We start from the raw sequence: 53,459 nt of genomic DNA, 5'->3' as shown, positions 1-53,459 counted from the left end.
CAGGTTAAATCTTTCAATCTAATAATCTAATGATCTAATCAAATATTTGTGATTTACGAGAATTTTGTTGAATTTTATTCGACATATCAAACCTTAAAAGGAGATGATTATGAAAAACAAAATGAAAAAAGTATTGAATCTGACCGTCGCTGCTGCCCTTACTCTGGCAGTAGTTTCATGTGCAGGTGATCAGCAGAAAAAAGAAGTTTTTATTCCTTATCCTAACTGGTCGGAAGGAATTGCAATGACCCACCTGGCTAAAGCATTCCTCGATAAGCAGGGATACGATGTGGAAATTAAGCCCATTGAGCCGGGTCCAATCTATGCTTCTCTTTCTAAAGGTGATGCCGATGTCTTTTTGGATGCATGGTTGCCTTACACTCATGCTGAGTATTGGGAACGTTTCGGAGAGCAGATTGATCATATTGGTACTGCTTTCCCGGGAGGTACTACCGGACTGGTTGTGCCAAGTTATGTCACCATCGACTCCATTACTCAAATGAATGATCATGTCGACAAGTTTAACGGAGAGATCATCGGCATTGGGAGTGGCGCCGGTATTCATAAAAATACCCTCAAGGCCATTGAAGAATACGACCTCGACTTTAAGCAGGTAACTTCTTCTGGTACAGCTATGGTTGCCGCTCTTGAAAAGGCCGTAGATGCTAACGAGTGGGTAGTTATTACCGGGTGGAAACCCCACTTTAAGTGGGCACGCTACGATATCAAATATCTGGAGGATCCTAAAGGTATCTATCCCACCGATGAGATGAGAATTTTGGCCCGCCAAGGATTTACCGAAGATTTTCCAAAACTCGCCAAATTCTTTAAGAACTTTCAGTTTGAAGAAAATAAGCTTTACGAGTTAATGGATGCTGTTGAAAATGCAGATGATCCGCTTCAAGGAGCCGAACAGTTCTACCAGAACAACAAAGCTTTGGTTGACGGCTGGTGGCCGGCCGAGGAGTAAAAAATATTTTATTTTTAAGGATCAGAAAAGGACTGGCGAATGCCGGTCCTTTTTTTTGGCTAACCTGGTATCTGCACAGAGATTATCTGGGAAGCATTACCTGTATTTCCAATCAAAGTGGTAACTTAGAAGCAGAGTACAGTTATACGGCCTGGGGGCAGCTTCGCAATCCTGCCAATTGGCAAACGTATGCCATAGGAAGTGAACCCGAACTTATGTTTGGTCGCGGCTATACCGGGCATGAACATTTATTGGCCTTCGGCCTGATAAATATGAATGCTCGACTATATGATCCGGCCCTTGGTCGTTTTCTTAGTCCCGACCCTTATGTTCAGGCACCGGATTTTACGCAGAATTTTAACCGGTATAGTTATGCGTTGAATAACCCGCTGGTTTATACGGATCCGGATGGGGAGTTCTTTTTTACTGCCTTGTGTGCAATAATTCCTGGAGCTCAGTTTTTACTCCCTATTGCAATTGGTGCAGATATTGGAGCAATTACTGGAGGAATTAGGGGGGCAAATTCAGAAGTCGGTTTTTGGGGAGGAGCATTGAAAGGTGCTGCTGTTGGTGCTGTTGGGGGTGCTTTATCAATGATCGGTGGTGCAGGTATGACATTCGGAGCAAATTTTGCCTTAGGAACAGCAGAGGGTGCTGTAACAGGTGGATTAGATGCAGTAATTTGGGGGAATGACATAGGAGAAGGTCTGTTGTGGGGGGCAGCGACTGGAGCTTTATTTACAACACTTACTTCCGAAAATTTTAGTAACTTGACAAAAGGTGAAGGTTTTCGTACAAATGAGAATGTTTTCAATAGAATGATGGATAAAGGAATGAATAAGCAGGCAATTCTTAATTATTTTGGATTTGAAGGTACGTACACGGGAACTACCAGTGGTCCCAATTATGTAAATGGTGGTGGCAAAGGAAAAAGCTTTTTAGGTAGTACTAATCCCCAAACAGGAGCCATTGAATATGGAGACCTTGCATTTGACACGTATGATAAATTAAAAATGACTTATAACAAAGAAATGTATCATAGTTTACGAGTAAAAAGGGGAATTCCTTTAGAAACTCAAAATACTACACTGGGTAAGCATACAAAATATTTTCCAGAAGAAAGATTAGGGTTTATAGATGCATATAAAAACCAAGGATTATATCCTTCCCATGGGACTAATTTGATGAGTAATATTAACTATTATCAATTACAATCATTAAAACTAAGCTCATCACAATATTTTAGCTCTAAGTGGTGGCATTTTATTTATAAAATCCCAAGAAGATGGTAAGAGTTGTTATACTGACATTAATGCTGTTTGTTAATGCCCTTGTTAATGCACAGACAGACTCTTTAGATTGTGATAAGTCTTTCGAGTATTATGATGATTTATTTGGAGAGAGTTTAATTGTTGTCTGGGATACTCCTCCTTCCATAAGAGAATGTTCCCTGAAAAATATTAGTGCTTTAAAAGAGTTAGTAAAAAAGCATACTCATTATTCGTATATTTTTGTTGATTTGATAATTAACCCTAAAGGAGCTCCTATTTGTTTTAGATTTAAACAAAAACTAAGGCCGGAGATAAAGGCAATTTTTATTGAAGAACTGAAGAAGCTTCATTTTAAGCCAGCAAAACAGAAAGAAAAAGAGGTTGAATCAATTTATATGTTAAGGATATAATAGCTTAAGTTTCCCATGACTGTAAGCCTTGTAGAAAAGGTGAAAAAGCAGTGGTTTTTATTGGGTAATTTGCTGTTTTGGAGTAGTTACAAAACAAAAAAAATGGTAAAAGAATCTCAGGCTATACCGGGCATGAACATTTATTGGCCTTCGGCCTGATAAATATGTTCAGTGAGGCCTTTGGTTTTGCTCCAAAGCAAAACTATTAGCCGAACTAATCCCGATAGCGACAACGGAGTGTATCGGGAAATGCTCGACTATATGATCCGGCCCTTGGTCGTTTTCTTAGTCCCGACCCTTATGTTCAGGCACCGGATTTTACGCAGAATTTTAACAGGTATAGTTATGCGTTGAATAACCCGCTGATTTATACGGATCCGGATGGGGAGTTCTTTTTTACTGCCTTCTTAGGTCCTGTTGGAGCGATAATTGATGCAGCTTGTTGGGGAGCTGTAATTGGAGGTGCAGGCTATACTGCAAGTGTCGCTTTTAGTGATGGAGGCTTTAATAACTGGAATTGGGGTCAATTTTGGAACTCAGTTGGTGTTGGCGCAATTTCAGGGGCTGTCACAGGGGGTGTTGGCCAAATGTTTGGCCCAGTTGGAAGTATGGGTTTTGGAGGAGAAATAGCCAGAGCATATACACATGGTTTTGCACAAGGTATGATATCAGAAGCATTTGGTGGTGATTTCATGACCGGTTTTGCTGCTGGTGGATTAGGTTCTTTAGGAGGTTCTGCTTTTATGATGTATGGAGGAAAGTTCGCAAGTAGTTCGGCAGGTACATATTCTTTCTCGGGTTTGGCAGGAGGATTAGGGTCTGAATTGACGGGGGGCAGCTTTTGGGAAGGTGCAGCTATTGGCGTAATGAATGCTGGGTTAAATCACCTGCAAGCGATGGTGGGAGAAGCTGGCGCAAGATACTATGCGAATAAAAAAGCCGGGTATAGCGATATGTGGAATAATTCATTTGAAAATGGAATTCCCACCAGAGAAGTTTCTGCCTGGGAGCTTGAAAATGGTGATTTGATTATGTTGCCATATGATAAGAATGGGTTGGATTATAGTGATAATAGAGCATTGAAAGTATTCAGTACTAAGTCCGGAAAGAAGTATGTGAGTTTTAATGGTAAAACTTATGCGATTAAAACACATGCACATACACATCCCCGAGCAGCGAATGGTATTGGACTACTCAATAATCCTAAATCAGCAGATGTTAGAATGTTTAATTTTATGGGTAAAAAACCAATTCATATTTTATATAACCATAAAGTTTACTCAGCGATGTATTGGGGCGGTGAGTGGAACTGGAAAACAATTGGAAGATGGTAAAAAAGGTAATAGGAATACTAATATTTATACTGGTAAGTGGTTCTTTTTATTGTCAGGATTTGAAAATGAAAAGTGAATTTGGGTTAGAATTAACTAATCAAGAGCTTATTGCTCAAATCAGGTTGTATCAAAAAACTGTTAAAGTACCATCAGTAAAGAATAAATTTGTTGTTGTATATTGTAAGAAAATTGACAATACTATTAATGAATATTCATTAATCTATTGTATTGACGTTAACAGGTTGCTTTTAGATCCCCCACAAGTATTTTTTACAATAGATGATCAATTAGTAGGTTTTATTTTTGAAGGTGTTGATTGTTTTGCATTAACTAAAAGCTCTTTAATATCAATAATGCAAAGTTACTTACCTGAAGATTATGAATATTATTTAAAATTCAACGATTTTCCACCTCCAATAACTGCAAGGGATGAAATATGGAAGTTAAGATTTAAGGATGGTAAATTAATAGAAAAACAAGTAATTGGAAACTAAATTTAAAGAATTGATTTGAACGGATTTGATATTCCCCTTTCCGAATAGATTTATTCAAGGAATTCACAAAACCATTAGCTTGGGAGGAACTCGGATATTTTGGTGCTGCTGCTGGTGCTTTAGGGGCTGGTGTTGGAGTTGGAATACAAACAGCCAGTGCAGGTGCTTCTTTTTGGGCTGGTTTTGTAGGTTCTTCACAGGGAATATCTACGATATTATCCGTGGGCTATACAAGTAGTTTTATGACAGGAGCCGCAGTTGGTGCCGGTGCAGGTTTTGCAGGAGGTTTTACCACTGGTTTTGGAAACGGTTTAATGGAAGGAAAATCTTTTGGTGATGCACTCGGAAGTGGATTAAAAACCGGTGGATGGGGTGCTTTGACTGGAGGGTTAATTGGTGGCGTTGCAGGAGGAATTGAGGCTGTAAGAGATGGAAGAAATTTTTTGGATGGTTCTCATGTCTATAAATCACCCGTTAATAATAATATTAATAATATTGGAACCCAGAATGGAGAATGCGCATTAATATGTTTTGAGGAATTTAGCGATTCTTATGGTATGGATCAATATGATTATAATTATTGGTTTAATGAAAATGGAAATAAACTTGGGGTAAAACCAAAAATTGATATTAAGAATTAAACAAAAAAGCCCGGCAAGTCCGGGCTTTTTTATTCCAACAAACTTTGCAATTCGTTTCCTGTTTTTTCGTTTTTTAGAAGAAAAGTATCTCCCTCTACCTGTATTCATTCCAGCTCTTAATAGGGATATCACTAATATCCATTTTGCAGAAAGCATAGATAAAGGCACTTGCCAACCGGGCATTGGTGATGAGCGGGATGTTAAAATCGACGGCATTTCTTCGAATCCGGTAGCCGTTTCGAAGTTCGCCTTTGCTCAGGTTTTTGGGGATGTTGACAACCAGGTCGATTTTCTTTTCCCTGATATAGTCCAGGGTATTAGGTTTCATGTCGGGTTCGTCGGGCCAGTGTAGCATGGTCGATTTGATACCGTTTTCTTTGAAGAATTTGTGAGTCCCGGCTGTTGCAAAAATATTGTATCCTTTTTCAACCAGCATTTTCGCGCTTTGAAGCATTTCCACTTTGCTCCTTAGCGGACCGGATGAAATAAGAATGTTCTTTTTCGGGATATTATATCCTACTGCCAGCATGGATTGTAATACCGCGTCGTAGTAGTTGTCGCCGATACAGCCAACTTCCCCTGTCGAGGCCATGTCAACACCAAGCACCGGGTCGGCATTGAGCAAGCGGGCAAATGAAAACTGAGGGGCTTTAATACCTACATAATCGAGTTCGAAGATGCTTTTAGCAGGCCGTTCGACAGGCATACCAAGCATTACTCTCGTAGCGATATCGATAAGGTTTATCTTCAGAACTTTTGAGACAAAAGGAAAACTGCGGGAGGCTCTTAAATTACATTCTATAACTTTTATGTCATTGTCTTTGGCCAGCAACTGCATATTGAAGGGCCCCGAAATATTCAGAGCTGCAGCGATCTGTCGCGCTATCCTTTTTACACGACGGATGGTTTCGATATAGAGCTTTTGCGGGGGGAATACAATGGTTGCATCTCCCGAGTGAACACCGGCGAATTCGATGTGCTCGGAAATGGCATAGGCAATCATCTCACCGTTTTTGGCCACAGCATCGATCTCAATCTCTTTGGCCTGTTCTATAAATTCCGATACAACTACAGGATGTTGTTTGGACACATTGGCAGCCAGTTCCAGAAAATGCTCCAGTTCTTCTTCGTTGGAAACAACATTCATGGCTGCTCCCGACAATACATAGGATGGGCGAACCAGAACCGGATACCCTACTTCGCGGATGAAAGCATAAATATCTTCAATAGAAGTAAGCTCATTCCACCGGGGCTGGTCGATTTTCAAATCATCCAGCAACGATGAGAATTTCTGACGGTTTTCGGCACGGTCGATGTCTTCGGGCGATGTTCCCAGGATAGGAACATTGGTTTTATGCAACCGCATGGCCAGATTATTGGGGATTTGTCCGCCTACCGATACAATAACGCCTCTGGGGCTTTCAAGATCGGTAATATCAAGAACCCGTTCCAGCGTTAATTCATCAAAAAAGAGCCGGTCGCATACGTCGTAATCCGTACTTACGGTTTCGGGATTGTAATTGATCATCACCGAACGGTATTTTTGTTTGTTGATGGTGTCAATGGCATTTACACTACACCAGTCAAATTCGACGCTGGAACCTATCCGGTATGCCCCCGAGCCCAAAACAACAACCGAACGGCCGTCCTTTTCAAATTCCACATCGTGGTATTCGCCATTATAGGTGAGGTATAGATAATTGATTTGGGCAGGAAATTCACCGGCCATGGTGTCAATTTGTTTGACGACAGGCAGGATGTTACGTTTCTTTCTGTACTCACGTACTTTCAGGAGACTTTCTTCCATCTTGTCGTCATCAGGATTGAGGACGACACGGGCAATCTGGAAATCGGAATAGCCCATCTGTTTAGCTTTAAGCAGCGTTTCATCCGGGATGCTTTCGATAGAATCATATTTGGAAAGCTCGTTTTTCAGATCGGTGATGTTTTTTAGTTTGTCCAGAAACCATTTGTCAATTTTTGTGAGGTCATGGATTTCTTCAACCGTAGATCCGTTCTGAAGCGACTCTGAAATGGCAAATATGCGTTGGTCGGTAGGTTCGGCAAGTTCTGTTTCCAACACGATATCTTTAAGCGGATGATTGGCAACAAAACCGTGCATCCCTTGTCCCACCATTCGTAATCCTTTTTGAATCGACTCTTCAAAGGTTCGACCGATGGCCATGATTTCGCCCACACTTTTCATACTCGACCCTATTTGTTTGGAGACGCCCGTGAATTTGTTCAGGTCCCATCGCGGTATTTTGCAGACAATATAATCGAGTGCAGGTTCAAAAAATGCAGGTGTTGTTTTGGTTATAGAGTTTTTCAGTTCGAACAGGCCATAACCCAGTCCAAGCTTGGCAGCCACAAAAGCCAGAGGATAGCCGGTAGCCTTGGATGCAAGTGCACTGGAACGCGACAGGCGGGCATTTACCTCAATGACTCTGTAGTCCTCTGAGTAAGGGTCAAGAGCGTATTGAACGTTGCATTCGCCAACCACTCCAATATGCCTGATGATCTTTATGGCAAGTTCCCTTAATTTATGGTATTCCGAGTTGCTTAGTGTTTGAGAAGGTGCAACAACGATGCTTTCACCTGTGTGAATTCCGAGCGGATCGAAGTTCTCCATGTTACATACGGTGATGCAATTGTTGTAGCTGTCACGCACCACTTCGTATTCCACTTCTTTCCAACCTTTGAGAGATTCCTCGACCAATATTTGTTTGGAGTATGACAGCGCATTGTCGGCCCGTTTGATGAGTTCTTCCTCGTTGGCACAGAAGCCGCTTCCCATACCACCAAGAGTATAGGCAGCCCTGATGATGATGGGATACCCCATTTTGTCGGCGGCTTTAACGGCATCCTGAACCGAAGTTACAGCCACACTTTTGGGCGTTTTAACGTTGATTTCGGCCAGTTTGCCGGCAAAAATTTCCCGGTCTTCAGTATCGATGATAGCCTGTATTGGTGTGCCAAGAACTTCAAGGTTGTATTTCTTCAGTATTCCCTGCTCGAAAAGCTGAATCCCGCAGTTCAGTGCTGTCTGACCGCCAAAAGCGAGCAGAATACCTTCGGGCTTTTCCTTTTTAATGACTTGTTCAACGAAATATGGTGTGACCGGTAGAAAGTATATCTTGTCTGCAATTTTTTCCGAGGTCTGAACCGTGGCGATGTTGGGATTGATAAGAACGGTCTCTATACCTTCTTCTTTTAGTGCTTTCAGTGCTTGCGAACCGGAATAATCAAACTCACCTGCTTCTCCGATTTTCAGGGCTCCCGAACCCAGGATAACCGCTTTCTTAATGTGCTTCTTCATTGATTGATTGTTTTTTAATGCAAAAAATGGCTTGCTTGTTCTCCGGGTTGCAAAGGTACATTATTCTTTGATAATGGCCATAATCTTCCTTGGTATTTTTGTATATTTTTTGAATATATTTTTCTGAAATGATTTTTAGAGAAAATTTTTGTTTTTCTTGACTGACAAATGTCCTGCCACTGTTTCAGGTGCTTTTAAAAGAAAATAAATAATGCAAAAAAAGTGGATAAATTTTGGGGATTTATGAAATTTGAATAATTTTGCAATCAATATTGAATAATTATTCCCTGATAGGAATTGGTTAATAACAAGAACTGAACATTCCTTTTATGTATTTAAGGCATGAGGGGGTGTCTTTTCATTTTTCGATATGAAGGTAAAGACGCAAAGATTGAATGTCATCAGGCAGCTGATTTCAAACCACAGGGTGGGGAGTCAGGAAGAGCTGCTCAACTTACTCGAAACCGAAGGTTTTTCGACAACTCAGGCTACGCTTTCACGCGATCTTAAGGCATTGAAAGTAGCCAAACGGCCCGATATAGAGGGAGGATATGCTTATGTTCTGCCGGAAGACGATGATCAGCGTGGAGAAGACGAGAACGGAGATGTATTTCCCGTTAGCGGACTGGAATCAATTGAGTTTTCCGGGAATATGGCGGTTCTGAAAACACGGCCCGGATTTGCCAACAGTATCGCTTCGGTCATCGATAATCATGCTCCTTTTGAGGTGCTGGGAACAATCGCGGGAGATGACACCATACTTCTTATCAGTAAGGAAGGGGTATCGCGGCCCGATGTTATCAATGCCCTTTCTTTGTTTATGCCGGGACTGAAAAAGAAATTATTGTAAGTATTGTTTGACAATACTTTAAACAATAGTCAGTTAAATAGTGTCTGTCCATAAAGTACCATTTGCTGTGTTACGCTTGCCGCCAAAATACTCATTTACGAAAAGTAAACTGCGTTTTTGGCGGCTTCGCAAGCCTTGTAAATGACACTTTCTGAACAGACACATGATAAGTAAAAAAACTTTCCCGACTTTATAGACGGGCACTAAATAAAAGCCTAAACGCAGAGACGCAATGACGCAAAGTTTTTATTATGAGAGGTAGAGACGCCCAAATTGGGCATCTTTACCTTACCAGATATCTGTAAAAGTTTAATGGAGTATTGATATAAAATATCTAACAATATAGTTTTAATGGCACAGGCACAGGGAAATAATATAAAAATACAGATTGCTTCTGAGGAGCATTTGCCTTATGTGGATACCATTCTGGAGACCATTGCGGAAGCTGCCAAGATTAGGGGAACAGGAATAGCCCGCAGAAGTCCTGATTATATCCGCAACAAAATTATTGAGGGGAAGGCCATTATTGCGCTAAATGGTGATGAGTTTGCCGGATTCTGCTACATAGAATCGTGGGGACACGAGAAGTTTGTAGCAAATTCGGGATTAATTGTCGTGGATAAATTTCGCGGCCAGGGGCTTGCAAAGAAAATCAAGCGGCAGGCTTTCGAACTCTCCCGCAAAAGATACCCAAATGCTAAGATATTTGGGCTTACAACAGGTCTTGCCGTGATGAAAATCAACTCGGAGCTTGGATACAAACCGGTTACTTTTTCGGAATTGACCGACGATGATGAGTTTTGGAAAGGCTGCCAAAGTTGTGTAAATTATGATATCCTGATGCGCACCAATCGCAAACATTGCCTTTGCACCGGAATGCTTTTTGACCCGGCAAAAGATGCAAAGCCGGAACCCATTCCTCAAAAGCGGCTGAGTGTGTACGGCAGATGGTTGAAATTTAAGCAGTTTGTGTTCTTAAAGTCGAACAAAAACAAGCCATCCGATGGGAAAAAAAATTTGCTGAAAAGCCTGTTTACTGTTCTCTTCGCCTGATTCATCAGGTTTTGGAGGGCCGGCTTTGCGGGTAGTTTTTAGATGGCAATAGTCCGTTAAAATAACTTAAGTAAATTATATACTAATGAAACGAGCATGACAAGGTTTGCCTTAACAGATCATTAGATTTTTAGATATAAGATGAAATGAACATAAATAGTACGTGTCAATAAACTCGCAAAAATTTTCTCAATATGGGTGTCTGTTCAGAAAGTGTCGGTTGCAAGGCTTGCGAAGCCGCCAAAACCGGAGTTTACTAATCGTAAATGAGGATTTGGGCGGCGAGCGTAACACAGCAAATGGTACATTATGGACAGACACTAATGAAACGAGTTCCGGTTTACCGGGATGAGTTCCATTCGACCTTGAAAAATAAATTTTAAACTAATGAACAACAAAGTAGTACTGGCCTTTAGTGGCGGACTGGATACATCGTTTTGCGTTAAATACCTCAAAGAGGAGAAGGGACTGGAAGTTTATTCGGCAATTGCCAACACAGGCGGCTTTTCGGATGACGAACTCGAAGAGATAGAAAAAGGTGCACGGCATCTGGGCGTGGCCGATCACGTTACCCTGGATGTGACCGGACTTTATTACCGGAACTGCATCCGTTATATGGTTTTCGGAAATGTACTCAAGAATAATACCTATCCGCTTTCGGTTTCGTCGGAGCGTATTTTCCAGGCTATGGCCATTGTAGATTATGCGCGAAAAATTGGTGCCCGGTATATCGCACACGGAAGTACCGGGGCCGGAAATGATCAGATTCGTTTTGATCTGACTTTTCAGATAATGGCACCGGAAATTGAAATACTGACTCCTATTCGTGATCTGACTTTGTCGCGTGATGAGGAGATTGAATACCTGAAAAAGAGAGGGGTTAATAAGGACTGGACCAAAATGGCCTATTCCATCAATAAAGGGATATGGGGCACCAGCGTGGGAGGTAAAGAAACGCTTACTACCGACCAGGCTCTTCCAGATGATGCCTACCCAAGCCGGCTAAGGAAAGAAGGAAGCGAAGAAATGATACTTTCCTTTGAAAAAGGAGAGCTGAAGTCGGTTAATGGTGAGACGTTTGACAATCCTGTCGATGCCATTCGCAAGGTTGAGTCTTTAGGGGGCTCTTATGCTATTGGACGCGACATACATGTGGGCGATACTATTATAGGGATAAAAGGACGCGTTGGGTTTGAAGCAGCAGCACCGCTGATGATTATTAAGGCGCATCATTTGCTTGAGAAACATACGCTTACCAAATGGCAGTTATATTGGAAAGAGCAGCTGGGTAACTGGTACGGTATGTTGCTTCATGAGGCTCAATACCTTGAACCGGTGATGCGGGATATTGAAGCATTCCTGGAACATTCGCAAGCCAATGTTTCGGGCGACGTTATTCTGAAACTTCATCCTTACCGCTTTGAATTGATTGGCATTCGTTCGCCACACGATCTGATGAGCAGTGGATTCGGCGATTACGGTGAAGTGAACAGAGAGTGGGATGGTAATGATGTAAAAGGATTTACTAAGCTGATGAGCAATTATCTGAAAATATTTAATAAAGTCAACGGATTTGATGTGGAGACTGGTGTTAAAGATTAAATCTGACCGGTTGTGAAAGTTTTTATGAATTTATAGACGAGCACAAAACAAAAGATTATTAGATTATTAGATATAAGATGTTTCGTTCAACTTTGATATACTTTAATTAGTGCCTGTCTATAAACTCGCAAAAATTTTTACAATATGTGTGTCTGTTCAGAAAGTACCAGTTGCAAGGCTTGCGAAGCCGCCAAAACCGGAGTTTACTAATCGTAAATGAGGATTTTGGCGGCAAGCGTAACACAGCAAATGGTACTTTATGGACAGACACTAATAAATAAATTTTTTGATACAAATCATTCAATAGCAGTGTATTGCAATAGTTTAACGAAGTATTGACAAAATATCCTGATTAAAAAAATGATAAAAACAGGCATAGTAGGTGGAGCCGGGTATACAGCCGGAGAACTTGTCCGTATTTTACTGGGGCATCCTTCGGCAGAGATTGTATGGATTAATAGCAGCAGTAATGCAGGGAATAAAGTGTTCGATGTTCATACCGACCTGCTTGGCGACACCAATCTGGAATTTTGCGAGAGGATGGATTTCGAAGCTGTAGATGTAATTTTTCTATGTATGGGGCATGGTCGATCAGCAACCTTTATGAAAGAGCATACCCTGCCGGATCATTTGAAAGTGATTGACCTGAGCAATGATTTCAGGCTGGACAGGCAAAACAATGAGTTTGTCTACGGCCTGCCCGAGGTTAACCGGCCAAAAATAAAAGATTGCCGGTATCTGGCTAATCCGGGTTGTTTTGCAACCTCCATTCAGTTGGCATTGCTTCCCCTTGCAGCCAGTCATCTGCTTGATGAGATACATGTACATGCCATTACCGGTTCTACAGGTGCAGGACAGGCACCGTCGGGTACCACCCATTTTAGCTGGCGAAATGGCAATGTTTCGGTATACAGGGCCTTTGGTCATCAGCATCTTAATGAAATGAACGAGACCATGAAAGAACTGATGCCTGGCTTTAATGAAGCCTTCAATTTTATTCCTGTCAGGGGAAATTTTTCCCGGGGAATTCTGGCTTCGGTTTATTTGAATTGCCCGATAGGTGAGACTGAAGCAATTGATTTGTTCGGGAAATTTTACAGTACTCATCCATTTGTTACAATATCGACAAAACCTGTTGATGTAAAGCAGGTGGTTAATACCAATAAATGTTTGTTACATGTGAAAAAGTATGGCAGTAAACTCCATGTGGTAAGTGTTATTGACAATCTTACCAAAGGTGCATCGGGGCAGGCTGTTCAAAATATGAATCTGATGTTTGGTCTGGACGAACAGGAGGGGCTACGACTGAAGCCAGTGGCTTTTTGAGATAGATAAAGGGTTGTTTTTTTACGGTTTAAATTTAGGTGTTCATTTTTTTCAATCCCACTCCCTCCTGTTTGTTTGTCGCTGTGCTCAGATGAGTACAGCGACATTTCCGGGCCATTTATAACCGAAAAAAAAAGCAGGCAAAGTTTACCAGTGCTGAAAGTAAATATTATTAAACGATAAGAGTAATGGAGTTGTTCGATGTTTATCCGCTGATGGACGTGATCCCCGTTTCGGCTAATGGTTGTTACATTACCGACGATCGGGGTTTTGAATATCTGGATTTGTACGGAGGTCATGCTGTGATCTCCATAGGCCATTCACATCCGCATTATGTCCGGCGCATTAAAGAACAGCTCGACCGTATAGGGTTTTATTCCAATTCTGTCATTAACCCGTTACAGAAGGAACTGGCCAAAAAACTTGGTGAAATATCCGGGCTCGAAGATTATCGTCTGTTCCTTTGCAACAGTGGGGCCGAAGCCAACGAAAATGCTTTGAAGCTGGCTTCTTTTGCCACAGGAAAACGTCGTGTCATTGCTTTTTCGAGAGCCTTTCACGGAAGAACCTCGGCAGCAGTGGGAGTAACCGATAACGATAATATTCGCGCAGCATTAAATCGTGGACAGGATGTTACTTTTATTCCTCTTAATGATATTGGGGCTGTTGAGAAAGAGTTGCAAAAAGGTGACGTTTGTGCTGTTATAGTAGAGGGCATTCAGGGAATCGGGGGAATACGCATCCCCGAGATTTCATTCTTGCAAAACCTACAGGTGTTGTGTGATAAAGCAGGATGTAAGCTCATTCTGGATGAGATTCAGTCGGGATACGGACGGAGTGGAAAGTTTTTTGCATTTCAGGAAGCAAATATTGAACCAGATATAGTAACTGTAGCCAAAGGAATGGCCAATGGTTTTCCGATGGGCGGTGTTCTGATCAAACCAGATATTGAAGCCCGGCACGGGATGCTCGGCGCCACATTTGGTGGTAATTACCTTGCCTGTGCCGCCGGGTTGGCTGTGCTCGAGGTCATTGAATCCGAAGATTTGATCATTAACGCCGATGTCACCGGAAAATTTCTTTTGTCAGAGCTCCGGAAAATCAGTGGTATAAAAGAGGTTCGCGGCCGCGGACTGATGATCGGGATGGAATTTGACTCACCGGTAAATGAGCTCAGGAAAACACTCTTAAAGGATGAGTACATATTTACCGGCGTTTCTTCCACCAATATCATCCGGCTTCTTCCGCCGCTAAGCCTTACGCAAAAGGAGGCTAATGTTTTTATTAAGGCTCTGAGGCGTCTTTTGGCTCCCTAAACCCTTGAATTATGGTTGAATCATACTGGAATGAAGAATGGAAAGAAATCCCTTTCGAAAAAGGGGCCCTGCGGAAACGTTATGCTGTTTCGAATTACGGCCGTGTCGTCAGCTATTGTACCGACGATATGAGTGATGCTGCTTTTGTTAAAGGGGGCACACTTAAAGGATATAAGACCTTACCCCTTCGACCTTTTGGACGTTCGCGAACCTACTATGTGCATAAGCTGGTGGCTGAGCAATTTATCGGCAAAGATTCTGATGACCAGAAGTATGTGATTCACCTGGATTACAACAAATGCAATAACTTTGTTGAAAATTTGTGCTGGGCCAATAAAAAGGATATGTTTGAGCATCAGCAAAAAAATCCTACCGTTGTGGAAGGGCGCAAACGCCTGAAGGAAAACCGGCGGAGTGAAGGGGGCAAACTTACCGACACGCAGGTGATGTTGCTTAAAAAAAGAATATCGGACCCGCGCCGTAAAACCCGTCTGAAAATTATTGCCCGTCAGTTCGGGATAAGCGAAATTCAGTTGCACAGGATCAAACGTGGTGAAAACTGGGCGCATATTCAAGTTAATGAACCGGAAGTCGCCGGAGACAAAAAATAAAGACATTCATGATCAATAAAATTGCTATAATCGGAGGAGGCAACCTTGGGTCGTCCATAGCCAAAGGTTTGGTGAGTTCTAACCAACCTTTTAAAGGGGAATTGGTGGTGACCCGAAGACGGGTACATCTCATAAAATCACTTGAAGCATACGGCATTATAGTTCAGCAGGATAATGTGGTTGCGGTTAATAACGCTGATATAGTTATTCTTGCCGTAAAGCCGTTTCAAATGACAGATATCATAAAAGAAATTACGCCTGCTCTTAAGAAGGAGGCGATTCTGATTTCTTTGGCAGCCGGAGTAGATTCACAGCAAATATCTGAGATGGCAGGCGGAAGAAAAGGCATTTTCAGGGCGATGCCTAACACGGCTATTTCCATTGGCGAATCGATGACCTGTGTTTCTTCTTTTCAGTCTACCGAAGATCAGGATAAAGTTATTCGTGACTTATTTGAACCGGTAGGGGTCGTTCAATTTATCCCCGAAGAATTAATGTCTTCGGCTACGGTTTTGGCAGCCTGCGGAATTGCCTTTGCATTAAGGTTTATCCGGGCAGCCACTCAGGGAGGTGTTGAAATCGGATTTGGCTCAGAACTTGCCCTGAAAATTGCCTCCCAGACGGTGAAGGGGGCATCGGAACTGATCATCAGGGGCGAGACACACCCGGAGGCCGAAATTGATAAAGTGACAACGCCCAGGGGAATCACCATTTCAGGTCTGAACGAAATGGAGCACCAGGGCTTCAGCTCAGCCTTGATCAAGGGATTACTTACTTCATACGAAAAAATTGAAAACGCCACGAAAAGGAAGTGAGAAATAACAATCTTATTTATAAGTCTGTAACTATAAAGGTAGGTTCCAATGTCCTGACAAAGGACGACGGGAGTTTAAATGTTAAACGGATCGAACATTTGGCCGGTCAGATTGGCTGGTTGCATAAACAGGGCATTAATGTTATATTGGTTTCTTCCGGTGCTGTTGCTGCCGGTCGGGATACCATAAGGAAAGCATCCGCTAAAGACCCGGTTTCACAGCGGCAATTATTGTCTTCAATAGGACAGGTGAAGCTGGTTAATATTTATTCTGATTTATTTGAAAAACTAGGCCTTATTAGTGCTCAGGTGTTGGTTACAAAACAGGATTTTAGCACACGGGAACATTATCTGAACATGAAAAACTGCTTTTCTGTTTTACTTGAAAACAGAGTCGTTCCCGTGGTAAATGAAAATGACGCGGTTTCCGTTACAGCCCTCATGTTTACCGATAATGATGAGCTGGCAGGACTTGTTGCCTCCATGATGGATACCGATGCCCTGTTTATCCTCAGCAATGTTGACGGAATATTTACAGGCGTCCCGGGGGAATCGGGCTCAGAAATTATTTCCGAAATAAGAGAGGGGGTGGACGACCTTGATGCCTATATATCTGCCACAAAGAGTAATTTTGGCAGGGGCGGGATGCTGACCAAATGCAGGGTAGCCCAGAAGACTGCTGCTGCCGGTGTTACGGTTCATATTGCTAACGGGACCCGCGATAATATAATTATCGATTTGGTCTCTGAAGATGTAAATGTACCACATACAAGGTTTGTTCCCAATAGTCCGCGACCAGCCATAAAAAAGTGGATGGCATATGCCGACGGGTTTGCCAAAGCAGAAGTGGTCATCAATAAAGGAGCCAGGGCAGCTCTGACCGGGCCCAAAGCAAGGAGCCTGCTATTGGCTGGCGTGATTTCTCTTAACGATGATTTTAAGAAGGGCGACCTGTTGCGCATAAAAGATGAAAACGGGCAATTGTTAGGCATCGGGAGGGCTCAATACGACCGGGCGGTGGCTCAAAGACATCTAAATGACGAACGTTACCGGCCTTTGATTCATTACGATTATCTGTTTATTTACCCCAATGTATCCTAATCTGCTATAGAAACCTGTGGGGCGAGTGATTTAATTGGTGTAACAGATTGTTAGTGATATATCTGAGAAATTTAATTATCTATCAATATGACCAACCTCGAACAATTCAGGAAAGCGGCTGAAGCAACCAAAACAATGGTGCGGTTGAATGATGATGACATAAGGAGTGTTTTGCTTGATCTGGCCGATGAAATGGTTGCGCGAAGTGCCCTGCTGCTGAGTGCCAATAAAAAGGACCTCGAACGGATGGATGAGTCCGATCCCCGGTACGACCGGCTTATGTTGACACAGGAGCGAATAGAAGGGATTGCTGCCGATATGCGTTCTGTCGCTAATATGCAGTCGCCTCTGGGAGAAATATTGGATGAGCGTTCCATGCCGTCCGGATTGCACCTTAAAAAAGTGAGTGTTCCGATTGGTGTTGTTGGGGTTATCTATGAAGCACGCCCCAATGTAACCTTCGACGTTTTTTCACTTTGTTTTAAGTCGGGAAATGTGTCGGTGCTTAAGGGAGGACAGGATGCCTGGCATTCTAACCTGGCTGCTGCCGGAATAATTCGTGAATGTCTGGCTGCCCATTCCGTTTCTTATGATGTCATTCAATTGCTTCCGCCCGACCGTGAGGCCGCCCGCGCCTTAATGAATGCCGATGGTTATGTGGATATGCTCATACCAAGAGGCTCGCAGGGACTGATAAATTCGGTGCGTGAAGGTTCTAAAATACCGGTAATAGAGACGGGAGCAGGTATTGTGCATACTTACTTTGATGCCTCCGGCGATTTGGAAAAAGGAAAACGTATTGTATTCAATGCAAAAACCCGAAGACCCAGTGTTTGCAATGCACTTGACTGTCTGGTGCTTCACGCGGATCGTCTTGACGACTTACCGGAACTGGTTGCTGCACTGGCAATGAAGAATGTTGTAATCGAAGCTGATGAGAAAGCCTGGCAGCGACTCCAGGGTCACTATCCTTCAGAACTTCTGCAGAAAACTACACCCGAATCTTTCGGCACCGAGTTTCTTTCGTTGCGTATGGCCATAAAAGTGGTAAAAGATTTTGATGAAGCGGTATCTCATATATCTCAAAATAGCTCAAGACATAGTGAAGCAATTATTGCCGAAGACAGAGCAGCTATTGACCGGTTCTTCAATGAGGTGGATGCCGCAGCCGTCTATTCCAATACATCCACCGCTTTCACCGATGGTGCCCAGTTCGGGCTGGGGGCCGAGATTGGTATCAGTACACAGAAACTTCATGCCCGGGGGCCTATGGGACTGAAAGAGTTGACCAGCTATAAGTGGATCGTTGAAAGTGACGGCGTTACACGGCCGTAAAAAATTTGCACGAAAATGCAGATAAAATCAATCATGCGAATTCTTCCGATAAATATGGGCAGGCTATAAGGCCAATAAATCAGACTAAATTTATATTAATGAAGAGATTTCTAACACCTTCCGATATCGGAGACCTCCGGCAAGCATTGAATGAAGCTGCCGAAGTAAAGAACAATCCTTTTGGTTATCAACACCTTGGCAGGAACAAAACCGTTGTATTGATTTTTTTTAATTCCAGTTTGCGGACGCGGTTAAGTACACAAAAGGCGGCGACAAATTTGGGAATGAACGTAATTGTGTTGGATATAAATAAAGACGGCTGGAAACTGGAAACGGAATTTGGTGTGGTAATGGATGGAGATAAACCTGAGCATATTCGTGAAGCTGTGCCGGTAATCGGTCAATATTGCGATATTATTGCCGTAAGGTCCTTCGCTAAATTTGAAGACAAGGAAGAGGATTACAGCGAACGTTTGCTGAACCAGTTTATCGAACTTTCCGGACGACCTGTTATCAGCATGGAATCTGCAACACGCCACCCGTTGCAGGCGTTTGCCGATTTAATTACTATTGAAGAATACAGGAAAAAAAGCCGCCCCAAGGTTGTCCTTACATGGGCACCGCATCCAAAAGCACTCCCACAGGCTGTTCCGAATTCTTTTGTGGAATGGATGAAGGCGGCAGATGTTGAGCTTACTGTTACCCATCCCAGGGGATATGAACTTGCGCCTGAATTTATTGAAGAAGTACATGTAGAGTACAACCAGGACAAGGCTTTCAAAGATGCCGATTTTATTTATGCTAAAAGCTGGGCAAGCTTTTCGGAATACGGGAAAGTGTTGTCAACTGACAGAAGCTGGACTGTTGATGAGAGAAAAATGGCGCTGACCAATCATGCAAAGTTTATGCATTGTCTGCCGGTGCGCCGTAATATGGTGGTAAGCGATGGTGTTATTGACAGTCCTGATTCTATTGTTATCCAGGAAGCTGCCAACAGGGTTGTATCGGCACAAACCGTTTTGAAACGGATGCTGGAAGCATTGGAATAGTTTTCGATTTTGATAATCGGTATTATCCTTCAATTGATCAAAACATAAGTTAATAGTTTTTATGGATCAACAATTAACCATTGTCAAAGTAGGAGGGAAAGTTCTGGAAGAGGAACAGACACTCAACATATTTATGGACGACTTTGCAGCGCTTCCCGGCGCCAAGCTTCTTGTTCACGGAGGCGGGCGTTCGGCTACGGCCCTTGCAGGGCGACTGGGAATAGAGACAAAAATGGTGGAAGGACGCCGGGTTACAGATGAAAAGATGCTTGAGGTGGTGACAATGGTCTATGGCGGCCTGGTCAATAAAAATGTGGTAGCTGCACTTCAGGCAAGAGGGGTCAACGCTTTTGGCGTTACCGGAGCAGATATGAATATTGTGAAAGCCCATAAGCGAACAGGAACCGAAGTTGATTATGGTTTTGTGGGGGATGTGGATGATGTCAACATTGGTAGTTTGACAACCTTAATCAAACAGGGTATTGTTCCCGTGGTTGCTCCTTTGACACACGATGGAGAAGGACATATACTCAATACAAATGCCGATACCATTGCTTCCTCCCTGGCTGTAGGATTTGCAGAAGCTTTTGATACCCGTTTGGTATTTTGTTTCGAAAAGCCTGGCGTTTTGGTTAATCCGGATGATGACAGTTCTGTTATTCCTTTTCTGAACCGTGAATTGTTCCAAATGTATCGTGATGAGGGCATCATTGCAGAAGGAATGGTACCTAAGCTCGAAAACGGGTTTAATGCTTTAAACCGGGGGGTGCTGGAAGTGGTTATTACCAATATTGAAGGATTAACCATTCCCGGAAGGGGCACTACGCTTAGCGAATAAGTTTTATCGAAAATTTAAATATGTCCGTTCATCCATACATAACCGATGCAATTGAACTTCTGAAAAGAATGATAGCTGTCCCTTCTGTTAGTCGCGAAGAAGAAGGAGTGGCCGCATTGCTTGAAGATTTTTTTAAAAGAACCGGATTGGATTATTATCAGCGAAAAGGAAATAACCTCTGGATCAGGTCGAAATACTACTCCGAAAAAACACCTACCATATTGCTGAATTCTCACATCGATACGGTTAAACCCTCTTCGGGCTGGACAAGTGATCCGTTCACCCCCAAAGAAGAAAATGATAAGATAACCGGGCTCGGAAGTAACGATGCAGGTGCATCGGTTGTTTCATTACTTGCCACTTTCAGGATGTTGGAGGAAAGGAAACAACCGTGTAACTTTATTTTTTCTGCAACTGCGGAGGAGGAAATATCCGGAGATGAGGGTGTAGCCTCAATTCTTGACCAACTCGGACCTGTTGACCTCGGGGTTGTGGGTGAACCCACCCGCATGCAGATGGCTGTGGCCGAAAAAGGACTGATAGTGCTCGACGGAACGGTAAAAGGTAAAAGTGGTCATGCAGCCCGTGACGAAGGCATCAATGCTATTTATGAAGCGATTCCTGCAATTGAATGGTTCAGGAATTATCAATTTCCCCTGCAATCAGAGTTTCTTGGACCGGTGAAGATGACTGTTACCGGTATCGGGGCAGGCTCCCAACATAATGTAGTTCCGGATGTTTGCCGGTTTATGGTCGATATAAGAGTAAATGAGCACTATAAAAACGAGGAATTATTTCAACTTATCAGGCAACATGTTAACTGTGAATTGAAGGCTCGGTCTTTCAGACTAAACAGTTCTTCTATCTCTGTAAATCACCCCTTCGTGAAGCGGGGCGAAGAGCTGGGGCTTGAAAAATTTGGCTCTCCTACTACCTCCGATCAGGCACGGATGCCGTTTACTACCGTAAAGATTGGTCCGGGCGATTCTTCCCGTTCTCATACTTCTGATGAATTCATCAGACCCTCAGAAATTGTTGAAGGCGTGAAGATTTACCATCAATTACTGGACGGTTTGCATATTCATTCAATTTAAAATGATTTTAAATTCATCTTTTTGAAGGCTAATTTGAACGATTTTATAGTGTTTTTAAAATAAATCGTTTATTTTTGTGATGATTTCAACAAAATGGTTACAGATTGGGAATAAACTGTAATAAGTTGATTTCTGAATTTTTTGTGAATATTATTCACTTATATCCGTTGCATTTCCTGTTGGGAAAATGAGTATTTCCCCACCTGTGGAGAGAGTTTTACCACCTGTTTTTTCCCCGATAAACAAAATTTAGCTTTGTTGTAAAAGGTCTTTCAGAAAATGGTGGTTTTGCTGAGAGGGGATGTTGTTTCTGACCTGGAACAGAAATTTAATGCCATGATACAGAAACCAATACTCCGCTATATTCATGTAACAGAATGGAAGTCAATAATTTGTGTTCAAGAGGTTTTGCCGGGTAAAATGCAGTATTACAAGGTTATGAGTGCGGTATAAAAAGCATATTTTTGTCAAAATCAAGGCGTTTTAAATTTTTGTACCGGAGTTAACTCATTGTTAATGAGGATGCAAAAATTTAAAACAACACAGAGTTTGGCAACAAAGATGCTTTTTAGACCGGGCTCAGGTTATATAAGTCATCTTAATCTAACATTTAAGATTCAAACCCTCTGTTAAGATGTACTTGTTTAATAAAATTTGCAGCTATGAAGCTTTGGGATAAAGGTACCGGAACCGATAAGAAGATAGAATCTTTTACAATTGGAAAGGACAGGGAACTGGATGTTTTCCTTGCTCCGTTTGATATTATGGGAACAATAGCTCATAGCATGATGCTAAAGAAAGTCGGATTGTTGTCTGAAGATGATTTGAACGCTTTATTGCCTGCACTAAAGGATTTATATAAAGAAGCGAAAAAAGGAAATTTCCGGATCGAAGAAGGAATCGAGGATGTTCATTCGCAGGTAGAACTTGAATTGACGCGCAAACTTGGAGATATAGGCAAAAAGGTTCACAGTGGTCGGTCTCGAAATGACCAGGTGTTGCTCGATCTGAAACTTTTTACAAGGCATAAAATTATGGAAGTAGCCGGGTCGGCTGGGGAATTGTTTAAGACTCTTCAAAACAAAAGTGAAGAGCATAAAAATGATCTTCTCCCCGGTTACACGCATTTGCAGGTAGCAATGCCTTCATCATTCGGACTGTGGTTCGGTGCTTATGCCGAAAGTCTGGCAGACGATATGCAATTGATGCTGGCAGCATGGAAGATTGTGAACCAAAATCCGCTGGGTGCAGCCGCCGGATATGGAAATTCCTTTCCACTCGATCGAACAATGACAACCGGTTTACTGGGGTTTGACGATCTTAGCTATAATGTTGTATATGCTCAGATGGGGCGTGGAAAAATGGAACGTACCGCGGCGATGGCACTGTCATCGATTGCCGGTACTTTATCCCGCCTGGCGATGGATGCCTGCCTGTATATGAGTCAGAATTTCGGATTTATAAGGCTCCCTGATGATTTTACAACCGGTTCGAGTATCATGCCACATAAAAAGAATCCTGATGTTTTTGAATTGTTACGGGCACGGTGCAACAAACTGACGGATATGCCTCAACAAATCGCATATATAACCGGTAATCTGCCTTCTGGTTATTTCAGGGATATGCAGATTATTAAGGAAATTTTTATTCCGGCTTTTGATGAATTAATCAGTTGCCTCGATATAATGACTCTAGCCCTTCAGCGCATGGAAGTAGTCCATAATATTATGGATAACGAGATGTATAAATATGCTTTCAGTGTAGAGGAAGTAAACCGGCGTGTTCTGAAAGGGGTTCCGTTTCGTGATGCATATAAACAGGTAGGGCTTGAAATTGAAGCCGGTAAGTTCAGTCCCGATACCTCCCGGGTGAAGCATACCCACGAGGGCAGCATTGGTAATCTTTGCAATGATAAAATCAGAGAGAAGATGAATGCAGTGATGCTTGGTTTTAGCTTCGGGAAGGTTGAGGCTGCTATTGAAAAATTAATTACTTAATCAAGTGTCTGTTCAGAAAGTGACAGCTACAAGCGTAACACAGTAATTGGCACTTTATGGACGGACACAAATTAACCAAAAAATATTGTGTATGGCCTTTTTGAAAGAATTAGCGAAATCAGCAGTTCAGTCGTGTGAGATTGACAAAGATTTGTATGTCCAGTACAATGTAAAACGGGGACTGCGGAATGCCGATTTTTCCGGCGTTTTGGTCGGGCTGACCAACATTGGCGATGTGGTTGGATACAACAAAGATGAACAGGGAAATATCATCCCGGCCAACGGTGAACTGTACTACCGGGGCATTGAATTGAAGGACCTTTGCCGTGGTTTTCAGCAAGACGGGCGGCATGGTTTTGAAGAGGCCGCTTATCTGTTACTCTCGGGGAAATTGCCCAATACTTCGCAACTAAAGGAATTTTCTGAAATGCTGGCGGAAGAGCGTGAACTTCCGGAATTTTTCTCAAAAAATATGATTTTGTCGTTGCGGGGTCGCTGCGTAATGAATATGCTGGCGAGGTCGGTGTTGGGGCTTTATACCGCCGACGATGAAGCCGAAAATTATTCACCCGAAAATCTTCTCAAACAATCGATCAGTCTCATTGCCAAATTTCCTGTCATTGTGGCTTATGCCTACTATGGGATGCGTCACTCCTATCAGAGGAAATCACTGATTATCCGTCATCCTCAACCCGGGCTTAGTGCCGCCGAAAATTTTCTTTATATGCTCAAAGGGAAAAAGTATACCAGTCTTGAAGCGGATTTGCTTGACCTTTCACTGGTGTTACATGCCGAACACGGCGGCGGAAACAACTCCTCGTTCACAACAAGGGTAGTTAGTTCAGCCCAAACAGACACCTATTCGGCTATTGCTGCTGCTCTTGGTTCGCTAAAAGGAGGATTGCACGGCGGAGCCAACCTGAAAGTGATTAACATGATGGATAACATCAAGCAAAACGTCAAAAACTGGGAGGATGAGAATGAAGTGGCCGAATACCTCGAAAAGATTCTGAACAAGAAGGCCAATGACGGAACAGGTAAGATTTACGGAATAGGACACGCCATTTATACGCTTTCCGATCCCCGGGCCGTGTTGCTTAAAGAGAAGGCAGAGGAACTGGCCAAAGAAAAAGGGCGACTGGCTGAATTCAAACTCTATACCCTGATTGAACGGCTTGCCCCTGAAGTATTCTATAAGTTTAAAGGGTCTAATTCAAAAGTGGTTTGCGCCAATGTTGATTTTTACTCAGGGTTTGTTTATCAGTGTCTTGAGATACCCGAAGAAATTTACACTCCTATTTTTGCTGTTGCCAGGATTGCCGGATGGTGTGCACACCGCATAGAAGAAGTTACCTGTTCGAGCCGTCGGATTATTCGTCCCGCCTATAAAGCCGTTTATCCGCGACTGGAATATGTCCCGATTGAGAAAAGAGAATAAAATGTTCTCCAGTAATTAGTGCCCGTCTATAAAGTCTGGAAAATTTCTTACTTAGCATGTGTCTGTTCAGAAAGTTTCATTTACAAGGCTTGCGAAGTCCGAAAATACCGAGTTTACTCATCGTAAATGAGTAATTTTCGGACAAGCGTAACGCAGCAAATGGTACTTTATGGACAGACACTAATAAGTGCGTGTCTATAAACTCGCAAAAATTTTCACAATATGAGTGTCTGTTCAGAAAGTGCCAGTTGCAAGGCTTGCGAAGCCGCCAAAAACGGAGTTTACTTTTCGTAAATGAGTATTTTGGCGGCGAGCGTAACACAGCAAATGGTACTTTATGGACAGACACTAATTAAGGGAAATATCTGTTGTGAACTCTTTACTGGAAGTGTTTCTGCTGTTTTTGGGATACCCTGAGATATAATGAATGTATATTTATTCGATTTGTAAGAGTCAAATTTAATAAATATTCGAAATTATTCTTTTCCGGCTGGTTTTTATGCCAACATTTTCCTATTTTTGCATCATGATAGTGTCCCACAATTACATGCATTTACCGGTTTTTCGGTGAATGCATTTTTTGCGGAAGGCGAGTGATAATTTTAAAGAAGATTTTAGTATGCCTGATTTTAAGCCTATTAAACTCGTGTTGGAGGACGGAACGGTCTTTAAAGGAAAATCCTTCGGGTATCACAAATCTGTAGCCGGAGAAGTTGTTTTTAATACCGCTATGACCGGCTACCCGGAAAGTTTAACAGACCCTTCATACGAAGGGCAGATTTTGGTTTCCACCTACCCTCTTGTGGGAAATTACGGGGTGCCGAAAGATGATAAAGAAAACGGAATTCCTAAATTTTATGAATCCGACAGCATTCATGTTTCAGGATTTGTCATTTCCGATTATTCTTTCGATTACAGTCACTGGAATGCAAGAGGCTCCCTGGGAGACTGGCTGAAGCAGAATGAAGTTCCGGGAATTTTTGGAATCGATACCAGGGCCTTGACGAAAATATTGCGTGAAAAGGGAACAATGCTCGGGAAAATTGAAGTGGACGGGGAAGAAATTGACTTTTATGATCCCAATAAGGAAAATTTAGTATCTCGTGTCAGTACCAGGGAAAAAGTGACCTACGGAAATGGAAAACACAAGATTGTATTGGTCGATACCGGGGGTAAATACAATATCATTCGTTGTCTTCTGAAGCGGGATACTACCGTTACCCTTGTTCCCTGGGATTATGACTTCAACAACGATCAGTTCGACGGCATAATGCTTGCCAACGGCCCCGGCGATCCTCAAATGTGTGATGTTACCATCAATCACATCAGCAAAGCCCTAAACGACAGCAAGCCGATTTTTGGAATTTGCCTGGGGAATCAATTGCTTGGAACCGCTGCCGGTGGCTCTACTCATAAACTAAAATATGGCCACCGCGCACACAATCACCCTGTTATTAAAGCGGGTACCGGTACATGTTATATTACCAGTCAGAACCATGGGTATGTTCTGGATACCGACACTTTGGGTGATGAGTGGGAACCTTTGTTTGTCAATATTAACGACAACACCAATGAAGGCATACGTCATAAATCCAAGCCGTTTTTTTCTACCCAGTTTCATCCTGAGGCTTCAAGCGGACCTACCGATACAGAGTTTCTTTTCGACGATTTCGTTGATTTAATAAAGAAATCGAAGGGAGAGAAATAAGTTAACCGACAGGCAGAAGAATGCGGTTGAGGACAAGGGGCATAGAGCAGAGGGCAAGGGGCAGAGAGCATGGAATAAGGTTATTAGGCAAGTAGGTTATTAGGTTAGCAGGCTGGTAGAAATATAGCTGCGGAGCGGCGACAGAAAAGTAGCACAGAGGTCGTTGGCTCCATTATACATATTCTTATTGCGGCAAACCTTTGCCATGATGGGTTTATTGATAATTTCCTGTTGCTTCTTCAGCCTCTGTTTTTTCTTTCCATTTTTTATCAAATATCTTTATGGCCATCATCGAAGCAAAATAGCCTATGGCAACAGTTGCCAACCACAAAAGATACATCAGAACGGATCCAAAATAACTCATATCGTTAATGTTTTTTGTTTTTTCTTCCTTTTCCTGAGAATTGTTTAAGGTCTAAGTTATCCAACTTCCAACCTCTTTCATCTAATTCAAATTACAAAATGCTCTATATCAATTATTTGTTTTGCAGATTTGGATTTTTGCTTATCAGGCCAATTTTTGGTACTAACGGCAAAATTCTTCTCTGCAAAACTTAACACTTTTGCCTGGCAAACTTCTGCCTGTCGGTTACTAACCTCTATCCATCTAATACCTCGCAAAATCGTCTAATAAAAATGTGATTCTCCGGATGACAATTCATCTTTACTGATTTTCTTTTTATTGATAGCCCGCCATGTAAACCAGATATAGGCGGCTACAATTGGAATCATCAGTGATACGTAGCTCATGACTGTCAGCGTGAAATGACTGGATGAGGCTTTCATAATTGTCAGTGAACTTTGGGGATCGATGCTCGATGGATAAAAGGCGGTGTTATTGAATCCCGCAACAAGGAAAAGAGAAAACACTGCAAGAAATGTCCCCGGCCCGGTAAACCAAATACCGGCAGAACTGTTCCTGAAAAGAGTGATGGCAATGCCATAAATAACAAGGATAACAGCTGCCAGAAACAATATCAGTACCAGCGGCATTTCAATCAGATTACGGAAGTATTTATACGGTTCCATGAAAATTTCCCCGTTATCAGGATTTATAGCGTATCCGTCGCGAAACATCAGCCAGGTTATGAATGCAACAAAGAGTATCAGAAACGGTAAGGCGTTATACCAAAGTTGCTTTCGAATGTTATTTTCAATTTTTTCATCTTCTACTGTATTTTTAAAGTAGAGGAGTCCCAGTGTGCGGCCGAGGAAAAATACTGCCAAACCAAGAATGAGATTATGCAGGTTGAACAGGAGTTCCAGCCCACGTAAAGGGGACTCCCATCGAGTTTCATTAAGATCGGTCAAAGTAAACGGTGAGCCTGTAAAAAAACTGGCGACCACCACACCCAAAAGAAAGGTTCCGATCAATCCGTTGATAAAGAGAAATGTCTCATAGGTGCGTGCTCCGAAAACATTCCCCGGACGGGATCGGAATTCATAAGAGACGGCCTGCAGAATAAAAGCAAACAAGAGCACCATCCATGCCCAGTAAGCACCACCGAAGCTGGTGCTGTAAAAGAGGGGAAATGATGCAAAAAAGGCTCCTCCAAAGGTAACAAGTGTGGTAAAAGTAAATTCCCATTTACGCCCCAGAGCATTGATCAGCATGGTGCGTTCATCTTTGGATTTCCCTACCTGATAAATCAACGTCTGTCCGCCCTGAACAAACATCAGGAATACCAGGGCACCGCCCAGTACGGAAATAATGATCCACCAGTATTGCTGTAAAGCAAGATGCGATAATGATTCAAACATTGTTTATGTCCTCCTTCTTTTGGGGTCCTACTTTGATTTGTTTAATCATAATCCTGATCTCGGCAATGAAGAGGCCGATAAAAGTCACTGAAAACAGGATGAAAGTGGTCATAACCGAACCAACATCTATGTGGGTTACGGCCTTCATTGTTGGCATAAGGTCCTGGATGACCCAGGGCTGGCGACCTACTTCGGCGACAATCCAGCCGGCCTGAGACGCGATGTAAGCCAGTGGAATGGTCCAAACGCCGGCCCATAAGAGCCATTTCTTATTGTGCAGTTGGTCCTTCATGACCAGATAGAGGAAAACTGCGAAGAGAAGCAGAAACAAACCGCCAAGAATCACCATGATATGAAAAGCATAAAAGGTCATGGAAATTGGAGGTACCATCTTGAATGCGTTTTTCTTCAATACTTCAGGATCGGGATCATAGAAATTTCCGTACCCGAAATATTTAACATTGTTTTCGATAAAATCCGGATCCCTGAATTTGGCCTTCAGCGCTTCTGCTTCGGGGCTCTCCGGATTGTTCTTTTGGACTTTTTTTAAGGCAAGAAGCGCTTGTTGAGCTTCGTAACCGCGTTTTATTTTTTCCTCGTATGAGAGGATGCCCTGTTCCTCATTACCCATGATGAGGTCTTTTATGCCGGCTACAAAATTATCGGTATCTCCATAGGCGAGCCACGAAAGCATTGAAGGAATTTCTATTTTAAAGAGGAAGTCGGCCTGACTGTCGGCATCAACATTTTTGTGGTTTTCTTTTCCACTCAGGATGCCAAAGGCGACTAACGGAGCATTGGTTTGCCCTTCATAAAGAGCTTCCATAGCTGCCAGTTTCATTGGTTGGGTCTTTACAATTTCTTTGGCTGAGCTGTCTCCCGTGCCGATAAGAACAAACGAACTGATAAGCCCGAAAACCGAGGCAATGACAATACTCCGCTTGGCAAGCAGCAATTCCCGCTTTTTGATTAAAAACCAGCTGCTGACCCCGATCACAAAAATGGATGCCAGAACAAAACCCGATGTGATGGTGTGCACAAACTTGTTAACGGCTGTTTCGGAAAGGAAAACATCCCAAAAATTGATCATCTCGTTGCGGGCAGTTTCGGGATTGAAGAAGGTGCCAACGGGATTTTGCATCCACGCGTTGGCTACCAGTATCCAGATAGCACTCAGGCTTGCGCCGATGGCTGTCAGCCACGTAGCTGTTAAATGGAACCTTTTACTCACTTTGTCCCATCCGAAAAACATGACTGCAATGAATGTGCTTTCCAGGAAGAATGCCATAATGCCTTCAATGGCAAGTGGCGCTCCGAAAATGTCTCCAACAAACCATGAATAGTTACTCCAGTTGGTACCAAATTCAAATTCCAGAATAATCCCGGTCGCAACGCCGATGGCAAAGTTAATTCCGAAAAGTTTCATCCAAAATTTGGTAATCCTTTTCCATTCCGGATCACCAGTCTTTACATACATGGTCTCCATGTAGGCCATGATATAGGAAAGTCCCAGTGTCAGAGGAACAAATATCCAGTGAAACATGGCGGTGAGGGCAAATTGCCCGCGGGACCAGTTGACCAGGGTGAAGTCAATGTTTTCAAGCATCGTATCTGAGGTTTAATCGTTAATTATTTACTATGGTTTGGTTATGTTTTCGATAACATGATTTGCCCGTTCTTCATCCGTTTTGTAATTGGTTTGTAGCTGATCAGGGAAAAAGAACAGGCGTAATACCACAAACATGATAAAGAGCTTAATGAGTATTATGGCCCAAAGAGCTCTTCCCCAGCCCGGTAACTCCCTGAAGCCGGTTACATAAAAGTCGACTATTTTTTTGATACGTTCCATGTTTGAGTATTTCAAGATAGCAAAAAAATTAGTAATTAGTGCGTGTCTATAAACTCGAAAAAATTTTTTACAGTATGTTGTGTCTGTTCAGAAGGTGTCATTTACAGGGCTTGCGAAGTCCGAAAATTACTCATCGTAAATGACTAATTTTCGGACGAGCGTAACACAGTAAATGGCACTTTATGGACAGACACTAATTACATACCGGGATGTTTTTTTATGTCGCTTTTTAATGTCGCTAAAATAATAAATAATTAAGAACCTTAATACCTAAATAGAGGAATTATTGATGATCAAATTCTCAGGGGAGCAGGCTTAGTCATTAGTTTATAGTCATTAGTTTATAGTCGGTAGTTTATAGTCAGTAACAGGTGCCGTACTACTGACTATAGGCTAAAAACTATTGACTGAAACATTACAGAAGGGGTCAGAAATTGAGTGTTTCTTTAAGTTTTTTGTAGCCGGTACGGCTAATTTTAAGTCTTTGTCCTTCAGTCATAATCGCAACATATGTATCCTTATCATAAGGCTCCAGGCGTTCCACGAAACTGACGTTTACAATATATGACCGGTGTATGCGTACGAATTGCGAAGGTTCGAGATGTTCTTCAAAATAACGCATTGTTTGTGCCTTCAGGTGTCTTGAATTTTCAGCATAGATCATTACATAATCTTCGCTCGCTTCAATGTAGCGGATTTTATTAACGGGAATAACGTGCATTTTGTTACCGGTTTTAACCACCACGCGCTGAAGCAGGGAGTTTGATGCAGCCGAATGGTTTTTGAGCAATTCTGCAGCATTGGTTTTTTGTCCTTTTTTCAGTTGGGCCATTACTTTTTCCATGGCCTGGTTGAACCGTGTTTGCGAGTAAGGCTTTAGAAGATAATCAACAGCGCTCATTTCAAAAGCTTTCAGCGCGTATTGATCGTAAGCTGTTGAAAACACAACTACCGGAACTTCGTCCAGTACTTCAAGGAGTTCAAGGCCTGAAACTTTCGGCATTTGAACATCCAGAAACAGGATATCGGGATTGTTTTCCTGGATGCTTTTTAATGCTTCGAAGCCGTTGCCGCACTCTCCAACGACCGATATTTGGGGATGCTGCTGTAGAAAAGAACGTACTACTGCTCTTGCGGGTGGTTCGTCGTCTATAATAAGAGCGGTAAAATTGGTTTTATTCATGGTTTTTGTTTTACAGGCAAAATGAATTTGACTTCAAAATGGTTGTTTTCACGGGTTATTGAAAGGAGGTCCTTCCTGTTGTAGAAAAGGAAGAGTTTGTTTCTGACGTTTTCAAGTCCTACACCTTCTCCTTTTACCGGAGTGCTATCAGGGTCATAGTTGTTTATGATTGATATCTCCAGGTGGTCATGACGGGGCTGGCAATAGGTTCGTATGCACACCGGTTCAACACTTTCATAAAGGCCGTGCTTTATCGCATTTTCATAGACCGGCTGTAACAACATTGCCGGAACATTAATATCATAGCATTCAAGGGGTATTTCAAATTCACATTGAAGTCTGTCACCAAATCTTACTTTTTCTATTTCAAGGTACCTCCGCATATTTTTGATCTCTTCGTTCAATGGTAACATCGACTCGTTGTTATTACGAAGTGAATAGCGGAGGAAATCGGATAGCTGGGTAAGCATCTCACGGGCACTGTCGGGCTCCGAAATAGTCAGCGAACTTATTGAATTAAGGCTGTTGAAAAGAAAATGCGGATTAAGTTGTGCTTTCAGTGCTCTGAGTTCTGCCTCCTTTACCATTTTTTTCAATTGTTCTTCTCTTATATTCTTTTCTTCCAGGTGTTTATAGAAATCGATGAAATGGTACATTGTCATTATCAGAATCAACAACAGACAGCCGATTGCTGCCCTGAAAGGAAGACTGTTGTTGGTAAATGTCATATAATCAACATTATGCCCCATAAAAAATTGAGACAACATATAGGAAGCCCCTAACCAAAGTATCAGTGTGACAAAAAGGGTGATTATATGATGAAAAACGTGATATAATGCCGATCTTTTAAAATCGTGCTGTGCGGTACAATCATTTTTTGTTTCAGCAGGTCGATAAAAGCGATAATCAGGAAAATGGATGGCCAGGAATAGAGAACATCCCATATTGGGGCAGGAATCCATCCAATATTTCCTGCCAAAATAATGGCTCCGATCAGGATTAGGGCGATTCCGGTCATTGAATGACAACGTTTTGAAGAATGATTTTTAAAATTTGGTTCCATGGTCTTATAATTTTTATCGGCATTTGTTTAATAATCACGCGAAACAGGGAGTGGTTCAATACTGTGCTTTTCTAAACCTTTAAAAGTCTGTTTCCAGAAACAAAAATACAATGTTTTTGTCTGTTTGGCAGGGCATTTCGATAAGCCGGAGAATAAATCTGATGAACTGCGATTTTTAACTGTTATTCGTTTCGGACAAACATAACTCAGTATATGGCACATTTCTGAACAAACACATGATTAAAGTAGTTAATTGTAAGAATAGTTGCTTCAAAATTTGATAAATGTAATTAAAATAGCTATTTTTGCTTTCGAATATTAATTTTTTTCACTCAAAATGTGATAGTGTAAAACAGGATGCTTCAGAATGTGAAGTTATCCTATTGTTTATCTCCATTAAATTTGTTCAGTATGCAGCAACGTTTTCCGAAAGTTCAGGGGCTGTACGATCCGGTCAATGAACATGACAATTGTGGAATTGGATTTGTGGCGCACATTAAAGGAAAACCGTCTAACGACATCGTCAGGAAAGGCCTGGAGGTTCTGGTGAATATGACCCACCGCGGTGCCGAAAGTGCCGATAACAAATCGGGTGACGGTGCCGGTATTCTTATGCAGGTTCCGCATGATTATTTCAGGACACTGGATTTCGATTTGCCGGCAGCGGGGAGTTACGGAACCGGCCTGGTCTTTTTGCCTTCTGATGCCAATTCTGCCAAAGCCTGCCTGGAAATTCTGAATAAGAATATTATTGAAGAAGGACTTGAGCTTATTGGTTACCGGGATGTTCCGGTTGATTCTGACGCTATCGGAGAGATTGCCAAAAGCAGTGAGCCTGCCATCAAACAGGTTTTTGTGACCGGTAATTTCAGTGAACAGGATGCACTTGAAAGGAAACTATATTTGCTTCGGAAGGTTACTGAAAATGCAATTCGCAAGTCTGATATAAGCGGAAAGAAATGTTTTTACATCGTTAGTTTGTCTTCCAAAGTATTTATCTATAAGGGAATGCTTACGCCCGGTCAACTGGGTGAATATTTTACGGATTTACAGGATTCACGCATGGCGAGCGCGATTGCTCTGGTTCACTCCAGGTTCAGCACCAATACGTTTCCCACCTGGGATTTGGCTCAGCCCTTCCGTATTTTAGCCCACAACGGTGAAATCAACACCATTAAAGGGAACCGCCTTTGGATGCAGGCCAGGGAGGGATTGCTTGCGTCGGACATGTTCGGTGAAGACCTTAAAAAATTGTTTCCGGTCATTGAAGACGGGAAAAGTGATTCGGCATCTCTTGATAATGTCCTTGAATTTCTGTTTCTGGCCGGTCGCTCTTTGCCACATGCGCTTACTATGCTGATTCCTGAGTCGTGGAACGATAAAAATCCCATCCCACCCAGCTTGAAGGCTTATTACGAGTATCACAGTACCATCATGGAACCATGGGACGGACCGGCTTCTGTTGTTTTTTCCGACGGCCGGTATATTGGCGGAACGCTGGACCGGAACGGACTTCGCCCTTCACGTTATGTAATTACCGATGACGATTTTATAGTAATGGGATCGGAAGTGGGCGTACAAACTTTTCCGGCCGGAAAAATTGTAGCTAAAGGACGATTAAAACCGGGGAAACTGTTGCTTGTAGATACTCAGTTGGGCATCATAATCCCGGATGAGGAGATTAAAGCCCAGCTATCCCGTCGACATCCTTACCAGAACTGGCTGAATGAAAACCGTATCAGTCTGAAGGATATTGAAGTGCGGCAACGTGTACCATCGCAGTTGGGCGACAAGTATGATATGTATCTGAAGGCCTTTGGATACAATAAAGAAGAGTTCAGTATGATTATAACTCCCATGGCCCAAACTGGCGTGGAACCAGTGGGATCAATGGGTAACGATACGCCTATGTCCATTTTTTCGGACAAGCCGCAACGTCTTTTTAGTTATTTCAGGCAGCATTTTGCACAGGTGACAAATCCCGCCATAGACCCAATCCGGGAAGGACTTGTAATGGCACTCACCAATTATATTGGCTCTGTGTCTAAAAATCTGCTGATGGAAAGCCCTGAACATTGCAGGTCTGTTAAATTTACAAGTCCGCTGATTACCAATACCGATCTGGGCAAAATAAAAGATTACCGCCGCGAGGAATTCACTCATGTCACCATTCCTATGCTCTTCCGTGCTTCGGAAGGCGGAATGGGACTTGAGAAAGCGTTGGAGGATATATGCTTACGGGCCGAGAAAGCCGTGGATGACGGGAATAATTATGTTATTCTGAGCGACAGGGGAGTGAGCATTGAAAATGCCGCTATTCCTTCGTTACTCGCTACCGCGGCAGTTCATCATCATCTGATAAAGGCCAAAAGGAGGATGCAGGTGGGTTTGATTATTGAAACGGGTGAGGCCCGTGAGGTGATGCATTTTGCATTATTGCTTGGCTATGGAGCCAGTGTGATTAATCCCTACGTTTGCTTTGCAGCTATTAACGATCTGGTGAAGCAGGGGAAAATTGAAGGTTCTTACAGTGAAGCAAGGGAGAGATACATTAAGGCGGTCGACAAAGGTTTGCTGAAAGTGCTGTCGAAAATGGGCATTTCGACCCTGCGCAGTTATCATGGAGCTCAGATTTTTGAAGCCATCGGGATTTCACAGGAAGTAATTGACAAATATTTTACCGGAACTACCTCCCGGATTGGCGGGGTCGGGTTCGAGGAAATTGCTAAAGAGGCGCTTGAATTCCATCAGAAGGCTTTCGATGAGTTATTGCCAAAAGGCCCGTATGAAAGTGCCGGAGCCTATGCTTACAGAAGATACGGAGAGAAACATGCCTGGAATCCCGAATCTATCGGGTTACTCCAATGGGCAACTTCCAGAAACGATTACGATAAATTTAAGCAGTATTCACGCCAGGTTGAGGAAGACAATAGAAAACCGCTGTTTTTACGTGGTTTTTTAAAATTTAAAAACGGTACACCCATTAATATTGAGGAGGTAGAACCTGTTGAGTCTATCATGAAAAGATTTGTGACTGGCGCAATGAGTTACGGCTCTATTTCCAAAGAGGCGCATGAAGCCCTCGCTATGGCAATGAATGAAATTGGGGGAAGAAGTAATACAGGTGAAGGAGGAGAAGATGCTAAACGGTTTAGCACTCCGGCCAGAAGCGCCATAAAACAGGTGGCCAGCGGCCGGTTTGGGGTTACCAATAATTACCTTGTCAATGCCGATGAGTTGCAAATAAAAATTGCTCAGGGAGCGAAGCCTGGAGAAGGCGGACAGTTACCCGGATATAAAGTGGATAAAGTAATTGCCAAACTGAGGCACTCCACCCCCGGGATTACCCTGATTTCACCTCCGCCGCATCATGATATCTACTCAATTGAGGACCTTGCCCAGTTGATCTTTGATCTGAAGAATGCAAACCCAGGGGCCAAAATTAGCGTTAAGCTGGTCTCCGAGACCGGTGTTGGTACTGTTGCAGCCGGGGTGGCTAAAGCGCATGCCGATCTTATTGTGATCAGCGGGACCGAAGGAGGTACCGGGGCAAGTCCCACCAGCTCTATCAAGCATGCTGGATTACCTGTTGAATTAGGGCTTGCCGAAACACAACAAACGCTGGTGCTCAACAATCTGAGGGGGCGCGTGAAATTGCAGACCGACGGTCAGTTAAAAACCGGCCATGATGTCGTAAAAATGGCTCTTCTCGGGGCCGAAGAGTATGGCTTTGCCACCTCCAGCCTTATTGTGCTGGGCTGCGTAATGATGCGAAAATGTCATTTGAATACATGCCCGGCTGGAATTGCCACGCAGGATGAGGTTTTGAGGAAACGGTTTATCGGTAAGTACAAAAATCTTATCAACTTCTTTACCTTCATTGCAATGGAAGTGAGGGAGATACTTGCTCAAATGGGATATCGATCCCTTGATGAAATTATTGGCCGGAGTGATCTGCTTGAAAGAGACCCTGATGTGAAAAACTGGAAGACCGGAGGATTGGATTTATCCGGATTATTGCACTTCCCGGAAGAAGGTCATAAATATCCGCTGCGTAATACCATGGAGCAGGATCATAAAATTGATGATGTGCTTGACAGGAAGCTTATTGAGGAAGCCCATCCTGCCCTTCAAAGCGGATCGCGTGTCTGGATGGCATATCCGGTTAACAATACCGACAGAGCCGTCGGAGCCATGTTATCAGGCGAAGTTTCAAGGATATATGGTGAAGAAGGGCTTCCAAAAAATACGATTAATTGTTCGTTCTCCGGTTCTGCAGGTCAGAGTTTTGGTGCTTTTCTTGTCAACGGGGTTAGTTTTCGCCTTGAGGGAGAGGCTAACGATTATCTTGGGAAAGGACTTTCCGGCGGAAAAATAATTGTTGTGCCACCGGTGGGGCATAAGTTTAAACCCGAGGAGAACATTATTATAGGTAATACGGTTCTGTATGGCGCCACCAGTGGTCATTTATATGTCCACGGTATCGCCGGTGAACGCTTTGCGGTAAGGAATTCGGGTGCGAATGCTGTAGTAGAGGGAACCGGCGATCATTGCTGCGAATACATGACCGGAGGTCGTGTTGTAGTGATCGGGCCAACAGGACGGAATTTTGCTGCAGGAATGAGCGGGGGAATTGCCTATGTGTTGGATGAAACAGGAAATTTTGACTTTTTCTGTAACAAAGGGTTGGTTGATCTGTTGCCCGTTCAGGACTATGAGGATGTTCAGGAACTCCAGTTTCTTCTTCATAAGCATTTGTTGCATACCAACAGTGCTAAAGCCAGAGAGGTGCTTGTCAATTGGGATAAATATCTGCCACGGTTTGTAAAAGTAATTCCGTTTGAATACAAGAAGGTGCTGGAACAGCAGAAGGTTGAAGAACTGGAGAAAAAATTGCGTGAGACGGAAGATGCTCCGCATCTGAGAGAGTAAATCAAATGTTAATCACGACTTTATTATTATCCAAAAGTCATATAATGGTTATTAGCTATGGGAGATCCAAGAGGATTCATAGAAGTTCAGAGAAAATTGAGTGGAAATCGTCCTGTTAATGAGCGGGTTGATGATTATGGTGAAGTGGAGCAAACCCTGAATGATGAGGATCGCCGGTTACAGGCATCGCGGTGTATGGACTGTGGTATCCCCTTTTGCCATTGGGCATGCCCGGTAGGTAGTAAAATTCCGGAATGGCAGGATGCTCTTTACCGTAAGGATTACAAGCTTGCCAGTGAAATATTACATTCTACAAACAGTTTTCCTGAGTTTACCGGCCGTGTTTGTCCTGCACCCTGCGAGAAATCATGTGTGCTGGCTATTCATGATGAGGCGGTTACCATACGTGAAAATGAAGCTTCAACAGTTGAAAAGGCGTTTAAGCTTGGTTTAATTCAACCACGCCCTCCGAAAAAGAGGACAGGGAAAAAGGTGGCTGTCATTGGTTCGGGGCCTTCAGGATTGTCTGTTGCCGATCAGTTGAATCAGAGGGGGCACAATGTCACTGTTTTTGAGAAGGATGATGCCATTGGGGGACTTTTGCGGTACGGAATACCGGATTTTAAACTCAACAAAAAAGTCATTGACCGAAGACTCAGGATTTTTGAAGCAGAAGGAATCGAATTCAGAACTAATACCTGCGTCGGAAAAGATATAAAGGGAGCTGATATTCTGAATGAATACGACGCTGTGGTTTTGGCTATTGGTGCTATGCAGCCGCGGGATCTGCCTGTTGAGGGACGCGACCTAAAGGGCATATACTTTGCTATGGATTACCTGAAACAACAGAATAAGGTCAACCGCGGAGAGACTTTTGCTCCTGATGAACGAATTGATGCCCGGGGAAAGAAAGTTATGGTTATAGGAGGTGGCGACACCGGCAGCGATTGTGTCGGGACTGCCAACCGCCAGAAAGCTTCCAAAGTAACTCAGATTGAGATCATGCCCAAACCGCCGGTCTCACGAACGCCCGATAATCCATGGCCTTATTGGCCTAATGTGATGAAGGTTTCCACATCGCACGAAGAGGGCTGCGAACGTATGTGGAGCTTGTCTACACGCAGGTTTATAGGCGAAAAAGGCTGTCTTAAGGGCGTCGAAGTTGTGGAGGTAGACTGGATGCAGGACAATGGCAGATGGGTTATGCAGGAAAAAGAAGACACTCTTAGAACCATTGAGGTTGATCTGGTATTTCTCTCAATGGGGTTTGTTCATCCAATCCATAAGGGGCTGGTGGAAGAACTGGAACTTGGACTTGATAATCGCGGAAATGTTAAAATCAACGGGGAGTTTGCCACTACGAAGGACAGCATTTTTGCGGCCGGCGATGCAGCCAATGGTGCCAGCCTTGTAGTAACGGCCATATCGAAAGGTCGTGAGGCAGCTCTTCATGTTCATGATTATTTATCGACGAAGTAAATGATTTGTTAGGGGTTATTTGACTTTTTGGTTCCCCTATTTTGGATGCCGGCTTTGAAAGAAGCCGGCTTTTTTGTGTTGATGATTAAAAAAATGTATTTTGAATTTAATTGATTATTAATGTGTTAACATCTTTTGTTGAAAGCTGCGCTGAATTTATCGAAATTTTTCGTACGTGTCTTTTTTTGCTGAATTGTCATATCTATAAGGTAAAATTGATGAAATGTTAATAATTTGATAACAGAGGGCTGTCATAAAAATATGTCAGCCTCCGATTTTTAAACAGATTAGACGAAGAAAAGATGGAGCAACTCATTTCGAACAGGGCTGAAATTCATCCTGATGCAAAAATCGGGAATAATGTTACAGTTGAAGCTTTTGCAAAAATAGATAAAGATGTTGTGATAGGCGACGGAACCTGGGTAGGTTCGAATGCAATAATATATCCCGGGGCACGCATTGGCAGGGAATGCAAAATATACCCCGGAGCCGTGATATCGGCCGAGCCTCAGGATCTTAAATTTAAAGGTGAGTATTCTACAGTAGAGATTGGTGATCGTACTACTGTCCGGGAATATGTTACCATAAACAGAGGCACCTCTGCCAGGGGTGTAACCAGCGTTGGTAGTGATACTTTACTGATGGCTTACACCCATTTGGGGCATGATGTGGAAGTGGGAAATCATTGCGTTGTTTCCAATAGCGTCCAGCTTGCAGGAGAGGTTGTTCTGGAAGACTGGGTAGTGATTGGAGGAATGAGTGCTGTTCACCAGTTTTGCCGGATAGGGGCACATTCCATGGTTTCCGGTATGAGCGGTGTCCTTTCTGATGTAGCTCCTTTCACCAAAGTGTTTGGTGTTCCTGTATACTATATCGGAATTAATATTGTCGGACTACGGCGTCGTGGTTTTTCCAGGGAACAAATTGATAATATTCATGAAATATACCGTGCTATTTACCAGCAGGGCCGTAATATTTCGCAAGCCATTGAATACGTGCAGGCTTATCTTGATCCAACCCCGGAAATGGGACAGATTATTTCTTTCATAAAAGCGTCGAAAAGAGGTATTGTTAAAAATGCTATCGGACAGACTGCTTCTGTGGAATCATAAATTGATGAGTCTGTTCCTGAAAAGAGACTTTTATGGACAGAGATTAAATAATGTCCGTCTATAAATTATGCAAAAGTTGTTTATGGTCAGACACTAAATAATGTCGTCGTATGGTGCCTTTTGTCCAACCGAAAAAGGTGCAATAGCTCTTTTGTATATGCCATGAACCCATGCAATAGCCATTCCATAGTTGGTGACAGGGATGCCTGCCTCAATGGCGGGGCGAAGCCTGTTATGTAACTGGCGGCGGGTGATCATACAACCTCCGCATTGAATGACCAGTGCATAATCGGTAATAGGACGTTTCACAGCATCCAGTCCTGCTACTACATCGAACTCAAGATTTTTACCGGTATAGGTTCTTATCCACCGGGGAATTTTAACTCTCCCTATATCGTCGCACGAAACGTGATGAGAACACGATTCGAGCATTAGTACTCTGTCACCATTTTTTAGATTCGAAATAGCTGGTGTGCCCTTCATATAATGATCAAAGTCCCCTTTTAGCCGGGCCATAAGTATACTAAAACTGGTTAATGGGATATCCCTGGGGATGGAGGCATCGGCTTTTGGAAATACCTGCGAGTCGGTTATTGCCAAAGCTGGTTTTATATGCGTCTCAGCCAGGAATGAGTCTGTTTCTCTTTCTTTTAAAATAACGCAAACGGCATCGTTGTCCAGAATATCTCTTATTGTTTGCACCTGGGGAAGGATTAATCGTCCTGCAGGTGCTTCTATGTCGATGGGTGTTATAAGTAAAACGATGTCCCCGTATTTGATTATGTCACCTACAAGTGTCGGGGTGGAAAAGGCTGATTCAGGAATTGAGGTTCGTATAACTTGAATCAGAGGTTCAATATCCTCTCCGTGAGAAAGAGGCAGGAAGGCTTCGGCGCCGTTTTTCAGATATTTTTCTTTTGTTTCCGTGGCGGCTTTGCCAAGGTCTTCCTTGTTGTGAACAACAATAAAGGGTACCTCCCGTTTTCTGAATTCATTAATCAAGGTTTGTTCCTGTTCATCAAACTGATTGTCTGTGATAACCAGAATTGCCAGGTCAATAAGATCGATGGACTGTAATGTTTTGGAGACTCTTTTTGTCCCCAGGTCGCCAATATCGTCAGTTCCGGCAGTATCGACCAAAACCACTGCTCCGAAACCGGTTATTTCGAACGATTTTTTTACAGGGTCCGTTGTTGTTCCCGGGGTGTCCGATACTATTGCGATCTCCTGACCGGCAAGGCGGTTTATGATTGTACTTTTCCCGTTGTTTCGTCTCCCGAATATCCCTATAAATGGTTGTCTGTCCCTGGCCATTTTTTTTTGAAAAGTAATTAAAAAGCGATGAGATATCAAAGATAAAGGCTAAATATTATGGTTCTACCACGAATTTAATGACAACTTGCAATTTGTTTATATGTAGTTAAAATATAGTTTAACGTAGCTTATATTTTGTATTTTGTTTTTTTCAACAATATTTCAACCACATTTATAAACCACATTTCAACAAATATTAACCACTAAAATAAGGGTAGTGCCAATATTATTTTGTGTTATCGGGAGATTTCAATCGAAACTTCCGAAAGCCTTAATCGTAAGAATTTAGTATTGCACTATATGTGTGCCCTCCCCAAAACCCTCAGTTTTAAACTTTATTATTGTTTTATGCAAATCAAAATAGTTGTTTTATTAATGTTTCTGAATTTGTGTCTGGTAATAAAAGGTCAGACATACGAAGAATCTCCATCCGATTTCTTTTTTTCTTGACAAAGCAGAAGACAGCTCATTGATGATGGCACCCTCGCTTATATCAACAGGAATGAATGAGATACATGCAACTATGGCTTCGAGCGGAGATGAATTTTACTATTGTGTGAAGGGTGCGGGCAGGTTTTCGGTCATTGTCGGGCTGCGATTTGAAGATGGCTTCTGGAGTCATCCTGAAGTGGCTTCCTTTTCTGGAGGAGATAATACTGATTTAAGCCCCTTTGTTTCACCTGATGGCCGGTTTCTTTATTTCGTTTCCGACCGTCCGCGGAGTGCAACGGATGAAGTTCGGAATTTTAATATCTGGAGGTGCCTTCGTCAGGAAGATGACAGTTGGAGTAGTCCTGAACTAACCGAGTTTAGCAGTGATTCCGGGAATGAAATGTCGGTTTCTGTAGATAGTGCTGGCAATGTATATTTTTGCGCAGATTATGATAGTAATAGTCTTTCATTTGAAAGGGATGCACTTGATATCTATTGTGTTAGAAAGAAGAACGGCAATTCGTGGGGAGAAGTTCAAAAGTTGGGTGCTGCTGTTAATACAGAAAAAATTGAACAGACTCCGGCCATCTCACCCGACGGGAAGATATTGGTATTTAGTTCTCTGAGAGGTAATGGTATAGGCGCTGCCGATCTGTATGTTTCTTTTCTGCGAGAGGATGGGTGGAGCCGGGCCGTTAATATGGGAAGAATGGTGAATACTTCAGCCTATGAATGGTGTCCGGCATTTTCGGGTGATGGAAAATGGCTGTTGTTTTCAGGCAATTCAATGAAAGGTAAGCCCGACCAGGTTACTTATACTTCTGTAAAAAGATGGTTGCTGGGCGGCGGTAATGGGGCTTCGGATATTTGGTATATTAAAGCATCAGCCATTAAGAAATTAAAAGATAATCAATGATAGCCTGTTAACCGGGATGAGATCAGTCGGAGTGACCGGTTTCTTCAGGATCGATATCTTTCAGACTAAAGCCTTTAGCTGTCAGTGACGACGGTTGTAAAATTCGCTGAATTTTTCCTTCAGGTAAAATGGCAAGTTTGCCATTGCTTTCAAAAACGGTTGTGTTTGATTCCTTCATGTCGCGTGCAAGGAGGGCGGCCTTCTTATGTCCGATGTAAGGAACAAGTGCAGTGGTGATAGAAGGATTTTTGAATACGTCATCCTGCTCATTTTTGGCAGAAACCTTCATATCTTTGAGTAAATTTTCCGTCATACTTTTACATCCCGAGCACAAAAGATTGAAGCTTTCTATAAAAGCCAGGCCAATGGAAGGCAGGTAGGCATTAAGATCGAGGCACCCCCTGGCTGCAAGATTCGCTATCATCTGATCGTTAGCATATACCTTGTGACTTATTGAAATCTGGAATTCCGGGATGACAGGATTGACTTTGCCGGGCATCATTGAGCTTCCCATTTGCTTTTGAGGAATTTTTACCGACGAGTGGACAAAAAGGTCGGCCGCCAGAAGTCTCAGGTCAGCGGATATCTTTTCGAGATTAACGGCGAGTGCTTTTAGAATGGCATGTGATTCTACAAGGGCGTCGTTATTCATTGTCGCGTCGACCATATTTTCTGATTGAGCGAGGGGCAATCCCGTTATTTTTCGCAACTCTTTTGTTACCTGAAGAATAAAGAACCGCGGTATTCCCATTCCGGTTCCGGCTGCTCCTCCACCAATATTCACTTCTTTCAGACGTTCCTTTATGCGTGAGGTTCTCCACCAGTCGCGTGACAGGGCATCACTGTAACTGGCAAAAAGATTGCCATAGGTTGAAGGAACCGCTTTTTGCATCTGGGTATAGGCCTGACGAATTTCGTTTCTATAGGTTTGTTCTAATGTCTCCATAGCGCTTCTCGTGGCATTAATGGCCTTTTCCAGTCTGTCGGTCAATTGTATTAATGCGATGTGAAGAGCGGTGGGGATAACATCGTTGGTAGATTGGTAGATATTTGCGTGGTCAAGGGGATCAATATAGTGGTAATCGCCCGGTTTGCGTCCCGTTTTCAGCAAAGCAACATTTGCAATAATTTCGTTCACATTCATGTTGATGCTGGTTCCTGCACCACCCTGAACGGCAGGGACAATAAAATGACTGAAATGCCTGCCCTCAGAAACCTCGACAGCAGCATTTTCGAGGGCATCAATTATTTTATCCGGCAACCACATGTGCCCGCCGGGAGAAGGCAGACTTTTCTCTCTTGCCGTGTCCCTGAATTTCCGATAAGTTTTGTAGTATGCCAGTTTCACCAGTCCTATGGCACGATACCATTCAACCGGGAACAGTGTGGAATTGTCAAAATTTTCCCGTGCACGCAAAGAGTGAATGCCGAATAGATGCTGCTCTTCTATTTCTTTCTTTCCCAGAAAATCTTCTTCAACCCGCATCTGTCTGTTTTTTCAGGCCAAAGGCATGGCATAAGTTTTTACATCTTCTTCAGTAATGGTATCACTACCAAGAATAATTAGTCTTTCGATGACGTTGCGAAACTCCCTTATGTTTCCTGTCCAGTTGATGTTTTTTAAGGCTTCAACGGCAGATTCGTCAAAAGTTTTTGGTTGAACACCCAGCTCCTGGCAGATTAAATTGTTAAAATAGTCGGTCAGTAACGGGATATCATCTTTTCGTTCGTTGAGCGATGGCACATGGATGATGATGACACTAAGCCTGTGGTAAAGGTCTTCACGGAATCGTCCTTCTTTTATTTCATCCTGAAGGTTTTTATTGGTGGCTGCGAGAATACGAACATCAACTTTTATGTCTTTGTCACTTCCCACTCTCGAAATAACATTTTCCTGAAGCGCCCTGAGCACTTTTGCCTGTGCGGCATGGCTCATATCGCCTATTTCGTCGAGAAAGATGGTGCCGCCGTTGGCTTGTTCAAATTTTCCTTTTCTCTGTTTATGTGCCGAAGTAAAGGCTCCCTTTTCGTGACCAAAGAGTTCGCTCTCGATGAGTTCCGAGGGGATGGCTGCACAATTGACTTCAATAAAGGGTTGACCGGCTCTGTTGCTTTTTTCGTGGAGCCAACGGGCCACCAACTCTTTACCGGTTCCGTTTTGTCCGGTAATAAGGACACGCGCATCAGTAGGTGCCACTTTATCTATCATTTCTTTAACCCGTTTCATGGGTTCCGATTCGCCAATCATCTCATAGGTCTTACTGACTTTGCGTCTTAACACTTTTGTTTCATTTACCAACTCTTTCTTGTCGAGTCCGTTACGGATGGTTACGAGTAGCCGGTTCAAATCGAGTGGCTTTTCGATAAAATCATAAGCCCCTTTCTTGATGGCCTCAACGGCTGTGTCGATGTTTCCGTGACCAGAGATCATAATGACGGGCGTGTCGGGGGAAGATTGCATCATTTTATCAAGCACTTCCATTCCGTCCATATCCGGCATTTTAATATCGAGCAATACAGCATCGAATTTGTCTGCCTCAAAATGTTCCAATCCTTCCGGCCCGTTTTCGGCAAGAACTACCTCATGCTTTTCGTATTCCAGAATATCCCTGAGTGTATTACGTATGCTTTTTTGGTCGTCTATAACTAATATTTTGGACATAATTTAATTTTTATAATTGACTGGAAATAATTTGCAAAACGGCTCCTTCCTTCAGCGCGAATGAGCATTGCCATACTTCTTTTATTTTCAGCTCTTCAATTATAAATTTAACAATAATACTTGCCGGAACAATACTGTCTACCCTGTGAGGTTCCATCCCCGGCATCACTTTTCGCTGGTCGGAATCGGAAGTCATCAGTTCTTTATGGACAATCATCAGCCGTTTGTTTTCCAGAAACAGGGAAGTGAGCTTTGACATGTCAAGCAGAGGGTAAAACTTTTTGGCCAAAAGAGCTGCAAGCGTATCAAACGAACCGGACGATCCCACCAGTTTTTTTACCGGGAATTGTTTGGCGGCCTCACACAGTGTTTCCAGAGATTTTTTCAGGTGCTTCTGGATGGCTTTTATTTCATTTTCGGTGATGGGGTCGGAGGGCGTAAATTGTTCCAGCAAACGGGCGACACCAATTTCGTAGCTTTTTTTCCAGGCGACACCAAACCGGTTGGCAATGATAAACTCAATACTGCCTCCTCCGATGTCCATGATAAGCACATAATCTTCGTCCAGGGGAAAGACCTGTTTTACACCGTCAAAAATGGTTTGCGCTTCTTCATCTCCCTGAATAATCCGTATGGTAAGGCCCAGTTCGTCTTTTACTTTTTTTACGAACAGCTGTCCATTGTCGGCGCATCGAATTGCAGAAGTAGCAAAACAGAAAATGCTTTCTACCTGAAACTCCGAGATGGTTATAAGATGGGATTTTAATGCTTCAATACCTCGTTCTATTGCTTCAGGTGTAATGGTTGACTTATGAATACCTCCTTTCCCCAGCTTGGCAGGAATTTTTGATTCGAGGAGGATGCGGTAGGTGCCAGTGGGATTTATTTCTGTGATAAGTAGATTGAATGTGTTGGTTCCCAGATCGATAATAGCAATTCTGTTGTGCTCCATAATATTTTTTGAGATGTACGTTCAAAGGTACAAATAATCATATTCATCCGGTTATTAATTGCCTGTATCATTTTCCTAAAAAATTTTCACTTTGCTCTCAGTGGCTGATTATTGCACCACAGAGGGCCCAGAGTATACTATTTAGTGCTCGTTTATAAACTCGCAAAAATTTTCACAATATGAGTGTCTGTTCAGAAAGTGCCAGTTGTTAGGCTTGCGAAGCCGCCAAAAACGCAGTTTACTTTTCGTAAATGAGTATTTTGGCGGCAAGCGTAACACAGCAAATGGTACTTTATGGACTGACACTATTTATCCGAATACCTGAGCCATTTCCAAAGCTCTTTATAGTCTACTTTTTTCCCATACATAAGGATTCCGGTCCTGTATATTTTACCTGCCAGCCATGTGGTAAATATAAATCCGGCAACAAGTAATGTCATAGATAGCAGCAGTTCCCACAAGGGAACCTGGAAAGGCACCCGTGCCATCATAACAACAGGAGAGGTAAGGGGAATCATGCTGAACCAGAATACAATATCGCTTCCGGGGTTTCTGAAGGTCATCATCGCCACATAGAGTGCGATAATAATGGGGATGGTGATTGGCAGCATAAATTGTTGCTGATCGCTTTCGTGGTCTATGGCGGCACCTACTGCGGCAAACAGTGCAGAGTAAAGCAAATAACCTCCGAAGAAATAAAACAAAAACAAAAGAAGGGTTTTCATCGGCTCAAGGCTCCTGACCATTTCCATAATCTTATCGAAATTAAAATCCGGTGCGGTTTGGGCAGTTTCCTCTCCGGCTTCGACATTCTGCATCATTTCTACCTGCGCGCGGGCTCTGTCAGGCATGGGCGAGTTATCAAAGAAAACAGACTTAACCCCGGTTACTATCAGAATAGTAAGCACAACCCAAAGCAAAATTTGTGTCAGGGCAACCATAGCGAGACCAATGATTTTGCCCATCATTAACTGAAAAGGTTTTACTGATGAAACAATGACCTCCACTATGCGTGATGTCTTTTCTTCCATGACACCGCGCATAACCTGTCCGCCATATATGAAAATAAACATATACGAAATGAAGGCAAATGCCATGCTGATTATCATTGTCAGCTCAGCAGAACTTTGTTTTTCCGTGCCGTCAGCCCCTATTTTTACGGTAGAGATATCAACGTCAATATTTTCCAGTTCCGAAATGATGTCAGGCAGTTCGGAAATGTCGTATGAACGGAGTTTGGCGTCTTTAAGATGCTGTTTCAGGCTTCTTTCAATATGGTCTTTGACATCCATGGTAACCTGCGAATCGCTGTAAAGCCGGATAGCGCTTTTGTTATTCAACAGGTTGTCTGAGATTACCAGGAAAGCATAATAGCCCGATTCTTTGAAATTTTCCCGTATATTATCTTCTTCATGGTCTGATAGAAATTCGAATTTTAACAGTTCGGTATCTTCTATTTGTCCCGAATATAGCCCTGTATTGTCAATTACGGCAATGACTTTTGTTTCGTCGTCTTCGAGCGTGGCCAGCCAGGCGGGAATGACCATCAGGGCGGCAATAAGTATCGGCCCCAGGATCGACATTATGATGAAACTTTTCTTTCTGACTCTGGAAAGGTATTCCCGTTCTATGATTAAAGATATTTTGCTCATGACCGTTGCTTTTGGGAGGATTGTTTTTGTTGATTCACGACCTGAATAAATACATCATTCATGCTTGGAAGCAATTCCCGGCATCCGTGAATGTGACAATGTTCTATTATTGCATCCAGCACCTGATTGAGCGATTGGTTTTCGCCGGTTTTGACCCGGGCTGAGTAGTGGTTGTTGATCGCTTCGAACTTATGAAGCTCAAACTGCTCTTTTAAGATTTTCTCAACAGTTTCTGCATTACCTGAGAAATCAATACTAACCAGGTTTTGTCGATAATTTTTGCGAACTTCTTCAGTGGGGCCTTCGATCATGGCTTTGCCATTGTTAATGAGTGTAATGTGATCGCAAAGCTCTTCAACCGATGACATATTATGCGTGGAAAAGATAATGGTAGCGCCTTTCTCTTTGAGTCTCAGAATTTCTTCTTTCAGGAGGGTGGCATTAATGGGATCGAAACCGCTGAAAGGCTCATCGAAGATCAGGAGCGATGGCTCGTGAAGTATGGTTACGATAAATTGAACCTTTTGGGCCATTCCTTTGGAGAGTTCCTCCACTTTTTTATCCCACCAGGGCTGAATTTCAAATTTTTCGAACCAGTATTTCAGGCGCTTTAAAACATCATTTCTGGAGAGTCCTTTAAGCCGTGCAAGATAGATTGCCTGCTCGCCGACTTTCATTTTTTTGTAAAGTCCCCGCTCTTCAGGCAAATAGCCGATATTTCGGATGTCTACTGATCGTAGCGGATGACCGTTAAGTATCAACTCTCCTTCATCGGGACCGGTAATACGGTTAATAATGCGGATGAGCGTTGTTTTTCCGGCACCATTTGGGCCCAGCAGGCCATAAATGCTGTTTCGGGGAACATCAATGTCTACTTTGTCGAGGGCCAGGTGGTTGGCAAAACGCTTTACAATCCCCCTGGCTTCAAGAAATGCCATACACTTATGGGTTTAGGTTTGACAATAAGTTGAATTTGAACAGCCAAAAATAGTGAAATTGTTAATAGGGACAATGGATTTGAAAAAGATTATCTTACCGTATTGCATTATTTTCCTCTCTGAACAAGAACAATTCCGTATTCATGTTCAATGAAGCGGAAGTAATAGTACAATTTGTAATTTAGCTCCAGTCCGTAATCAATGTTTGGGCTGTAGTCGATTCTGGTTTCATAAAAATTTCCGTAATGAATGGGATTATCGTGCCGGTAATTCCATTCGGTTACATAACGTTGGTTCCAGTTTTCGTAATATTGCTGCGAATAGTAATTGGCTGGAGGCTGCGTGGCAAGCCAGGAATCAAATTTTGGATCGAGTACAATCAATTCATATTCAGTAGAATCTTTGCTGCTGGTGGTATCGTTTTCAGCGACAAGTTTTACTTTTTGTTCAGGAGCCTCAGCTTTCTTTGTGGTTTTGCAGGCTGATACAGCAAAGCTTGCCGTAAGCGCTACAATCAAAAATGCTCTTATCAGGTGAAACGCTCTGTTTTGCGGATTTGTTTTATTCTTTCTCATGACATCATTGTTTAATGCGGGAATTTGAATTTAAGATAACCATAAGTGCGCTGTAATGTCAAATTTTTATACACAACACTTCGCTAAGCTCTTATAGATGTCTGATAATTAATTGTTTAAGCAATCAACAATGCATGCCACAACTCTCTCATAACAATAACTTTCCGTCATTGCGTTTAGGCTATTTTAAACTGACTATGGTATACAAAAACCTTTGGTTATTATGCAATATGTGTGCCACCCTACAAAGCTCCTTTGGTGGAGGGTAGTTGCATACTCAGAGGGTCTTTTTTTATGGCTGCTTTAACGGCCCGTGCAAAGGCTTTGAAAATCGCTTCAATTTTATGATGCTCATTCGATCCTTTGGCTTTGATGTACAAATTTGCTGCAGCAGCATCTGAGAAACTTTTGAAAAAATGCATGAACATTTCGGTTGGAAGATCACCGACTTTTTCTCTTTTAAATTTGGCCTTCCAGACAAGCCAGGGGCGGCCACCAAAGTCAACAGCCACATGTGCCATACAGTCGTCCATGGGCAGAGAAAAACCATAGCGTTCAATACCCCGTTTGTCGCCAAGGGCTTTTTTAAACGCTTCACCCAATGCCAGGGCAGTATCCTCGAGTGTGTGATGCCCGTCAACATGCAAATCACCTTCAACCATAATGTCGAGGTCGCATCCCGAATGCCTGCCTATCTGTTCAAGCATGTGGTCAAAAAAGCCCAATCCTGTGTTGATGTTGCATTTTCCTGTTCCATCCAGGTTAAGTCTGATTTTTATTTTAGTTTCTGAAGTATTTCTTTCCACTGTTGCCGTTCGTTCTTTAATAAAGAGAAAATTGGCAATCTCTTCCCAGTTGACAGAATATAGAACGCAATGGTTTTCCAGATTTTGTTTTTCCAATAGCGGTAAGCCTTTTGTTTTTTCTTTCATGAGTATGGCTTTACACCCCATGTTTTTGGCCAGCTCTACATCTGTCAGGCGGTCTCCGATGACAAATGAATTTTCCATGTCATAATTACCCGAAATGTATTGTTTTAACATTCCGGTACGTGGTTTCCTTGTGGGGGCATTGTCTTCAGGGAATGATCGGTCAATATGGATTTCACTGAATTCTATGCCTTCACCTTTCAAAGTGTTCAGCATTTTATTGTGCGCCGGCCAAAAGTCTTCTTCAGGGAATGAAGAAGTTCCAAGCCCGTCCTGATTGGTCACCATTATCAATTCGAAATCCAGATGTTTTGCAATCCGGGACAGGTTACAGATAACTCCTGGAATAAATTCCAGCTTTTCAAGGCTGTCTATCTGAAAGTCGACCGGTGGTTCTTTTATGATGGTTCCGTCACGATCGATAAATAGTATGCGTTTTTTTTCCGGGGTGTTCATGTCTATTGGTCTATTTTACTGTTTTGCGAAGCCATTCAGCCAAATGTGTGGTCCATTCGAAAGCCGGACTTTCCTTTCTGAACCCGAAGCCATGACCTCCTTCAGGAAGTATTATTTCTTTTACATTTACATTTTTCTCTCGCAGCGCTTTGGCATAAGTCGTTGTGTTAACAGCAGGAACTGCCCTGTCGTCAGCCGCGTGAAGAATAAAAGTGGGAGGTGTTTCTTCTGATACCTGTTTCTCAAGAGAAAAGAGATCGATCAGCTTCTGTGACGGGTTGTTACCAAGCAGTGCTTCTCTCGATCCCTGGTGGGTGCGTTCATCTGTCATGGAAATAACAGGATAGATAAGGATAGAAAAATCCGGTCGGACCAAATCACCGGTGTTAGCATAAGGGATTTCATGATTGAAGAGCGCAGAAGCAGAAGCCGCCAGGTGTCCACCTGCCGAAAATCCCATAATTCCTATTTTTTCGGGATTGGTACCAAGACTTTTGGCCATTTTTCTGACCAGGGCAATAGCCTGCCTGGCATCTGCCAAAGGGATATAAGGGGCCTCAGAAAAAAGATTTTCGTCGGGCAAACGATATTTGAGAACGAAGGCCTGATAACCCAAATCCGACAACCACCTTGCCACCTGTTTCCCTTCATGCTCATAAGCCTCGTAGCGGTAACCTCCTCCGGGACAAATTATTATTGCCGGTCTGGCGGTATCTGTCCTTGCAGGGAACCACCACAGTTCAGGCTCTGTGATGTTAGAAATGAGAGGCGATCCGCTTTTCGAACTGTCCCATTTTTCCTTTGTTCCGGAAACTTTATTTCCGGGTATTGAGTCTTCGAATAATGGAATAATGGCGTCCTGTGCCTGTGTGTTGAGCACGAAAATGGCCATAAACATGAAAATTACAGCTCTTTGCATGGCTTTATTGGTTAAAATTTAAAGTTGCAATACTTGTTTCATCCGTATAAAATTTATTGAGGTCGGATGGAACGTGCTATTTCTTTATACATGCCCTTTTTGACAGTTTTCTTTGTAAACAAAGCGGCAAAGCCGAAGGAGAAATCAAAGCTCCATGCTCGTTTCATCAGTCTAAATTATTGGTTTGATGGAATTCACCCCCCGGAAACCGGTGCTCGTTTCATTGTTTCTATCAGTTTCCTGTTTTCTTCCGGGGTACCCACCGTAATACGCAGACATCCTTCGCACAATGCCACATTAGAGCGGTCGCGGATTATGATTTTATTTTCAACCAGAAAATTATATATTTTTTTCGGAGCATCGGTCTTTATTAATATAAAATTGGCATCGGATGGATATATTGTTTGAACAAAAGGCATTTTTTTTAGTTGGGCAATCAGGTTCTGTTTTTCTGATAAAAGCTCTTCTACCCACTTCTGCATGTTTTGACTTTTGTTTAATAATTCAAGCGCTTTTTTCTGAGTCAGATTGTTTACATTGTAGGGATATTTTATCTTGCTAAACACGTTTATTATTGATTTTTCAGCAAAAGCCATTCCCAGTCTTATTCCGGCCATTCCCCATGCTTTGGAAAAGGTTTGGAATATTATCAGGTTTGGATTGTTTTTTAACTCCGGCAGCCAGCTTTTTTCGGGGGCAAAATCGATGTATGCCTCATCAATAATGACGATGCCCTGGAAGGTGTTTATTATTTCACCAATGTCTTCTTTTCTGAAGCAGTTGCCGGTCGGGTTGTTTGGAGAACACAGAAATATGATTTTGGTATTCTCGTCAGCAGCGTCAAAAATGGCCCTGGTGTCTAATTGGAAATCGGCCGTCAGAAGTACTTTTCTGACTTCGATATTATTGATATCGGCAGCTACCTGATACATTCCATAGGTTGGAGAGATAGATACAATGTTGTCGATCCCTGGTTCACAAAATGCGCGAATGGTTATGTCAATGGCTTCATCACTTCCGTTTCCAAGAAATATGTTTTCGGCAGGCAAACATTTAATTTCAGCAATCCGTGCTTTTAGTTCTCTCTGATGTGGATCCGGGTAACGATTGTATGGTGAATTGAAAGGGTTTTCATTCGCGTCCAGAAAAACAGCGGCTTCACCGTTGTATTCGTCACGTGCCGATGAGTATGGCTTAAGTTCCTTTATGTTGGATCGTAATAACTGGTCTAAGGATTTCATATACTAAACGTATTTAGTTAATAACAACTGTGTTTTTTGTGATCTTACACAATTAATAGAACCTTAATTGTGATTAAGGTTTCTCTTTTTTTAGCCTGGTAACACGTTCTACCTCACTTAATAAATGCGGGAAAGCAGGTTCGGTCATGCCATGTCCGTAGCCGTCAAGCTCGTACAATCTTGATTTGTCGTGTCCTGCTACTTTCATCATGCGTAAAAAATAGGCGTTTTCTTCATAGCGACCCAGCATTTCCAATTCACGATCGCCGGTTATTAGTAACAGTGGCGGAGCATCAGAACGTACATGGTAAAGTGGCGCCATATCATCAATAACAGGTTGTGTGCCGGGAATGCCATTATGCATCAGACCGGGTTTTTTCATCGTCGTAATAATGAACATTGGTTTCTGTTTTATATGCGATATCCTGCGCTTTCGAAGATGAAACTGCAACCAGAATCAGGAAAATGAGAAGTGTTTGTTTCATGTTATTACAGTTTTAACCTGCTTTATTCATAAGTTTTC

The 53,459-nt window shown here is 42.7% G+C and carries 44 protein-coding genes and 1 pseudogene; 25 read left to right on the top strand and 20 right to left on the bottom strand.

From position 1 onward, the window contains the following. Nucleotides 1-109: 109 nt before the first annotated feature. The 6 genes and pseudogenes from OQ5_RS0119635 (at nucleotide 110) to OQ5_RS22145 (ending at nucleotide 5,120) form a co-directional block, all read left to right on the top strand. Nucleotides 110-970 carry a glycine betaine ABC transporter substrate-binding protein gene (locus OQ5_RS0119635; RefSeq protein WP_016779129.1) on the top strand — a complete coding sequence of 287 codons (861 nt, stop codon included), beginning with the start codon at nucleotides 110-112 and terminating at the stop codon, nucleotides 968-970. Then, nucleotides 952-2,262, top strand: a complete 1,311-nt coding sequence (locus tag OQ5_RS22920; protein WP_016779128.1) for an RHS repeat domain-containing protein — start codon at nucleotides 952-954, stop codon at nucleotides 2,260-2,262. Before OQ5_RS0119635 ends, OQ5_RS22920 begins: the two co-directional genes overlap by 19 nt. Further along, nucleotides 2,256-2,651: a hypothetical protein gene (locus OQ5_RS0119625; RefSeq protein ID WP_016779127.1), complete on the top strand. Its 396-nt coding sequence runs from the start codon at nucleotides 2,256-2,258 to the stop codon at nucleotides 2,649-2,651. The genes OQ5_RS22920 and OQ5_RS0119625 overlap by 7 nt, the downstream gene beginning before the upstream one ends. A 260-nt stretch (nucleotides 2,652-2,911) precedes the next feature. Further along, nucleotides 2,912-3,985 (top strand): annotated as a pseudogene (locus OQ5_RS23980) (RHS repeat-associated core domain-containing protein); the annotation flags it as partial. Next, nucleotides 3,979-4,479: a hypothetical protein gene (locus OQ5_RS0119610; protein WP_016779124.1), complete on the top strand. Its 501-nt coding sequence runs from the start codon at nucleotides 3,979-3,981 to the stop codon at nucleotides 4,477-4,479. The pseudogene OQ5_RS23980 and the gene OQ5_RS0119610, both read left to right, overlap by 7 nt. Before the next feature lie 242 nt (nucleotides 4,480-4,721). Next, nucleotides 4,722-5,120 carry a hypothetical protein gene (locus OQ5_RS22145; protein WP_016779123.1) on the top strand — a complete coding sequence of 133 codons (399 nt, stop codon included), beginning with the start codon at nucleotides 4,722-4,724 and terminating at the stop codon, nucleotides 5,118-5,120. Between the two features lie 94 nt (nucleotides 5,121-5,214). Here the strand turns inward: OQ5_RS22145 and carB are convergent, their stop codons facing one another. Then, nucleotides 5,215-8,439 carry a carbamoyl-phosphate synthase (glutamine-hydrolyzing) large subunit gene (carB, locus tag OQ5_RS0119600; RefSeq protein ID WP_016779122.1) on the bottom strand — a complete coding sequence of 1,075 codons (3,225 nt, stop codon included), beginning with the start codon at nucleotides 8,437-8,439 and terminating at the stop codon, nucleotides 5,215-5,217. Nucleotides 8,440-8,809: 370 nt separating this feature from the next. Between carB and OQ5_RS0119595 the strand changes: the two genes are divergently transcribed. The 15 genes from OQ5_RS0119595 to carA all read left to right on the top strand — a co-directional run bounded on the left by OQ5_RS0119595 (nucleotide 8,810) and on the right by carA (nucleotide 26,571). After that, on the top strand, nucleotides 8,810-9,289 hold the full coding sequence (locus tag OQ5_RS0119595; RefSeq protein WP_026055417.1) for an arginine repressor: 480 nt from the start codon (nucleotides 8,810-8,812) through the stop codon (nucleotides 9,287-9,289). A gap of 351 nt (nucleotides 9,290-9,640) precedes the next feature. Further along, nucleotides 9,641-10,342, top strand: a complete 702-nt coding sequence (locus tag OQ5_RS0119590; RefSeq protein ID WP_016779120.1) for a GNAT family N-acetyltransferase — start codon at nucleotides 9,641-9,643, stop codon at nucleotides 10,340-10,342. A gap of 387 nt (nucleotides 10,343-10,729) precedes the next feature. Further along, nucleotides 10,730-11,944, top strand: a complete 1,215-nt coding sequence (locus OQ5_RS0119585) for an argininosuccinate synthase (RefSeq protein ID WP_016779119.1) — start codon at nucleotides 10,730-10,732, stop codon at nucleotides 11,942-11,944. A 360-nt stretch (nucleotides 11,945-12,304) separates the two neighbouring features. Continuing rightward, complete coding sequence (gene argC, locus OQ5_RS0119580) at nucleotides 12,305-13,270, top strand: N-acetyl-gamma-glutamyl-phosphate reductase (protein WP_016779118.1); 966 nt, start codon at nucleotides 12,305-12,307, stop codon at nucleotides 13,268-13,270. A gap of 188 nt (nucleotides 13,271-13,458) precedes the next feature. After that, nucleotides 13,459-14,586: an aspartate aminotransferase family protein gene (locus tag OQ5_RS0119575; protein WP_016779117.1), complete on the top strand. Its 1,128-nt coding sequence runs from the start codon at nucleotides 13,459-13,461 to the stop codon at nucleotides 14,584-14,586. A gap of 11 nt (nucleotides 14,587-14,597) precedes the next feature. Then, entirely contained in the window at nucleotides 14,598-15,197 is a 600-nt protein-coding gene (locus OQ5_RS0119570) for an HNH endonuclease (protein ID WP_016779116.1), read from the top strand. Nucleotides 15,198-15,205: 8 nt separating this feature from the next. Next, nucleotides 15,206-16,012, top strand: a complete 807-nt coding sequence (gene proC, locus OQ5_RS0119565; RefSeq protein WP_016779115.1) for a pyrroline-5-carboxylate reductase — start codon at nucleotides 15,206-15,208, stop codon at nucleotides 16,010-16,012. Continuing rightward, a complete protein-coding gene (gene proB, locus OQ5_RS0119560; RefSeq protein WP_016779114.1) occupies nucleotides 16,009-17,112 on the top strand; it encodes a glutamate 5-kinase in 1,104 nt (367 codons plus the stop codon). Before proC ends, proB begins: the two co-directional genes overlap by 4 nt. Nucleotides 17,113-17,199: 87 nt before the next feature. Beyond that, nucleotides 17,200-18,447: a glutamate-5-semialdehyde dehydrogenase gene (locus OQ5_RS0119555; RefSeq protein WP_016779113.1), complete on the top strand. Its 1,248-nt coding sequence runs from the start codon at nucleotides 17,200-17,202 to the stop codon at nucleotides 18,445-18,447. A 98-nt stretch (nucleotides 18,448-18,545) separates the two neighbouring features. After that, nucleotides 18,546-19,496, top strand: coding sequence for an N-acetylornithine carbamoyltransferase (locus OQ5_RS0119550; RefSeq protein ID WP_026055416.1), 951 nt, complete (start codon nucleotides 18,546-18,548; stop codon nucleotides 19,494-19,496). A gap of 61 nt (nucleotides 19,497-19,557) precedes the next feature. After that, nucleotides 19,558-20,334, top strand: a complete 777-nt coding sequence (gene argB, locus OQ5_RS0119545; protein WP_016779111.1) for an acetylglutamate kinase — start codon at nucleotides 19,558-19,560, stop codon at nucleotides 20,332-20,334. 20 nt (nucleotides 20,335-20,354) lie between these two features. Continuing rightward, on the top strand, nucleotides 20,355-21,428 hold the full coding sequence (locus tag OQ5_RS0119540) for a M20 family metallo-hydrolase (protein ID WP_016779110.1): 1,074 nt from the start codon (nucleotides 20,355-20,357) through the stop codon (nucleotides 21,426-21,428). Nucleotides 21,429-22,090: 662 nt separating this feature from the next. Then, nucleotides 22,091-23,425, top strand: coding sequence for an argininosuccinate lyase (gene argH / locus OQ5_RS0119530; RefSeq protein ID WP_016779108.1), 1,335 nt, complete (start codon nucleotides 22,091-22,093; stop codon nucleotides 23,423-23,425). 91 nt (nucleotides 23,426-23,516) lie between these two features. Continuing rightward, the gene (locus tag OQ5_RS0119525; protein WP_016779107.1) at nucleotides 23,517-24,863 is read left to right on the top strand and encodes a citrate/2-methylcitrate synthase; all 1,347 of its coding nucleotides are present in this window, start codon (nucleotides 23,517-23,519) and stop codon (nucleotides 24,861-24,863) included. Between the two features lie 619 nt (nucleotides 24,864-25,482). Beyond that, nucleotides 25,483-26,571, top strand: a complete 1,089-nt coding sequence (gene carA, locus OQ5_RS0119520; RefSeq protein WP_016779106.1) for a glutamine-hydrolyzing carbamoyl-phosphate synthase small subunit — start codon at nucleotides 25,483-25,485, stop codon at nucleotides 26,569-26,571. Nucleotides 26,572-26,785: 214 nt separating this feature from the next. Here the strand turns inward: carA and OQ5_RS23705 are convergent, their stop codons facing one another. From OQ5_RS23705 to OQ5_RS25115, 7 genes are all read right to left on the bottom strand, one after another. Next, complete coding sequence (locus tag OQ5_RS23705; protein WP_016779105.1) at nucleotides 26,786-26,935, bottom strand: hypothetical protein; 150 nt, start codon at nucleotides 26,933-26,935, stop codon at nucleotides 26,786-26,788. 263 nt (nucleotides 26,936-27,198) lie between these two features. Beyond that, on the bottom strand, nucleotides 27,199-28,332 hold the full coding sequence (gene cydB, locus OQ5_RS0119510; protein WP_016779104.1) for a cytochrome d ubiquinol oxidase subunit II: 1,134 nt from the start codon (nucleotides 28,330-28,332) through the stop codon (nucleotides 27,199-27,201). After that, nucleotides 28,325-29,938 carry a cytochrome ubiquinol oxidase subunit I gene (locus OQ5_RS0119505; protein WP_016779103.1) on the bottom strand — a complete coding sequence of 538 codons (1,614 nt, stop codon included), beginning with the start codon at nucleotides 29,936-29,938 and terminating at the stop codon, nucleotides 28,325-28,327. Before OQ5_RS0119505 ends, cydB begins: the two co-directional genes overlap by 8 nt. Nucleotides 29,939-29,968: 30 nt before the next feature. Beyond that, nucleotides 29,969-30,181, bottom strand: coding sequence for a DUF4492 domain-containing protein (locus OQ5_RS0119500; protein ID WP_016779102.1), 213 nt, complete (start codon nucleotides 30,179-30,181; stop codon nucleotides 29,969-29,971). Between the two features lie 427 nt (nucleotides 30,182-30,608). Then, nucleotides 30,609-31,364 carry a LytR/AlgR family response regulator transcription factor gene (locus tag OQ5_RS0119495; RefSeq protein ID WP_016779101.1) on the bottom strand — a complete coding sequence of 252 codons (756 nt, stop codon included), beginning with the start codon at nucleotides 31,362-31,364 and terminating at the stop codon, nucleotides 30,609-30,611. Further along, entirely contained in the window at nucleotides 31,361-32,092 is a 732-nt protein-coding gene (locus tag OQ5_RS21780; RefSeq protein WP_255297660.1) for a sensor histidine kinase, read from the bottom strand. The genes OQ5_RS0119495 and OQ5_RS21780 overlap by 4 nt, the downstream gene beginning before the upstream one ends. An 83-nt stretch (nucleotides 32,093-32,175) precedes the next feature. Beyond that, nucleotides 32,176-32,427: a LiaI-LiaF-like domain-containing protein gene (locus OQ5_RS25115; protein WP_016779099.1), complete on the bottom strand. Its 252-nt coding sequence runs from the start codon at nucleotides 32,425-32,427 to the stop codon at nucleotides 32,176-32,178. Nucleotides 32,428-32,838: 411 nt separating this feature from the next. Between OQ5_RS25115 and gltB the strand changes: the two genes are divergently transcribed. From gltB to lpxA, 3 genes are all read left to right on the top strand, one after another. Beyond that, a complete protein-coding gene (gene gltB / locus OQ5_RS0119485) occupies nucleotides 32,839-37,359 on the top strand; it encodes a glutamate synthase large subunit (RefSeq protein WP_016779098.1) in 4,521 nt (1,506 codons plus the stop codon). A 57-nt stretch (nucleotides 37,360-37,416) separates the two neighbouring features. Further along, nucleotides 37,417-38,838 (top strand): glutamate synthase subunit beta, encoded by a 1,422-nt coding sequence (locus OQ5_RS0119480; RefSeq protein WP_016779097.1) that lies wholly within the window; start codon nucleotides 37,417-37,419, stop codon nucleotides 38,836-38,838. A 302-nt stretch (nucleotides 38,839-39,140) separates the two neighbouring features. Beyond that, nucleotides 39,141-39,950, top strand: coding sequence for an acyl-ACP--UDP-N-acetylglucosamine O-acyltransferase (lpxA, locus tag OQ5_RS0119475; RefSeq protein WP_016779096.1), 810 nt, complete (start codon nucleotides 39,141-39,143; stop codon nucleotides 39,948-39,950). A 93-nt stretch (nucleotides 39,951-40,043) separates the two neighbouring features. Here lpxA and hydF read toward each other — a convergent pair whose 3' ends face one another. After that, nucleotides 40,044-41,264, bottom strand: coding sequence for a [FeFe] hydrogenase H-cluster maturation GTPase HydF (hydF, locus tag OQ5_RS0119470; RefSeq protein ID WP_016779095.1), 1,221 nt, complete (start codon nucleotides 41,262-41,264; stop codon nucleotides 40,044-40,046). A 472-nt stretch (nucleotides 41,265-41,736) separates the two neighbouring features. Here hydF and OQ5_RS21770 point away from each other — a divergent pair, with 472 nt between their 5' ends. Further along, nucleotides 41,737-42,612, top strand: a complete 876-nt coding sequence (locus OQ5_RS21770) for a PD40 domain-containing protein (RefSeq protein ID WP_016779094.1) — start codon at nucleotides 41,737-41,739, stop codon at nucleotides 42,610-42,612. Nucleotides 42,613-42,634: 22 nt separating this feature from the next. Here the strand turns inward: OQ5_RS21770 and OQ5_RS0119460 are convergent, their stop codons facing one another. The 11 genes from OQ5_RS0119460 to OQ5_RS25110 all read right to left on the bottom strand — a co-directional run bounded on the left by OQ5_RS0119460 (nucleotide 42,635) and on the right by OQ5_RS25110 (nucleotide 53,421). After that, nucleotides 42,635-44,098, bottom strand: coding sequence for a lyase family protein (locus OQ5_RS0119460; RefSeq protein ID WP_016779093.1), 1,464 nt, complete (start codon nucleotides 44,096-44,098; stop codon nucleotides 42,635-42,637). 12 nt (nucleotides 44,099-44,110) lie between these two features. Beyond that, on the bottom strand, nucleotides 44,111-45,274 hold the full coding sequence (locus OQ5_RS0119455) for a sigma-54-dependent transcriptional regulator (protein WP_016779092.1): 1,164 nt from the start codon (nucleotides 45,272-45,274) through the stop codon (nucleotides 44,111-44,113). A gap of 10 nt (nucleotides 45,275-45,284) precedes the next feature. Next, a complete protein-coding gene (locus OQ5_RS0119450) occupies nucleotides 45,285-46,226 on the bottom strand; it encodes a Ppx/GppA phosphatase family protein (protein ID WP_016779091.1) in 942 nt (313 codons plus the stop codon). 305 nt (nucleotides 46,227-46,531) lie between these two features. Next, nucleotides 46,532-47,878 carry an ABC transporter permease gene (locus OQ5_RS0119445; protein ID WP_016779090.1) on the bottom strand — a complete coding sequence of 449 codons (1,347 nt, stop codon included), beginning with the start codon at nucleotides 47,876-47,878 and terminating at the stop codon, nucleotides 46,532-46,534. Next, nucleotides 47,875-48,816 (bottom strand): ABC transporter ATP-binding protein, encoded by a 942-nt coding sequence (locus tag OQ5_RS0119440; RefSeq protein WP_016779089.1) that lies wholly within the window; start codon nucleotides 48,814-48,816, stop codon nucleotides 47,875-47,877. Before OQ5_RS0119440 ends, OQ5_RS0119445 begins: the two co-directional genes overlap by 4 nt. A 107-nt stretch (nucleotides 48,817-48,923) precedes the next feature. Continuing rightward, on the bottom strand, nucleotides 48,924-49,391 hold the full coding sequence (locus OQ5_RS0119435) for a DUF6146 family protein (protein WP_016779088.1): 468 nt from the start codon (nucleotides 49,389-49,391) through the stop codon (nucleotides 48,924-48,926). A 242-nt stretch (nucleotides 49,392-49,633) separates the two neighbouring features. After that, nucleotides 49,634-50,776 carry a bifunctional histidinol-phosphatase/imidazoleglycerol-phosphate dehydratase HisB gene (gene hisB / locus OQ5_RS0119430; protein ID WP_016779087.1) on the bottom strand — a complete coding sequence of 381 codons (1,143 nt, stop codon included), beginning with the start codon at nucleotides 50,774-50,776 and terminating at the stop codon, nucleotides 49,634-49,636. Between the two features lie 10 nt (nucleotides 50,777-50,786). Then, nucleotides 50,787-51,695 carry an alpha/beta hydrolase gene (locus OQ5_RS0119425; protein WP_016779086.1) on the bottom strand — a complete coding sequence of 303 codons (909 nt, stop codon included), beginning with the start codon at nucleotides 51,693-51,695 and terminating at the stop codon, nucleotides 50,787-50,789. A 194-nt stretch (nucleotides 51,696-51,889) separates the two neighbouring features. Further along, a complete protein-coding gene (gene hisC / locus OQ5_RS0119420; RefSeq protein ID WP_016779085.1) occupies nucleotides 51,890-52,936 on the bottom strand; it encodes a histidinol-phosphate transaminase in 1,047 nt (348 codons plus the stop codon). Between the two features lie 73 nt (nucleotides 52,937-53,009). Then, nucleotides 53,010-53,300, bottom strand: a complete 291-nt coding sequence (locus OQ5_RS0119415) for a hypothetical protein (protein ID WP_016779084.1) — start codon at nucleotides 53,298-53,300, stop codon at nucleotides 53,010-53,012. Continuing rightward, the gene (locus tag OQ5_RS25110; RefSeq protein WP_016779083.1) at nucleotides 53,293-53,421 is read right to left on the bottom strand and encodes a hypothetical protein; all 129 of its coding nucleotides are present in this window, start codon (nucleotides 53,419-53,421) and stop codon (nucleotides 53,293-53,295) included. Before OQ5_RS25110 ends, OQ5_RS0119415 begins: the two co-directional genes overlap by 8 nt. Nucleotides 53,422-53,459: the final 38 nt, after the last annotated feature.

The organism is Anaerophaga thermohalophila str. Valhall (assembly GCF_000250735.1).
GTDB classification, from domain to species: domain Bacteria; phylum Bacteroidota; class Bacteroidia; order Bacteroidales; family Marinilabiliaceae; genus Anaerophaga; species Anaerophaga thermohalophila_A.
Note: the sequence above shows the minus strand (reverse complement) of the source record. Positions and strands in the feature narration are given on the sequence as shown.

Coding starts and splice junctions, on each gene's coding strand:
- OQ5_RS0119635 (WP_016779129.1), top strand. CDS start 110: ATGAAAAACAAAATGAAAAAAGTATTGAATCTGACCGTCGCTGCTGCC.
- OQ5_RS0119625 (WP_016779127.1), top strand. CDS start 2,256: ATGGTAAGAGTTGTTATACTGACATTAATGCTGTTTGTTAATGCCCTT.
- OQ5_RS0119610 (WP_016779124.1), top strand. CDS start 3,979: ATGGTAAAAAAGGTAATAGGAATACTAATATTTATACTGGTAAGTGGT.
- OQ5_RS22145 (WP_016779123.1), top strand. CDS start 4,722: ATGACAGGAGCCGCAGTTGGTGCCGGTGCAGGTTTTGCAGGAGGTTTT.
- carB (WP_016779122.1), bottom strand. CDS start 8,439: ATGAAGAAGCACATTAAGAAAGCGGTTATCCTGGGTTCGGGAGCCCTG.
- OQ5_RS0119595 (WP_026055417.1), top strand. CDS start 8,810: ATGAAGGTAAAGACGCAAAGATTGAATGTCATCAGGCAGCTGATTTCA.
- OQ5_RS0119590 (WP_016779120.1), top strand. CDS start 9,641: ATGGCACAGGCACAGGGAAATAATATAAAAATACAGATTGCTTCTGAG.
- OQ5_RS0119585 (WP_016779119.1), top strand. CDS start 10,730: ATGAACAACAAAGTAGTACTGGCCTTTAGTGGCGGACTGGATACATCG.
- argC (WP_016779118.1), top strand. CDS start 12,305: ATGATAAAAACAGGCATAGTAGGTGGAGCCGGGTATACAGCCGGAGAA.
- OQ5_RS0119575 (WP_016779117.1), top strand. CDS start 13,459: ATGGAGTTGTTCGATGTTTATCCGCTGATGGACGTGATCCCCGTTTCG.
- OQ5_RS0119570 (WP_016779116.1), top strand. CDS start 14,598: ATGGTTGAATCATACTGGAATGAAGAATGGAAAGAAATCCCTTTCGAA.
- proC (WP_016779115.1), top strand. CDS start 15,206: ATGATCAATAAAATTGCTATAATCGGAGGAGGCAACCTTGGGTCGTCC.
- OQ5_RS0119555 (WP_016779113.1), top strand. CDS start 17,200: ATGACCAACCTCGAACAATTCAGGAAAGCGGCTGAAGCAACCAAAACA.
- OQ5_RS0119550 (WP_026055416.1), top strand. CDS start 18,546: ATGAAGAGATTTCTAACACCTTCCGATATCGGAGACCTCCGGCAAGCA.
- argB (WP_016779111.1), top strand. CDS start 19,558: ATGGATCAACAATTAACCATTGTCAAAGTAGGAGGGAAAGTTCTGGAA.
- OQ5_RS0119540 (WP_016779110.1), top strand. CDS start 20,355: ATGTCCGTTCATCCATACATAACCGATGCAATTGAACTTCTGAAAAGA.
- argH (WP_016779108.1), top strand. CDS start 22,091: ATGAAGCTTTGGGATAAAGGTACCGGAACCGATAAGAAGATAGAATCT.
- OQ5_RS0119525 (WP_016779107.1), top strand. CDS start 23,517: ATGGCCTTTTTGAAAGAATTAGCGAAATCAGCAGTTCAGTCGTGTGAG.
- carA (WP_016779106.1), top strand. CDS start 25,483: ATGCCTGATTTTAAGCCTATTAAACTCGTGTTGGAGGACGGAACGGTC.
- OQ5_RS23705 (WP_016779105.1), bottom strand. CDS start 26,935: ATGAGTTATTTTGGATCCGTTCTGATGTATCTTTTGTGGTTGGCAACT.
- cydB (WP_016779104.1), bottom strand. CDS start 28,332: ATGTTTGAATCATTATCGCATCTTGCTTTACAGCAATACTGGTGGATC.
- OQ5_RS0119505 (WP_016779103.1), bottom strand. CDS start 29,938: ATGCTTGAAAACATTGACTTCACCCTGGTCAACTGGTCCCGCGGGCAA.
- OQ5_RS0119500 (WP_016779102.1), bottom strand. CDS start 30,181: ATGGAACGTATCAAAAAAATAGTCGACTTTTATGTAACCGGCTTCAGG.
- OQ5_RS0119495 (WP_016779101.1), bottom strand. CDS start 31,364: ATGAATAAAACCAATTTTACCGCTCTTATTATAGACGACGAACCACCC.
- OQ5_RS21780 (WP_255297660.1), bottom strand. CDS start 32,092: ATGACATTTACCAACAACAGTCTTCCTTTCAGGGCAGCAATCGGCTGT.
- OQ5_RS25115 (WP_016779099.1), bottom strand. CDS start 32,427: ATGGAACCAAATTTTAAAAATCATTCTTCAAAACGTTGTCATTCAATG.
- gltB (WP_016779098.1), top strand. CDS start 32,839: ATGCAGCAACGTTTTCCGAAAGTTCAGGGGCTGTACGATCCGGTCAAT.
- OQ5_RS0119480 (WP_016779097.1), top strand. CDS start 37,417: ATGGGAGATCCAAGAGGATTCATAGAAGTTCAGAGAAAATTGAGTGGA.
- lpxA (WP_016779096.1), top strand. CDS start 39,141: ATGGAGCAACTCATTTCGAACAGGGCTGAAATTCATCCTGATGCAAAA.
- hydF (WP_016779095.1), bottom strand. CDS start 41,264: ATGGCCAGGGACAGACAACCATTTATAGGGATATTCGGGAGACGAAAC.
- OQ5_RS21770 (WP_016779094.1), top strand. CDS start 41,737: ATGATGGCACCCTCGCTTATATCAACAGGAATGAATGAGATACATGCA.
- OQ5_RS0119460 (WP_016779093.1), bottom strand. CDS start 44,098: ATGCGGGTTGAAGAAGATTTTCTGGGAAAGAAAGAAATAGAAGAGCAG.
- OQ5_RS0119455 (WP_016779092.1), bottom strand. CDS start 45,274: ATGTCCAAAATATTAGTTATAGACGACCAAAAAAGCATACGTAATACA.
- OQ5_RS0119450 (WP_016779091.1), bottom strand. CDS start 46,226: ATGGAGCACAACAGAATTGCTATTATCGATCTGGGAACCAACACATTC.
- OQ5_RS0119445 (WP_016779090.1), bottom strand. CDS start 47,878: ATGAGCAAAATATCTTTAATCATAGAACGGGAATACCTTTCCAGAGTC.
- OQ5_RS0119440 (WP_016779089.1), bottom strand. CDS start 48,816: ATGGCATTTCTTGAAGCCAGGGGGATTGTAAAGCGTTTTGCCAACCAC.
- OQ5_RS0119435 (WP_016779088.1), bottom strand. CDS start 49,391: ATGAGAAAGAATAAAACAAATCCGCAAAACAGAGCGTTTCACCTGATA.
- hisB (WP_016779087.1), bottom strand. CDS start 50,776: ATGAACACCCCGGAAAAAAAACGCATACTATTTATCGATCGTGACGGA.
- OQ5_RS0119425 (WP_016779086.1), bottom strand. CDS start 51,695: ATGCAAAGAGCTGTAATTTTCATGTTTATGGCCATTTTCGTGCTCAAC.
- hisC (WP_016779085.1), bottom strand. CDS start 52,936: ATGAAATCCTTAGACCAGTTATTACGATCCAACATAAAGGAACTTAAG.
- OQ5_RS0119415 (WP_016779084.1), bottom strand. CDS start 53,300: ATGCATAATGGCATTCCCGGCACACAACCTGTTATTGATGATATGGCG.
- OQ5_RS25110 (WP_016779083.1), bottom strand. CDS start 53,421: ATGAAACAAACACTTCTCATTTTCCTGATTCTGGTTGCAGTTTCATCT.